This is a genomic window from Spirosoma daeguense, from assembly GCF_054776875.1.
Genome location: NZ_BAAHBF010000009.1, coordinates 115,344 through 173,014, shown reverse-complemented (window position 1 = coordinate 173,014; position 57,671 = coordinate 115,344). Strand labels below are relative to the sequence as shown.

At 47.6% G+C, this 57,671-nt stretch carries 38 protein-coding genes (2 of these 38 cut by a window edge); 21 read left to right on the top strand and 17 right to left on the bottom strand.

Translation table 11 applies throughout. The features are described 5' to 3' along the window. Positions 1–1,686, top strand: partial view of an endopeptidase La gene (lon, locus tag ACYVD4_RS26755; protein WP_460950907.1) — the 3' portion only. 819 nt of this gene lie to the left of the window's left edge; the window shows 1,686 of its 2,505 coding nt (coding positions 820–2,505); the start codon falls outside the window, past its left edge; its stop codon occupies positions 1,684–1,686. Between the two features lie 106 nt (positions 1,687–1,792). Next, positions 1,793–3,052, top strand: coding sequence for an AGE family epimerase/isomerase (locus ACYVD4_RS26750; RefSeq protein ID WP_460950906.1), 1,260 nt, complete (start codon positions 1,793–1,795; stop codon positions 3,050–3,052). Positions 3,053–3,066: 14 nt separating this feature from the next. Here the strand turns inward: ACYVD4_RS26750 and ACYVD4_RS26745 are convergent, their stop codons facing one another. After that, positions 3,067–4,368: a vanadium-dependent haloperoxidase gene (locus ACYVD4_RS26745; protein WP_460950904.1), complete on the bottom strand. Its 1,302-nt coding sequence runs from the start codon at positions 4,366–4,368 to the stop codon at positions 3,067–3,069. Positions 4,369–4,768: 400 nt separating this feature from the next. Here ACYVD4_RS26745 and ACYVD4_RS26740 point away from each other — a divergent pair, with 400 nt between their 5' ends. From ACYVD4_RS26740 to ACYVD4_RS26705, 8 genes are all read left to right on the top strand, one after another. Further along, positions 4,769–6,163 (top strand): vanadium-dependent haloperoxidase, encoded by a 1,395-nt coding sequence (locus tag ACYVD4_RS26740; protein ID WP_460950902.1) that lies wholly within the window; start codon positions 4,769–4,771, stop codon positions 6,161–6,163. A 157-nt stretch (positions 6,164–6,320) separates the two neighbouring features. Next, a complete protein-coding gene (locus ACYVD4_RS26735; protein WP_460950901.1) occupies positions 6,321–6,860 on the top strand; it encodes a hypothetical protein in 540 nt (179 codons plus the stop codon). 316 nt (positions 6,861–7,176) lie between these two features. Then, entirely contained in the window at positions 7,177–7,752 is a 576-nt protein-coding gene (locus ACYVD4_RS26730; RefSeq protein ID WP_460950899.1) for a carboxymuconolactone decarboxylase family protein, read from the top strand. Positions 7,753–7,849: 97 nt separating this feature from the next. Continuing rightward, positions 7,850–10,630: a TonB-dependent receptor gene (locus tag ACYVD4_RS26725; protein ID WP_460950897.1), complete on the top strand. Its 2,781-nt coding sequence runs from the start codon at positions 7,850–7,852 to the stop codon at positions 10,628–10,630. 75 nt (positions 10,631–10,705) lie between these two features. Continuing rightward, the gene (locus ACYVD4_RS26720) at positions 10,706–11,926 is read left to right on the top strand and encodes an MFS transporter (RefSeq protein ID WP_460950896.1); all 1,221 of its coding nucleotides are present in this window, start codon (positions 10,706–10,708) and stop codon (positions 11,924–11,926) included. 238 nt (positions 11,927–12,164) lie between these two features. After that, on the top strand, positions 12,165–12,719 hold the full coding sequence (locus ACYVD4_RS26715; RefSeq protein ID WP_460950894.1) for a carboxymuconolactone decarboxylase family protein: 555 nt from the start codon (positions 12,165–12,167) through the stop codon (positions 12,717–12,719). Positions 12,720–12,728: 9 nt separating this feature from the next. Beyond that, positions 12,729–13,304 carry a carboxymuconolactone decarboxylase family protein gene (locus ACYVD4_RS26710; protein ID WP_460950892.1) on the top strand — a complete coding sequence of 192 codons (576 nt, stop codon included), beginning with the start codon at positions 12,729–12,731 and terminating at the stop codon, positions 13,302–13,304. Between the two features lie 160 nt (positions 13,305–13,464). Continuing rightward, entirely contained in the window at positions 13,465–14,688 is a 1,224-nt protein-coding gene (locus ACYVD4_RS26705) for a DUF3179 domain-containing (seleno)protein (protein ID WP_460950891.1), read from the top strand. A 51-nt stretch (positions 14,689–14,739) separates the two neighbouring features. Here ACYVD4_RS26705 and ACYVD4_RS26700 read toward each other — a convergent pair whose 3' ends face one another. Then, positions 14,740–16,017 carry a ComEC/Rec2 family competence protein gene (locus ACYVD4_RS26700; protein WP_460950889.1) on the bottom strand — a complete coding sequence of 426 codons (1,278 nt, stop codon included), beginning with the start codon at positions 16,015–16,017 and terminating at the stop codon, positions 14,740–14,742. An 843-nt stretch (positions 16,018–16,860) separates the two neighbouring features. On the opposite strand from ACYVD4_RS26700, the gene namA reads away from it, so the two are divergent. From namA to ACYVD4_RS26660, 8 genes are all read left to right on the top strand, one after another. After that, positions 16,861–17,931 carry an NADPH dehydrogenase NamA gene (namA, locus tag ACYVD4_RS26695; RefSeq protein WP_460950887.1) on the top strand — a complete coding sequence of 357 codons (1,071 nt, stop codon included), beginning with the start codon at positions 16,861–16,863 and terminating at the stop codon, positions 17,929–17,931. A gap of 144 nt (positions 17,932–18,075) precedes the next feature. Then, positions 18,076–18,681, top strand: coding sequence for an RNA polymerase sigma factor (locus ACYVD4_RS26690; RefSeq protein WP_460950885.1), 606 nt, complete (start codon positions 18,076–18,078; stop codon positions 18,679–18,681). 161 nt (positions 18,682–18,842) lie between these two features. Beyond that, the gene (locus tag ACYVD4_RS26685) at positions 18,843–19,919 is read left to right on the top strand and encodes a FecR family protein (RefSeq protein ID WP_460950884.1); all 1,077 of its coding nucleotides are present in this window, start codon (positions 18,843–18,845) and stop codon (positions 19,917–19,919) included. 171 nt (positions 19,920–20,090) lie between these two features. Then, positions 20,091–23,435 carry a SusC/RagA family TonB-linked outer membrane protein gene (locus tag ACYVD4_RS26680; RefSeq protein ID WP_460950883.1) on the top strand — a complete coding sequence of 1,115 codons (3,345 nt, stop codon included), beginning with the start codon at positions 20,091–20,093 and terminating at the stop codon, positions 23,433–23,435. Between the two features lie 20 nt (positions 23,436–23,455). Next, complete coding sequence (locus ACYVD4_RS26675) at positions 23,456–24,880, top strand: RagB/SusD family nutrient uptake outer membrane protein (protein WP_460950881.1); 1,425 nt, start codon at positions 23,456–23,458, stop codon at positions 24,878–24,880. Positions 24,881–24,906: 26 nt separating this feature from the next. Then, a complete protein-coding gene (locus tag ACYVD4_RS26670) occupies positions 24,907–26,694 on the top strand; it encodes an FISUMP domain-containing protein (protein ID WP_460950880.1) in 1,788 nt (595 codons plus the stop codon). A gap of 47 nt (positions 26,695–26,741) precedes the next feature. Beyond that, positions 26,742–29,531 carry a DUF6797 domain-containing protein gene (locus tag ACYVD4_RS26665; RefSeq protein WP_460950879.1) on the top strand — a complete coding sequence of 930 codons (2,790 nt, stop codon included), beginning with the start codon at positions 26,742–26,744 and terminating at the stop codon, positions 29,529–29,531. A gap of 28 nt (positions 29,532–29,559) precedes the next feature. Then, positions 29,560–31,311, top strand: a complete 1,752-nt coding sequence (locus ACYVD4_RS26660; protein WP_460950878.1) for a PQQ-dependent sugar dehydrogenase — start codon at positions 29,560–29,562, stop codon at positions 31,309–31,311. A gap of 375 nt (positions 31,312–31,686) precedes the next feature. On the opposite strand, the gene ACYVD4_RS26655 is transcribed toward ACYVD4_RS26660, so the two are convergent. The 5 genes from ACYVD4_RS26655 to ACYVD4_RS26635 all read right to left on the bottom strand — a co-directional run bounded on the left by ACYVD4_RS26655 (position 31,687) and on the right by ACYVD4_RS26635 (position 36,925). Next, positions 31,687–32,475 (bottom strand): phytanoyl-CoA dioxygenase family protein, encoded by a 789-nt coding sequence (locus tag ACYVD4_RS26655; protein ID WP_460950876.1) that lies wholly within the window; start codon positions 32,473–32,475, stop codon positions 31,687–31,689. 64 nt (positions 32,476–32,539) lie between these two features. After that, entirely contained in the window at positions 32,540–33,832 is a 1,293-nt protein-coding gene (locus tag ACYVD4_RS26650; RefSeq protein WP_460950875.1) for an MFS transporter, read from the bottom strand. Continuing rightward, positions 33,829–34,725 (bottom strand): sugar phosphate isomerase/epimerase family protein, encoded by an 897-nt coding sequence (locus tag ACYVD4_RS26645; protein ID WP_460950873.1) that lies wholly within the window; start codon positions 34,723–34,725, stop codon positions 33,829–33,831. The genes ACYVD4_RS26650 and ACYVD4_RS26645 overlap by 4 nt, the downstream gene beginning before the upstream one ends. A 59-nt stretch (positions 34,726–34,784) precedes the next feature. Then, positions 34,785–36,143, bottom strand: a complete 1,359-nt coding sequence (locus tag ACYVD4_RS26640; RefSeq protein WP_460950871.1) for a Gfo/Idh/MocA family protein — start codon at positions 36,141–36,143, stop codon at positions 34,785–34,787. Positions 36,144–36,199: 56 nt separating this feature from the next. Beyond that, positions 36,200–36,925 carry a 3-keto-disaccharide hydrolase gene (locus tag ACYVD4_RS26635; RefSeq protein WP_460950870.1) on the bottom strand — a complete coding sequence of 242 codons (726 nt, stop codon included), beginning with the start codon at positions 36,923–36,925 and terminating at the stop codon, positions 36,200–36,202. A gap of 135 nt (positions 36,926–37,060) precedes the next feature. Between ACYVD4_RS26635 and ACYVD4_RS26630 the strand changes: the two genes are divergently transcribed. Next, complete coding sequence (locus tag ACYVD4_RS26630; RefSeq protein WP_460950868.1) at positions 37,061–37,924, top strand: AraC family transcriptional regulator; 864 nt, start codon at positions 37,061–37,063, stop codon at positions 37,922–37,924. Between the two features lie 112 nt (positions 37,925–38,036). On the opposite strand, the gene ACYVD4_RS26625 is transcribed toward ACYVD4_RS26630, so the two are convergent. From ACYVD4_RS26625 to ACYVD4_RS26580, 10 genes are all read right to left on the bottom strand, one after another. After that, positions 38,037–38,474 carry a hypothetical protein gene (locus ACYVD4_RS26625; protein WP_460950867.1) on the bottom strand — a complete coding sequence of 146 codons (438 nt, stop codon included), beginning with the start codon at positions 38,472–38,474 and terminating at the stop codon, positions 38,037–38,039. A gap of 464 nt (positions 38,475–38,938) precedes the next feature. After that, on the bottom strand, positions 38,939–40,924 hold the full coding sequence (locus ACYVD4_RS26620; protein WP_460950866.1) for a gliding motility-associated C-terminal domain-containing protein: 1,986 nt from the start codon (positions 40,922–40,924) through the stop codon (positions 38,939–38,941). A 357-nt stretch (positions 40,925–41,281) separates the two neighbouring features. Further along, entirely contained in the window at positions 41,282–42,751 is a 1,470-nt protein-coding gene (locus tag ACYVD4_RS26615; RefSeq protein ID WP_460950865.1) for a sulfatase family protein, read from the bottom strand. A 23-nt stretch (positions 42,752–42,774) separates the two neighbouring features. Further along, positions 42,775–44,175, bottom strand: a complete 1,401-nt coding sequence (locus ACYVD4_RS26610; RefSeq protein ID WP_460950864.1) for a sulfatase family protein — start codon at positions 44,173–44,175, stop codon at positions 42,775–42,777. Between the two features lie 170 nt (positions 44,176–44,345). Then, entirely contained in the window at positions 44,346–45,824 is a 1,479-nt protein-coding gene (locus ACYVD4_RS26605; RefSeq protein ID WP_460950863.1) for a RagB/SusD family nutrient uptake outer membrane protein, read from the bottom strand. Between the two features lie 110 nt (positions 45,825–45,934). Beyond that, positions 45,935–49,471 (bottom strand): SusC/RagA family TonB-linked outer membrane protein, encoded by a 3,537-nt coding sequence (locus ACYVD4_RS26600; RefSeq protein ID WP_460950862.1) that lies wholly within the window; start codon positions 49,469–49,471, stop codon positions 45,935–45,937. A 22-nt stretch (positions 49,472–49,493) separates the two neighbouring features. Next, on the bottom strand, positions 49,494–50,498 hold the full coding sequence (locus ACYVD4_RS26595; RefSeq protein WP_460950861.1) for a FecR family protein: 1,005 nt from the start codon (positions 50,496–50,498) through the stop codon (positions 49,494–49,496). A 60-nt stretch (positions 50,499–50,558) separates the two neighbouring features. Further along, positions 50,559–51,266 carry an RNA polymerase sigma-70 factor gene (locus ACYVD4_RS26590; RefSeq protein ID WP_460950859.1) on the bottom strand — a complete coding sequence of 236 codons (708 nt, stop codon included), beginning with the start codon at positions 51,264–51,266 and terminating at the stop codon, positions 50,559–50,561. Between the two features lie 515 nt (positions 51,267–51,781). Then, positions 51,782–53,500 (bottom strand): IPT/TIG domain-containing protein, encoded by a 1,719-nt coding sequence (locus ACYVD4_RS26585; protein ID WP_460950858.1) that lies wholly within the window; start codon positions 53,498–53,500, stop codon positions 51,782–51,784. 22 nt (positions 53,501–53,522) lie between these two features. Next, positions 53,523–56,420: a TonB-dependent receptor gene (locus ACYVD4_RS26580; RefSeq protein WP_460950857.1), complete on the bottom strand. Its 2,898-nt coding sequence runs from the start codon at positions 56,418–56,420 to the stop codon at positions 53,523–53,525. 325 nt (positions 56,421–56,745) lie between these two features. On the opposite strand from ACYVD4_RS26580, the gene ACYVD4_RS26575 reads away from it, so the two are divergent. Continuing rightward, a complete protein-coding gene (locus ACYVD4_RS26575; RefSeq protein ID WP_460950856.1) occupies positions 56,746–57,537 on the top strand; it encodes a UDP-2,3-diacylglucosamine diphosphatase in 792 nt (263 codons plus the stop codon). A 10-nt stretch (positions 57,538–57,547) separates the two neighbouring features. Then, a protein-coding gene (locus tag ACYVD4_RS26570; protein WP_460950855.1) for a glycosyltransferase family protein crosses the window boundary here: on the top strand, positions 57,548–57,671 show its beginning. 1,019 nt of this gene lie beyond the right edge of the window; 124 of the gene's 1,143 nt are visible here — the first part of the coding sequence; it begins with the start codon at positions 57,548–57,550; its stop codon lies off the right edge, out of view.

Sequence of the window (57,671 nt, the reverse complement as noted above, 5' to 3'; positions counted from 1 at the left end):
TTGGGCATGGATAATCCCGACCGAGAGATTGACGAAATCCGGATGAAAGCCGACCGTAAAAAGTGGCCGGCCGAAGTGCGCGCACATTTTGATAAAGAGTTGAATAAGCTACAACGTATCAATCCGATGGCCCCGGAATATCCGGTCACGATGAACTACGTTGAGTTGATGGTCGATCTGCCCTGGCGTGAATACACCAAGGATAATTTTGATCTCAAGCGAGCACAGAAAATCCTTGATGCTGACCATTTTGGGCTCGAAAAAGTGAAAGAACGTATCATTGAATACCTGGCCGTTCTGAAGCTTAAAAATGACATGAAAGCCCCAATTCTTTGCCTGTATGGCCCTCCGGGTGTTGGTAAAACCTCGTTAGGCAAATCGGTTGCAAAGGCGCTTGGCCGGAAATACAGCCGGATGGCATTGGGTGGCGTTCATGACGAAGCCGAAATACGCGGGCACCGTAAAACCTATATCGGTGCCATGCCGGGTAAAATTATTCAGAATGTACGCAAATGCGGTTCATCTAATCCGGTGTTTATTCTGGATGAGATTGATAAAGTAAGCTCTGATTTCCGGGGTGATCCATCGTCGGCGTTGCTCGAAGTACTTGATCCAGAACAGAATTCGACGTTCATGGACAACTACCTTGAAACTGAGTTTGATCTTTCGCGGGTATTGTTTATTGCCACCGCCAACTCACTCGATACCATTCACCCTGCTCTGCGCGACCGGATGGAAATTATCGACATTGCTGGCTATACAGTTGAAGAGAAAGTACAGATTGCCAAGAAATACCTGATTCCGAAACAACGTAAAGATCACGGGCTTAAGCCTAAAGATCTAGTCATTGACGACAAGGCCATACTACGTATCATTGAAGGTTACACTCGCGAATCGGGCGTTCGGAATCTGGAACAGAAAATTGGTGCGTTGGTCCGTAAAATTGCCAAATCGGTGGCAATGGAAGAAGAATATACGCACACGATCAAGGCGAATGACGTACCGAAATTGCTTGGTGCTGAGATTTTCGACAAAGAGCTTTACGCCGATGATGATATTGCGGGCGTAGTAACCGGACTTGCCTGGACACAGGTTGGTGGCGAAATCCTTCTCATCGAGTCAAGCCTGAGCCGTGGAAAAGGTGTGCTTACCTTATCGGGGCAGTTGGGCGACGTAATGAAAGAATCAGCCATTACGGCACTGTCGTACCTGAAAGCGCATTCGGATGAGCTTGGTATCGATTACCGGATTTTCAATCATTACGACCTGCACATTCATATTCCAGCCGGAGCCGTTCCGAAAGACGGGCCTTCAGCCGGAATTACAATGCTGACCTCGATGACCTCGATCTACACGCAACGCAAAGTAAAACCTTACGTTGCCATGACGGGTGAAGTGACCCTACGAGGTAAGGTGTTGCCGGTGGGTGGTATTAAAGAGAAAATTCTGGCTGCTAACCGAGCAGGTGTAAAAGAAATAATTCTTTGCTCGAAAAATCGGAAAGACATCGAAGAGATCAATCAGACGTATATCAAAGACCTCAAGTTCCATTACGTCGACACGGTTGATCAGGTGCTGGCCATTGCTTTGTTACCCAATCAGGTTGGCAAACCACTGAAGTTTGTTTTGCCCGACGAAAACACAGCATCCCGGCAAGAACAACGCGAAGTCGAACGAATCTACTAAACTGGTGAGATCACGCTTGATACTTCCGACCGATTGATTTGACAGCAGTCGAAATAAATCGTACTTTGTTTGTAAGCTACCAGCGTGATCTTAATCCATAATTCAGTTGCTTGATTTTCAGAAACTTTCTACACAATACCAGCAGGCGTTGATTCGTCAGGTGGTACCGTTTTGGCTAAAACATAGTCAAGACAAACAGTGTGGAGGGTTTTTCGATATGCTCACAACAGCGGGCGAGCCAATAGAAGGAGATAAATACGTAACAATGCAGGCCCAGCAGGTTTGGGCTTTTTCTTGGCTCCATACTACGTTTGAACCACAAACTTCCTGGCTCGAACATGCCCAGCACGGTGTTACGTTTCTGAGTCAGTTTGCACACGACGAAAGTTTACGATGTTACGCTCAGTTTGACCGCCGGGGCCGCTCTGTACAGCCTTCAGATAATTCTATACCAGATAGTTTTGCGGCTATGGCTTATGCCCAGTTTCATCGGGCAACAGGCGACGACGAATGGGCTATGCTGGCAAAACAAACATTATCGAACGTATTAAAACGTCGCGAACTAGCTCGTTCTGAATCTGAGCTAATACTCGGCAAATTTCGGCATGTTCATCATTTAAGTGAACCGCTAGCCATACTAAAGGCCCTTCTCGAAACCCGGCCTTTATTTGACGAAACCGTCTGGAAACAACATACAGATGCTATTCTGAGCGAAATTCTCAATGAATTTCTGGACCGACGTAGCGAAACACTACGTGAATACGTATTACCCGGTGGCGCATTTGTGAACACTCCCGAAGGTCGCCGTTTGCACGTCGGGCTAACTTTTCAGGGAGCCAGTTATTTACTTGATTTATATGCAGAAAGTCTGCTGCAAAAAGGAAGTCCTTCGGTCGTCAATCGTAAGCTGGTCAGTCAGGCTGTTACGTGGTGTTTACAGCTATGCGAACAAGCTTGGGACAATACGCCTTCCAGCGAATCGAAACTCGGCCTGAATCAATACGTCGATATAAAAGGGCAGCCATTTATCTTTCCGGATTGGCAACAAAAATGGAGCTGGGTACATGCTGAAGCACTGGCAGCTTTGTTGAAATGCTACGTTTACGCTCGTCATCCAGATTGCCTGAAGTGGTTTAAGCGCATTCATGACTATACCTTTCAGTATTTTCCAGACGTCAAACAAACTGGTTGGCATCTGGCTATCGATACGTATGGCCAACCCATTCTTCCCGCAAAATCAATGCCTACTGTTGGCTGTTTCTCACTGATACGTTGTCTGACCGAAGTGAGCCAGTTACTACCCAGATGTGAGCAGTTTCAGAACGCCCGCCAAATTGGATTATCCAGAACATCGATCAATTCATAGATCACGGAACAGGCTTAGTGCCAGCGAAGTGCATTCACATTACGTCCAATTTTAGCACCCTCTTGCAAACCGATTTCATTGTCATAACGGGTATGGATACCACCCATTAACCGCGATTCGGCGCATTCTTTTGCCGCGTCCCAAAATGATTTAAAGTGTCTAGTTTTGTAGCTCAACGTATGTTTTGTATACGTCGGAGTAAATTGGGTATAATTCTCGCTGGTAGGTATGCCGTCAGGTAATTTATTGGCAACTTCATAAGTGAGTAATGGCCTAGAAGCGTGCGTATCATCTGTAAACGCAAAATCATCACCATACATATCGGTTAATACGGTAGCGGCAGCCGCCGATTGAACCGCATGTCCTGAATAAAATGACGGGAAAGGCGGCTCTTTAAAAAAAGGCAACCACGGATTGAAAGACGATTGTTTATCAACAGATAATCTGATAAAGGTGGTTGGCCGTTCTACGAGGTGCTCAAATTTCGTTTTCCAACAGCAGACAAACGCGTCTGCCACAGCCATACCTACCCGTGCATAGGTTTCAGCAGCTTTTACTAAACCCGCTTCACTCTGGCGAATGGCAACAGTTGCCAAATGATAGGAATGACCAGGGGGGGCACAAGTCTCTGACGGATCGTCGCTCCACCACATCACAATGGCCCGATCATCGTCGGTAAGTGTTTTTTTTCGATCAAAAACTTCCTTGTAGTGTTGAAAGTAAAGGCTGGAAGTATCGGTAGAATATACTAGTGGCTTGGGTGTTGGCATATTGCCGTTCTTTGCCAAAAATGTTCGGTTATTACCCCAGTAAGGATGCAGCGGAAAGTTGCTGTTAACTTGGCCAAGAACTGGAGGTATCCAGAATCCGTTGCCTTTGGGCCGTTTATATTCGTATGGGAAATTACGAGTATACCCTTCATAGCCCCCATCACTTTTCGACCATTCAAAAATTTTAGTGGCTACTTCTCTACCATATGCTTCGGACCGAGCAACTACTTCTGGATTAAGTTTGGTTGCATAACGTTGATGAATAGCCTGTTCTAACGAGTCGATAGCTTTCGTTTTTTTAGCGTAACCGTATAACGCTTTCAGCATAGACGCCTGTCCTGCATTCAGAGCTAACTCCCAACAGATTGTTTTTTTTCCTTTTGGTTTTGGCAACGACAGTTTATCAGACAATCGCCGTACCACAGAACGGTGTTTAGATGATGAATACACAACGCTTTCATACATGGTTAGTCCCATGTAACCGATGGCGCGAGAACCATATGTAGGCGTATTTTTAGGAGCCTTGGTCATGATCTGAACAGTCATATCGGCCCAGGCTATTGCAATCGGGGCCCCGTCGGTATGAAGATTTCGCGACTGAGCTGACAATGAATAGTTACAGAATAAATAAATAAACAGTATAGCGATAGCGACCAATATTCTCATTACATAGCTTATTTGTTTCCTATATAAACTATCGAAAACAAAAAGCTTGCCATTTGAAGATTTGCAAACCAAGCATCAATCAACGTTTCAAAAAATCAATATTTCATAACTTAACGTATAGCTATACGCCAATTCTAAAATTGATTCTAGTGGCATAAATATTGTACAAAGCTGACCGTGCTACGTATACACCGGATGGTTCGATTAAATACGCAAAAAACAGGCAACCATTTTTTAATCACCCCTGGCAGACATCTTATTTTCAGTACACCTATCTATTATGAGAGTTTACACCAATCATTTACACCTAAATTTATACCGACGGCAACGTAGTGTTGTATACACGTTGGCTCTTTTTTTAGGGTTACTGTTAGGCTGTCAAACACCTAAAGAAACGGTTGCACCTAAAACAACTGTATTCACCATTGAATCCTCGGTTGCTAATCAATGGATGAATTTATTTCTGGAGATTGAACGGTATGCTCCCGGTTATCGTCCGCCTGTAGCGGCCCGCGCACTGGCTTACATTACGTTAGCGGGCTATGAAAGCGTTGTTCCCGGATCGGCCAATTATCAATCCATTACGTCTACGTTGGCTGGGCTTAAGGTTCCTAAAGCTGATGCCAGTAAATCCTATCGTTGGGACGTAGCCGCCAATGAAGCTTATTACGAGATGATGAAAGGCTTTTTTCCGCACGTAGCAGACGCAGATAAAGCGAAAATTGAAAAGTTACATACAGAGCTGAACAGTAAGGTAGGTATAATCGAAGAGCAGGAGCGGTCTGTAAAATTTGGTAAAGATATGGCCACCGCTATGCTGGCCTACGCTAAAACAGATGCTGCTGGCGATCAGGCTTACTTACGCAATCATCCAACCGACTATGTTGCGCCCACGGGCGTAGGTAAATGGCAACCCACTTCCCCCGATTTTACCCGGGCTTTACTTCCTTACTGGGGAAAAGTAAGAACATTTGTTGCCAACGAAAGCGATAGGCTGGCCAAAGCCCCACTTGCCTATAGCACTAATGCAAAATCGACGCTCTTTGCACAAGGGCTTGAAATTTATTCGGCAACTACGCCCATCACCAAAGAGCAACAATGGATCGGTGAATTCTGGAGCGACGATATTTACAAATTAACGTTCGAACCGGCAGGCCGATGGCTGGCTATTGCCAAACAGGTTATTGAAAAAGAGAAAGTCCCTCTCGACAAAGCTGTTTACACATACGCCAAAATCGGAATCGGTCTGAGCGATATTGGTGTCGCCTGCTGGAATTCAAAGTACGTCTATAACATCGAACGGCCTATTACGTATATCCGACGCACAATTGACCCAACCTGGCATACGAAATTGAATAACCCAATTGCTATTCTGGAAGGAATTACGCCACCATTTCCCTCCTATCCATCCGGGCATTCGTGTTTTGGTGCGGTAGCAGCCGAAGTTCTGACGGATATTTACGGAGCCAATTACGCCATGACCGATCGTTGTCATGAAGGACGTACCGAGTTTAAGGGATCTCCTCGCACCTTTAATAACTTCTATGAAATGGCACAGGAAAACGCTTATTCACGCGTTGTGCTGGGAGTTCACTATCGCATGGACTGCGAAGAAGGGTTACGCATGGGTTATGCAATCGGGCGAAAAGTTAATCTGATTGCTTGGAAAAAATAAGCGCTACGTATCAAATCGGCAATATGGCCTGTTCGATAAAGTGCTACCATAGGCTTACTACGTAGCAGAAATCCGGCTATGCGCTCTTTATTCGCATAGCTTTGTTTAGGATTTAGTATTATTATTGAATAAATTTTCTTTTGAGCAGTTAATCAGCGTGAAAAAGGCGATATCGGTTGGATTGTTTAGCTTACTTCTCTATCACACACTGGCGTATGTGCTGGTGAGCGTGGGTAGTTGGTGGCAGGCCGAACACGATCTCTCCCAACGATTGCAGGTCTTCCGCTCCGTTGATTCTATAGTTGAATTTCAGATTCCGCTCAAAGATAAACCCGATGCTAAAGCCATCACCCGAACTACTTCCGATGGGTTCACCTATCGCGGGCAGTACTATTCGGTGGTCAGCATGAGCATTCAGGGAGATACGCTCCACATTGCGGGTTTACAGACCGAGAGTCGGTCCTTCTGGCAGAGTGATTTACTTTCATTCATGAACCAGCATCTGGCCGCCAGCAATGAACTGCCAAAGAAGGCTAATCAGTTGCTCAAGCTGCTGCTTAAGGAATATTCTCCCACACAAGGAGTCATTTTCAGTTTCACGCCCCCCAACTGGCGTCTCGACGTTCGGATTGCCGATAAGTCTTTTGTATTGCGACAACTGACGATACAGATTCCTTCTCCCCCGCCCAGAGCCTAACACGGCTTCCTGTTCTTTCTTGGTACGTATCAATTTACCTACGCTTCGTTATACGAAACGCAGCGGGTTATTGTTCATCAGCAATCGTATAGCTAATAAACTGTATACTAGCTCTCTTATGCAGTAAAGAACAGGTTTACTCCAATCCAGATCATCGTTTCTTTTAACTGAATTTGATTCTAGGAATCGTTCAGATCGTTTGCCATACGCTTTAAGCGTGTGAAAAATTCTTGTACTCGATAACAGCAAACCGCTACGTCGACATGCATCCGCAACGAGTGGTGTTGCTACGTCGGTCATCAAAAAGTTTTACCTCATGCCACATATTCCTTTACCGGAACACTTGCCGGGCATTACCGGCCTGCTTGAATACCGGCTCGATACGGCCATGCCCATTCGCGAACTAACGCAACTACTGCTACGTGGCGAATCGACATTAACTCAGGGCGAGCGTGAATTAATTGCAGCCCTCGTATCGTCGCGCAATTGCACCAATTTCTGTAATGCGGCCCACACAAAAGCCGCTGATATTCTGCTAGGCGAAACCGAAACAGCCGCTGCGGTGAAAGCCGACATTGAAACAGCACCCGTAAGCGAAAAAATGAAAGCCTTGCTCCAGATAGCCGCTCAAACGCAGCAGTCGGGTAATGCCGTTACGCCGGAGGCAGTTACTCGGGCCCATGCTGCTGGTGCCACAGATCGGGAGATTCACGACACGGTGTTGATTGCTGCCCTGTTTTGTCTCTACAACAAATATGTCGATGGTATGGCGACAATAGCTCCTTCCGACCCAGCTTACTACGACATACTGGGCGACCGCATCGTGAATCGTGGTTATAACCGTCCGCCAGGTGGCTATCCTACCCCACAAACAGCTCCCCAAAATACCTAATAATCAAATCACTACGTATTATTCCGCCATTCCTTTCAAAAGCTATTATCAGGCAATTGGAAGAATAACGGGTGCCTAAATTTCACTAAAACATCAAATGAAGAAAATAAAAAAGTACAGCCTGCTTTTCGCATGGTTATGGCTCATTAGTACCGTAACATTAGCTCAATCTCTAACAATTACCGGCTCTGTAACCGATCCGGCAACGAATAAACCGTTGGCTGGTGCAAGCATATCCGTGAAAGGACAGAATACAGGAACCGTTACGGATAACAACGGCTCGTTCACGGTTTCTACGAATCGAAAAGGATCGCTTACGCTACGTATTTCGATGGTGGGATATGAGCCACAGACGGTTTCGGTAAGCAATACATCTACCCCGCTCACAATTCGTCTGAATTCCACAATTAGCGAGTTACAGGAAGTGGTTGTTGGGGCATCACGCGTTGAAGAGCGGCTGGTACGTGCTCCGGTTACTATCGAAAAAATGGACTCCCGCACCATTCGGGAAACGCCCTCTGCTACGTTCTACGAAGGTATCAACAACCTGAAAGGCGTTGATATGGTAACCAGCGGCCTAACGTATCGGCAAATTAACACACGCGGTTTTGCCAGTACTGGCAATAGCCGTTTTCTGCAACTCATCGACGGTGTTGATAATCAACCAGCCGGGTTTGGATTTTCGGTCGGAAATATGTTTGGACTGAGTGATCTGGATGCCGAAAGTGTAGAACTTGTTCCCGGTGCTGCATCGGCGTTATATGGCCCCGCAGCATTCAATGGAGCCTTATTGATGACCAGTAAAGACCCGTTTACGTATCAGGGCTTGAGTGTTCAGGCAAAAGTAGGCGTCAATCATCTCGGTGATGCTAATACCGGCGCAGCCATCTACAACGACCATGCGATTCGTTACGCCAAGGCGTTTGGGAATAAGTTTGCCTTTAAATTAAATGCGTCTTACATGCAGGGGCTCGACTGGTTTGCTACAGACTATACAGATGTGAACCAGGCCACTCCTGTGGAGCAACGTGGAGCACAGAGTCCGGCTCGTAATGCGCTCAATATTTATGGTGATGAAGTTGTCAGAACATTGACAGGTGCAGGGCAGGTATCACGAACAGGTTATATGGAGAAAGATCTGACCGATTACAACGTGTACAGCCTGAAATTAAACGGCGCGCTCCACTATAAAATCACCCCAAAACTAGAAGCCATTTACGCGGTCAACTACGCCAAAGGAACCGCCAATTACACCGGCTCTAATCGTTTTTCGGTCAATGGATTTTCGCTAACTCAACACCGGCTGGAGTTACGCGGACCACAATTTTTTGTGCGCTGGTACAGCAACGCCGAAGATTCACACGATTCGTTTAATACGCGGTCGTTGGGGCAACAAATCAACCGGACCTGGGTGCGAGATCTGAGCGGTAACGTAGTAACACCCGACAAAGCCGATGATACGTGGTTCAGTCGATATACGGCAGCTTACAGCGGTACTATCCAGAACGTTACGGCCAACGATCAAACAGCCGCCCGCACCTTTGCGGATCAAGGTCGGCTTTTACCAGGTACGGCTGAATTTGAAGCGCAGAAAAACCGGCTAACGGCTGTTCAGGGACTGGCCGGGGCGGGAATTTTGAGCCAAACCAGTATGTGGCATGCCGATGGTCAATACAATCTGACCTCCGCCCTTAGCAACGTAGCAGAAGTGCTGGTCGGGGGAAATTTTCGTCAGTATAGCCTGTTTACCAACGGTACGTTATTCGACGATAAAGGCGGTCGAATTCTTTATCATGAATACGGTGCTTTTGCCCAGATTAGCAAAGCGTTTCTCGCCGATAAGCTAAAACTGACCGTGTCGGGACGATACGACAAAAACCAGAACTTTGCGGGTTACTTCACCCCACGCGCTTCTGCCGTGTTCTCAGCTACCGACCGCCACCATTTCCGGGCGAGTTATCAAACCGGTTTCCGTAACCCAACCCCATCCGACCAGTTCATCAAACTTAATGTTGGTCCTATTACCATTTTGGGGGGAGCACCTAGCAACAGCGCCGGTATGAACGTCTATGAAAATTCGTACACAGCCGCTAGCGTTAATCAGTTTGGTGCCGGTTTCGGAGCCGCCGTTAACAGCGTTGGACCACAGCAGGCGCTGCTGAATAATAAAGACAAACTTCAGAAATCGAACGTACCCTACATCGCTCCTGAGCGGATAAACAGTTTCGAGATTGGTTATCGTGGATTGTTAAGCAATAATCTGTCGGTCGATGCCAATTACTATTATGGCGTTTATAACAACTTCATTCTAAATACGGTAGTGTTACGTCCTGCCAGTCCGGTTCTGGGTGCCGATGGCAAACCGAATCCGGTAGCTGCACAGGATATTCTAAGTGGCCGCGTTCAGGCGTTTCAACTTTACACCAATGCACCTGATAAGGTATCATCACAAGGTGCTACGCTTGGCCTAACGTATCGCACTGCAAGTGGGTATCAGGTAGGAGCCAACGGTACGTGGTCGTCGTTCGATATACGTAACGCCGACCCCAACAACGTAGCAGCGTTTAATACGCCCCGGTTGAAAACGAACGTAACACTCGGCCATCGTAACATCGCACCGAACCTCGGTTTTAACGTAGCGTGGCACTGGCAGGAAAGCTTCGACTGGGTTGGTTCGTTCAACGCCTTGATTCCTGGCCGTGTACCTGCCTATCACCTGCTCGACGCACAGGTAAATTACCGAGTGCCTTCGATAAAAACCGTAGTAAAACTGGGCGCTACCAATCTGACCAATCAATACGTAGTGCAGTCCTATGGCTCACCAGCCGTAGGCGGCCTTTACTACGTATCACTGGTATTTGATCAGGGACTTAAATAAAGAGTGAAAGGCTGAAAGAGCGAAAACCATCCGGTAGCTACTTTTAGCTCTTTCACCCTTTCACTATTTCGCTATATGGAAGCAACTTTAACCAAATCAGAAACACTACGGGCCGATTGGTTCGCCTTTAGTTTGTGTTCCCTGTCGTATTTATTGGGCGGAACGGCATCAACATTAATGGCAACATTCCTGCCCGTTGCCGTTCCTGAGTTACTCGGAAAATCCGTTTCTCAAACCCAACTGGGCGACGTAGGTGCTTACATCAGTGCCGCATTTTTGTATGGCTGGATGGCAGGCGGACTGGTGTTCGGACTGGTCAGCGACCGGATTGGCCGAGCACGAGCAGTAGCTTTTGTTACGTTGCTATACGGAGGAGCCATGATGCTGACCGTATCGGCCACTAGTTGGCAAATCCTGATTCTTTATCGTTTTCTGACTGGTGCAGGAGTGGGCGGTGTACTGCTGTTAACAACTGTTTATTTCTCCGAAACATGGCCAGAAAAAAGTAGAGCCGTTGTGTTGGGTATACTGGCGGTTATGTTTCCGGTTGGAATTGTTGCCACAGGTGGCCTGAATGCTGGATTAGTACCTTGGCGACAAGCGTTCTGGCTGGGTGCGGTTCCTGTGCTGGTGAGCTTACTCATGTTTGTTCGCTTACCAGAATCCGAAAACTGGTTACGCCTTCGTCAGCAACCGCAGACCGAAAAAGCCTGGTCGTCAGCAGATCGAACGAACTTATTTACGGGCGTATTAATCTTCGGTACGGTACTTATTGGCTTATGGGGTACATTCTCCTGGATTCCAACTTGGGTACAATCGTTATTGCCAGTTGGTCAAACGGGCGGTCGCGAACGCGGACTAACCATGATGTTGCTTGGTATGGGCGGCATTGTGGGCGGTATGTTGTCGGGGGTGTTAATTGGCCGGCTTGGTTCACGGCTAACGCTTTTGCTAACTTTTGCGGGTTGTGCGGGAGGTTGTGCGTTGCTGTTTTTATCGAACCGTCAGTTTTCGCCGATTATTTACGCCGAAACAGCTTTTGTTGCCTTGTTCTTTGGTATCAGTCAAGGAGCGTTATCGAGCATTATTCCAGCACTTTTCTCGGTTCGTATTCGAGCCACGGCGGCTGGAATCAGTTTCAACATTGGACGGTTTTTTACGGCCACGGCGGTTTTCTTTGTTGGCACAATGGTTGCCGCTCTCGGTGGCTTTGGCAATGCCCTGTTGGTATTTTCAATCGCGTTTCTGGTCGCCTGGGGAGCTGTATTCATCCGCTATAAACCAACCCCACCCTAAATCTCTCCCCTTAAACTAGGGGAGAGACTTTACAGAGTCCGAGGTCAAAGTCTCTCCTTACGGGCTAATCTTGTAGGGTTTTTGATTTTAACACCTTTATCCGAAGCGTCGGCCCGGCCCTCCTAAAACAGGGAGGGAAACGTACAGAAGTGATCCTTTTACAAACCCCCTTCTGTTTTTGAGGAGGGGGCAGGAGGTGGTAAAACAATTCAATACTTTCTAAACTAAAACATCACAAATGCCACATATTCAACTTAATAACGATGCTCCCGGCATACGTAGTCTGGTCATCTACCGCCCCGATACGGGCAAGCCTTTGTATGAACTCGCGCAAGCGTTGCTACGTGCCGGTTCGCCCGATAGCACGCTTTCCGATGCAGAACGCGAATTGATTGCTGCGTTTGTATCGAGTCGCAATTGCACGAGTTTCTGCATGAATAGCCATGCAGCGGCTTCGCGTTATTTGTTTGGTCAACAGGCCGATATAGTTGATCAGACATTGGCAAGCCCAGAAACAGCGCCCATTTCGCCGAAACTTCGTGCCTTGCTTACCGTTGCTGAGCGTGTGACAGCCGATGCACGTACCGTTACCGACGACGTAGTGGCAACCGCCCGGGTAGAAGGCGCAACAGATGGCGATATTCATGACACCGTTCTGATTGCAGCTTCGTTTTCGATGTACAACCGCTACGTCGATGGACTAGCCACGCTCACACCCGACGACCCAGCCGCTTACGTAGCGATGGGCGAACGCATGGGCACGCTGGGCTACGTATTACCCAAAACAAACTAATTCTCTATTATGCCACATATCGATTTTCTACCCGGCTTACCGGGCATTCGTGGGCCAATGGCGTTCAGTCCTGAAACGGCCCGACCGCTCAACGGCCTTGTCAACATACTACTTCGGGAGAATACGAACCATCCCGATTCTACACTCAACGAGGGTGAACGAGAATTGATTGCTACGTATGTTTCGGCGCAAAACGACTGCTTTTTCTGCCAGACCATTCATGGTGCCGTAGCCAGTCATCATCTGAACGACACCGACTGGTCGCTGGTAAAGTCGGTGAAACAGGACTACGTTCATGCCGAAATTTCTGATAAACTGAAAGCCCTGCTGGCTGTGGCTGGAAGCGTACAACAAGGCGGAAAACACGTAACAACCGACCAGATTGAAAAAGCGCGTGCCGAAGGTGCCACCGATAGAGATATTCACGATACGGTATTGATTGCTGCGGCTTTCTGTATGTTCAACCGCTACGTCGACGGATTAGCGACATGGGCACCGGAAGATCAGGATTTATACCGCTATCGTGCCCAAAAAGTAGCTGAATATGGCTATACACACGAAGATCATTACATGCCGCCAGCTTAGAAAAAAATTCTATAGTGATGAGGTTGTCTCCTGAGACAACCTCATCACTATAGAATAGTACACTAATAAATGACTAACGCAGGTTTTTATGATATTTACACCCTGATAATCAACACAAAACCTGCATTTTATCCAATCCAGTAAGCCTTCCCCTAAATTCATGAAACGCCCATTTATCTTATTCCTGATTCCACTGCTGTTGCTCATTCTGCTGGAGCTGGCACGCGTTTATTTTATTATGCCCTTTCCGGGAAGTCAACTCGGCCTCAACGCATCAGACCCAGATCAGACATCGCTTAAGCGCGTCGAGTTTGCGTACTGGCTGCATACGAATCGTGTCTGGCTACGTATCGTCATTCTCGCGTTACTGGCTTATCCGGCTTTTCTGGTTTTGGTCAGGCCGTCGAGAAAATGGCAGCGCTACGTAGCAGGCGTACTTTTATTGGTTTATGGGGGTGTTTTCTACATGGTCAATCAGGAGATGATGGCCGACCATATGTTTTTGCAACCCATCCGTAAACGAGTGCTACCGATGAGTCAGAATAAGATTCCGCTCGACAAACTCGTTGTGGGATTTGCCTCGAACGGAGCAGCAACGGCGTATCCGATTCAGTTGATCGGCTATCACCATCAGGTACGCGATACGGTTGGACAGCAATCTATTATGGTAACATACTGCACCGTCTGTCGCACAGGTCGGGTATTTAGTCCGCTGGTGGATGGGCAAGCTGATGAATTCCGATTGGTAGGCATGGACCATTTTAACGCCATGTTCGAAGATAAACGTACCGGTAGCTGGTGGCGACAGGCTACTGGCGAAGCTATTGTTGGGCCGTTACGTGGCCATACGATTCCCGAACTTTCGGCTCGACAAATGACGCTACGTGAATGGGCATCTACTTACCCCAACACCCGCGTATTGCAGCCCGATTCGACGTTTGCCAAGGAGTTTGAAAGTATGAAACGATACGAGCGGGGTCTGTCGAAAGGGAAATTAACCCGTCGGGATTCCGCTTCATGGCAACCCAAATCCTGGGTTATCGGTGTCGAACAGGCAGGATCAGCGAAAGCGTATGACTGGAATCAATTACAGAAACAGCGCGTGTTGAACGACGTACTGAATAATGAACCCATTCTGTTAACAATGGCGTCAGATAACGTATCATTTGGCGTCTGGAACCGACGTATCGACAAACAAACGCTTACGTTTCGCTACGTTACAAATCAGCTTATCGATAACGAAACCAAATCAATCTGGACCTGGCGCGGCCATTGCATCAGCGGCCCATTAATGGGCAAAAAACTGAGTCCTGTCGAAAATGCGTATCAGGAATTCTGGCACTCATGGCAGTCGTTTCATCCTAATACAGCTAAAATGTATTAAAACGTATTTATACGACGTCCCAGCATTCTGCCCGCCGTGCTATATCGGTCATCAGCGAGATTGATAAGGGCCAAATACGCCTTTGACGGTAAAATTTTCGTTACTGTCGTCTAACGTAATAACCTGATACGTAGCACCACCCGGTATCACACGAACCACAACATGGCCTTTATCGCTTTTTAGTCGGTTCAGTAATTCGCCAATTACTAATTTGTTGGCTTCCAGCATATCGGTGGCAAAAACGTCGCGTTCGCCCGGATAGATTGCCTGCGAATAAATACGGTCGAGAACATCATGGCCGGGATGATCTGACGACCAAACCGGAATCACCAGCACACGCGGACGTAGTGCAGCCAGCAAATTATCGTTTTGCGAATCCCGATTGCCGTGGTGATCAAGAATGTGGACGTCTACCGGACCAACTACTTTCGATACGGGCGTTTCTACGTCGTTCCAGTGGGGAGCGCCAAAACGTAGCACACCGGGCATATCGCCACCCGAAAAATAATCGAACATCCCGTAGCGAAGTCGAATGCCAATACTACACATATTTTCGGAGGGCAATTGATTCGATTTCAGACTCGTTAGTTCAGGAAAAAGTTTCTGAGTAGCAGTTCCCGTTCCGGTCCAGAGTTCGCCGTTGGCAATGATGTTACGGATTTCGAACGTATTGGCAAACTTCGTCGGATTCCGTTTCAGCACAATCTGGTCGTTACGTCCGGGTTTGCTACGTTCGAAAACGGTGCCTTTATTTTTACTTTGCCAGTCAACAAACGTTTTGTAATTCGTCATCGCGATATCCGTCTGCGGTGCCGGATAGGTATAATCGGGCCAGCCACGATCAATGATTTTGTCGATGGGCAAATACGCGGCCACTTCGGTGATACCGGCCAGTACAAAATCACCCTTTTCCGCCTTTCGCGAAATCGACGAGGGTGTTCCCATGTGGTCATCGTGGAAATGAGTAAGCTGGGCGTAATCCAATTTCGGTTGAAGTTGGCTCATTGTCATCATTTTATTGATATAACGAGCAATCCATTCTCCCGGCTGTTTGTTGTCGTTGGGTACAGCGGATGTATTTCGGGCACTTTGCGTTCGTTTATCGGTTGGGTCTAGGGCTCCAGCATCTATCAGCAACGTAGTACCATCGGGCAAAATCAGGAACGTAGCATTTCCTCGTCCCGTGTTGATATGATGAATATCTAACGTTCCAGTTGTCCAGACAGGTAGGCGTTCTCCTGTTTTTTGCGCACAAACGCTACGTGGTTGAGCAACAAAAAGTAAAATTGTAAGGATAAACAGAAGACGAAACAGACTTATCGCATCCATGGATTGTGTATAAACTAAAGTTATTCACAATGTTATCCACATTTTGATTTCGTTGTGTATTACTATTGATAATGAACCCTGCTGTTTCGCCAGAAATAATAAATTGGTAATGCGAGACTCGTCAATCAGGGAAGATTTATGGTCAACAAAGTTCAAAACTTAGGAGCTGTTTAGGGTTTTGCTTCTGACTGCTAATTGGGGCATTTCTTACAAATGGGCGAAAATTATCGGCTTCAAACTGGGGTTATAGTTTATCGGTCTGATTATCCCGTAAGGGCCTTCGGTTCGTCAAACTATAAGGACTTAACTTGGTAAATGAGTACTACAATCGGGTGCGTAAGCATTCGTCATTGGGCTACAAAAGCCCTGACCAGTTTGAGCAGGAGTATAATACTAAACTGGCAAGTTTAGTGTGCCTCTAAATCGGACCATCTCACACGGCAGTGGCCCAGCCTTTCAGCCCAACATCCACCGAGTTCGCGGGATAATAAATCAAGAAAATTGTTAAATAGCCATTTTAACAACGTCTCATACATGGCTCCCACATGAGACAGTAAGTAATTGGTTATCGACAGGTGAGTATCTAACTCCATCGATAACCAATTACCTTGTTGGATAAAACTACATCTCTATCAGACCACTGGATATTTCCTACGTTTGTTGACAAATCCCAAAATCATTGAATCAAAAACAAGGAGTTCTTATTTCCAACCAGGCTAATAAGTAAAAAAAAGGCAATAGACGTTTTACTGGAGTAACTTCCCTTTTGATAGAGGATCCTGTATCCAAAATCGTTTGACGTTTTCTACTGATCACAAAACAAGTGTTTTGCTGCCAAAAACCATGTCTATACTTTTTTCACCATTAGCCATTCGGAGTATCTCTCTGAAGAACCGATTAGTTGTATCACCCATGTGCCAGTACTCCAGCCAGGACGGATTTGCCTCTGACTGGCATCTGGTTCATCTGGGAAGTCGAGCTGTCGGAGGAGCTGGTCTGATTATAACTGAAGCTACAGCCATATCGGCCGAGGGACGTATTTCACCCAATGATCTGGGAATCTGGAAGGACGACCATATTCCAGGTCTAAAACGAATTACAGACTTTATCCGGCAACAAGGTACAACAGTGGGTATACAATTAGCCCATGCTGGCCGCAAAGCCAGCCATCAACGCCCCTGGGAGGGCGGAGCCGCCATTGGGCCAACGAGTGAACAAGGCTGGCAAACGGTAGCCCCCTCTGCAATTTCCTTTCAGGAGTCGGGACCAAAGCCATTGCCCCTCACGACCAGTGGGATTCAGACTGTGCTGGAGGATTTTCGGGTAGCTACTCAGCGAGCCCTAAAGGCTGGCTTTCAGGTGCTTGAAATTCATGCGGCTCACGGCTATCTGCTACACCAGTTTCTGTCGCCATTGAGTAATCACCGAACGGATCAGTATGGAGGCTCTTTCGGTAACCGTATTCGGTTACTTCTGGAAGTTGTGGAATGCGTTCAAACGGTGTGGCCTGCCGATCTACCCTTGTTTGTGCGACTCTCGGCTACGGACTGGGCGGAGGGTGGCTGGTCGATCGATGATTCGGTTGCCTTAGCCAGCATTCTTAAAGCGAGAGGGGTCGACGTGGTGGATTGTTCCTCGGGTGGCACAGTTGCTCAGGTAAAAATTCCGGTTTCTCTGGGTTATCAGGTGCCTTTTGCGGCACGTATTAAGCAGGAAGCAGGCATCCTAACGGCAGCTGTAGGATTAATCACATCGGCTCAACAGGCAGAGTCTATTCTCGAAAATGGTCAGGCTGATCTGGTATTGATGGCTCGTGAGTTTTTACGCAATCCGTATTTCCCCTTACAGGCGGCTTCAACACTAAGCGATCAGATTAGCTGGCCTGCTCAGTACGAACGGGCTAAACGTTCATAAATCTCAAAGCAAATACTATTGTTATTTTTTATCAGGATAAACGGGGTGGTTGCACCAGGCTTTCACAATATCCCCAATAATCACTATTTTATATTAATTTTGTACTTTCCCTTATGCTTGTACTTTACATTCTGACCCAACAGTATGCCTTCTGCCGGTTCGTTCAACGCATATAATGAGACCACCCTTTGGGAATCGCTGGCTAAAGGCGATCAGGAGGCATTTGAGATTCTGTATCGGCACTATTTTAAAATTCTGGTCAACTACGGTTCTCGATTTACATCGGATACGCTTATGCTTGAAGATGCCATTCAGGATCTGTTCACCTATCTTTGGCGTCGGAAAGTCCAGTTAGCCGCTATAGAAGAACCTAAGTTTTATTTGCTGCGTGCATTGCGGAATCAACTCAGCCGAAATACCCGAAATGACCTATTCGATGAGTCTGAAGACATCGATGATTTTCTGGACTATCTGGTTTCACTTTCCGACGAACAGCAGACCGTTGAGCAGGAAACACTGCTCGACCAATCTCGCCAGATACAGGCGGCTATTTCCCGGTTAAGTCCCCGTCAGCAGGAAGCCATTAACCTCCGCTTTTACCACGGTATGAGTCTCGACCAGTCGGCCGAGCTAATGGGCATCCCCAAACAGGTGGTCAGTAACCTCCTCTTTAAAGCTTATTCGATGCTACGGCTGACGCTTAAAGGTATATTTTCTGTATTACTTGCCTTTCTGCATTCGCTAACGTAGCCGCATAACGACTCAATACGGCAGCCACAATAAGCAATGCCAATACTGGCCCACATGCCCAAAAATGGCATTTTTCTAAAAAAAGAAAAAAAGTTCTATTTCTTTGGTTAATTTTCAGAAAAACGTGACTGTGTATAGTAGTAGGGCCCAATGGACTGATCATGCTGTACAACAATTTTACCTTGCAGGATTTTCTAAACGATGACTCGTTTATCCGGTGGGCTTTGCACAACGAGCAGGATGCCTACTGGCAGCAGGTCATGGTCGACTATCCGAGCAGGCAGGAATTAATCAGACAGGCACGCCAACTCGTTCAACAACTTCACCGGGCCGAGGAGAACCGAACGTTGCCCGCTAATGAAGAGCAGACCTGGAAACGAATTCGTTCAACTACCATTGAGGCTAACCCACTTGTTGGATGGCCTACCAAACGATATTGGACCGGTATACTGGCTATATGCATCGTAGTGGTATTGGTTGGCGGATGGCTGTGGATGGAACACGCTACGTCAAAAACCATTTACACGAAATTAGTGGCTAAAGCTTCCGAAAACATTACGCTCATCGAAAAGATAAATCAGAAGAATACTCCCTTGATAATCAATCTGGAAGATGGCAGTATTGTCTACCTGAAAAAAAATAGCCGGTTCAGTTATCCGGCTCATTTTACGGCTAAATCGCGGGAAACTTTTTTAAGTGGGGAAGCTTTTTTTCAGATTGCGCCCAATCCTAAAAAGCCATTTTACGTCTATGCCAATGAACTGGTGACGCAGGTATTGGGAACGAGTTTTGACATTAAGGCCTTCGATAACGAGCAACAAGTTCAGGTTAAAGTACGAACGGGACGTGTATCGGTCTACAATCAAAATCCGATACGGTTGGTGAGCCAGGAAAGCCAGCATCTCATTTTGTTGCCCAATCAACAGGTAATTTTTAACCGTCAGACGGAAAGTCTGTCGAAGCAATTAGTGGCCGACCCCGTACCACTTCAGCCGGTAGCCGCGAATGAAAAACGTTATTTTGAGGACGTATCAGCCGCTACGGTATTGCAGGCGCTGGAGAAACGCTACGGTGTACGTATTTTATACGATGAAAAACTCCTCTCTAACTGTATTCTAACAACCACCCTGAGCGATCAACCACTAACTGACCAGTTGGAGCTAATCTGCCAAACAATTGGGGCTACCTATAAAGAAATGGACGCCCAGTTCGTGATCGAGTCGGCTGGTTGCCAGTGAATACGCACAATTCAATTGACTCCTAAACCCTAAAAGACCATGCGTTAAATTCCGTAAACCTGCTTACAAAAAAGAGAAGATGCTGCTACATCTTCTCTCGAACCCAACCAGCACCTGCTCAGTGCCGGAAGGAATTGTTTTGTCCTGATATAAACAAAAACAGTCAAAAGTATGTCAAAATCTTTTACTAAAAAAGAGGTTTTCGCGCTTATGAAAATCACTTTTACCCAACTCATTCTTGTAGGGTTGCTAGCCAGCAATACGTTGGCGAACCCTGTTATTGCTCAGGAGTTGCTGAAAGAACGGGTCAATTTAACCCTGAAAAACAGCAACCTCCGGTCGTTATTACGCAGCCTCGAAAAACAGGTCGATGTGGTGTTTTCGTACCAGAAGGGAGTTATCGAATCGGATGAGAAACTGAATCTGACAATCCAGAACGAAACGGTCGATAACGTCCTGAAACAGGTACTTGCGCCACGACGTATATACTATAGGGTTATCAATAATAACCAGATTATTTTGACCCGGGACCTCAAAAATGATCAGGGTAAACTGGAGCCGAATTCCGGTCCTGCTTCGGCCGAATTTTCGGATACTAAAAAAAATGCCCGAGCCATTACTGGCCGCGTCACCGATGAGAAAGGAGAGGCCCTGCCCGGTGTGAGCATCATCCTGAAAGGAACCCAACAGGGCACCGTCACCGATGCCAAAGGCGCCTTTAGTATGGATGTTCTGAATGAAAATTCGGTCTTAGTGTTCTCGTTCGTGGGCTATATGTCGCAGGAAGTGACTGTTAGCAGCCAGGCATCGCTGGAAATAACCCTGAAAGTAGACCAGCGTAGTCTGAACGAAGTGGTGGTTGTGGGGTATGGTACTGTAAAGAAAAGTGATTTAACTGGTTCGGTGAGTTCGGTGAAAGGTGCCGATATAAGCGCTTTTCCATCGGCAAATGTCATGCAGGCATTATCCGGCAGAGCTTCGGGGGTACAGGTAAAACAAAATACAGGTGCTCCAGGTGGGGCTGTGAGTGTCCGGATTAGGGGCGCCAATTCGATTCAGGGTAGCAATGAACCCTTGTACGTTATCGACGGATTTCCGGTTAGTGGTCAGCCTCTGATGTTGAACAATAGCGAGATCGAAAGCATAGAAATTCTCAAAGATGCGTCGGCTGTGGCCATTTACGGTTCCAGAGGGGCCAATGGGGTGGTATTAATATCGACGAAGTCTGGCAAAGAAGGCAAAATGCGGGTCGACTATGAATCGAATTACGGCACTCAACAGTTGCGCAAAAAGATTGACCTGATGAATGGAAGAGAATATGCAACGTTTTACAACATTCTAAGTGCTAACCAGGGACTTAGTCCCTACTATACACAAGAACAAATCAATGGCTTTGGTACCGGATTCGACTGGCAGGACTTTGTGTACCGTAAGGCACCTATGCAAAACCATTCCCTTAATATCAGTGGGGGAAATGCCAAAACGCAGTTTTCGGTTTCGGGTAGCTATTTTGGTCAGGACGGCATAATCAAAGGAAGCGATTATCAGCGGTATGCTCTGCGAACCAATATTAATCACACCATAAGCTCAAAAATTAAGGCCGCGTTTTCGACCACGCTTTCCAGAAATCAAACCTCGCGGCAAAACTCGGGAGGAGGCATACAGGGGCAGTCGCTGATCAGTGCGTCGCTGGTGGCTCCTCCTATCCTGACCCCTTACAACGACGATGGTACTTATCGGGTATTGACATCGCCACTGCCCATTATCGTCATCAATCCATTAAACTATATTAATGAAACCATCGACAAAGGCTTCTCAAATAAAGTCCTCGCCAACGCAGCTTTGTCGTTTGAGCCGATCCAAGGATTGGTACTAAAAGTATACGGAGGGATCGAAAATAGTGATGATAGAAACGACTCCTACCGCACACTGAATTTCTTCAACCAGCAATCCAGCGCCAGCGTAACGACCACGCAGTTTACCAGTTTGCTGAATGAAAATACAATAACCTATAGCCGAAACATTGGTGCAAAGCACAAACTAGTCGCATTAGGTGGATTTACGTATCAGGATTTTGTCAATACATCCTTAGGTGGTTCGGGCACTGGCTTTTTGAGTGATGCAACCGAAAGCTACAATCTTGCTGCTGCCACCATACCGGGCATACCCGGGTCTAGCTATTCAAAATCTGTCCTACTATCCTATCTTGGTAGAGTCAATTACAGCTTCAACGACCGAATTCTGGCAACGGTAAGTTTCCGGTCCGATGGCTCCTCAAAATATAGCGAAGGAAATAAATGGGGCTTTTTCCCTTCCGCTGCTCTAGCCTGGAAACTGAAAGAAGAGCCTTTCTTGGCCAAAAACGACTTTATCTCTGATTTGAAGCTCCGGGCCAGTTGGGGCAGAACCGGCTCGCAGGCCATTGGCGCTTATGCCACACTAAATCAGCTAGCTCTTGGAAAAACGGTGTTTGCAGATGCCCTTTACAATACGTTTGCTCCCAGCACAACCCTTCCTGGAAATTTAAAGTGGGAAACGACCGAGCAAACCGATATTGGAATGGATTTAGCCTTTCTGTCAAACCGTATCCAGATTACAGCCGATTATTATATAAAAAACACGCAGGATCTGCTCAATTCCGTCCAGCTCCCCTCTTCAATAGGCTTTACCAATACAATTCAAAATGTTGGCGTAATCCAAAACAAAGGCATCGAATTGTCTGTGAGCGGCACGGTAGTGAACAAAGGGCCTTTCAAATGGGATCTGAACGGGAATATCGCCTTCAATAAATCGAAAGTTGTCAAGTTGTATGGTGGACAGCAAATTTTGACCGGCAGAGTAGCTGTCTTGATTTTCGATGACAATATCACCATGCTCCGCGAAGGCGAACCGATGGGCGTGTTTTATGGCTATCGGGAGAATGGCTATGATCAAAATGGTCGCGTGCAATACGTAGATACTAACAATGACGGGGTCATTAACACCAACGACAAGGTTATTCTAGGCAACCCTAACCCAAAATTCATCTATGGATTGAACTCCTTCATGTCTTATAAAGGCATTGACTTGTCTCTTTTCTGGCAAGGCTCACAGGGGAATGATATTGCCAATATCAGTGGAATCGGCAATACGTTACATTACAGTTGGGGGATGAACATGCTGAAAGACGTACTGAACAACACCTGGACGCCCGAAAACCCGAATGCGAAATACCCCAAAGTCACGATGTTCCAAAATATTAATTTTTCGAATCGGTTTGTTGAAGACGGTTCCTATTTAAGGCTACGCAATATTGAGCTTGGCTACTCACTACCAACCACTAAATGGAACCTCACCTGGATACGACACGCCAAAATTTATGTTAGCGGCCAAAATCTGTTAACCTTCACAAATTATTCCTGGTGGGACCCCGATGTCAATTCTTCCGGTGGGGCAAGTTCTGTTACGCAGGGCATTGATTTCTCGACTTACCCTGTCGCAAAATCATATACCCTTGGTCTCCGTATCGGTTTTTAATCTTTTTACTGGATATCCTTATGAAAGCCAATCGCTTACTCTTTTGTCTACTTCTGCTGCTTACCGCCTGCCAGGATCTGCTGGTAGAAGCTCCTAAGTCAATTGCTGTAGAAACATTTTACAACACGGCCGTAGAGGTCGAAGGTGCCGTTGCCGCTATTTATGCTCCGCTCAAAACGATTTATGGGTCAGAATTTTTGCCTTTGCTGGAATGCTCAACTGACTATCATAAAGGGGGAGGCAGTTATGCGCCCAATAGTGAGTTTCAGGGCATGAACAGTACAAACATTACCCGAGCCGGCACCAAATGGGAAAGTTTTTACTTGGGAATACGTAATGCCAATTTAATCCTGGCCAATGTACCCAAAACTCAAAAGTTAAGCGACGAGGTTAAAAACCGGTATCTCGCTGAAGCAAAGTTCATGCGCGCTTTAATCTATTTTCAACTGGTCAGATGCTGGGGTGATGTGGTTCTACGGACCGAAGCCAATATGGCCGAATCGAATATCAAGCGAAGCCCGTCGAGCGAAGTTTACAGACTGATTAAAGAAGACCTATTATTTGCTGAAAACCTGATTCCTGCTAACGAACCGGTACCTGGACGCGCCACGAAATGGGCTGCAAAAACGCTTCTGGCCGACGTATATTTTTACACTGGAAGCTATGCGGAAGCGGCCAATAAGGCAAAAGAAGTGATTGATTCTGGAAAATATGCGCTGGTTGAGGTAAGTACAGCCGACGATTTCACAAAATTGTTTGGCCCTGAAGTAATATCGTCTTCGGAAGAAATTCTCTCGCTTAAATACTCCAAAGAACAACAGTGGGGGTATCCTTTCTTTACCCATGCGATTAAAAGCCCCTATATGCTGGCAGCGGGTTTTGGAGGTGCATTATATAGTGAGGAGCAAAATTCAGTGTACGCCAATTGGGATATAAAAGACCTTCGAAAATCGTATGGATGGTATAAATCCACGCTGTCCTTTGGCACCAATACTATTCTGAACAAGAAATTTTCAGACCCTGGAAGCCTGCAACCCAGAAACGATTACCCACTTTATCGCTATGCCGATCTATTGCTTCTGTACGCCGAGGCCTCCTGTGAAGCCATGGGACAGCCGGACTCGAAAAGCCTCGATGCACTGAATAAAGTACACCGAAGAGCATATGGGTATAACTCGGCTCAAGTCTCGGCAGTAGATTTCAAACTCGCCGATTATAATAAAGCATCCTTTATAGAACTAGTCAGAAAAGAGCGGGGCTATGAGACACAGGCCGAGGGAAAGCGATGGTTTGATTTGAAGCGAACAGGAAAAGCAAAAGAGTATATAAAAACGGCAACAGGAAAAGATATTGCGGACAAGCATTATTTGTGGCCAATTCCTCTATCGGAAATGAATTACAATGGAGCCTTGGATGCTGTGAAAGATCAAAATCTGGGGTATTGATTTAAACGATACTACTCAATACTCGAATGCGATATTTTGACAAAATCAATGCCTTGCCGGGGCTGTTTTTTGCGTTGGTTTGCCTGTTTTATTCGGTTACGTCCTATTCGGAAGACGTACCGGGAGTGGTGATCGGCATGTACGAATGGTCGGCTCAAAACCTTAAGGTGGTGCATTTCAGGAACGGTGATCCCATACCAGAAGCAAAAAACGACGACGACTGGAAAAAAGCGGCAGAAAAAGGAACACCCGCCTGGTGCTATTATAACAATGATCCGGCCAATGCCAGTACGTATGGTGTGCTCTATAACTGGTTTGCCATCAACGATCCACGTAGCATTGCCCCCGCCGGATGGGATATTCCGACCCGGGAAGAAGTAAAAAATTTGCTAAACGAATTAGGCCCTCAGGCGGGTGCTAAGCTGAAAAGTAAATCGGCCTGGTCGGGCGGTTCACTCGGTTCCAATGAACGGGGGTTTGGGGCGCTTCCTGCCGGGGTTCGCTACATCGGTGGCTTGTTTCATGACTTGGGTAAGTATACTTACTTCTGGACCAATAAATCAAAAGGAGAAGACGCTGCCTTATATTTTAGCCTGGGCCATAAACACGATGGTATCGACTCGACAGAAACCTTCAGCTTTCTGAAAAAAGGGGTCGGCATGTCGGTAAGGTGTGTGCGAAGGGTTGCGTTTACGGGCTATACGATTAGCCCGAAAGGTATTCCCAACGACGGTAGTATGTTCATCGACAATGAGTCCGTTAACCGCTCCGGGCACTATGGCTCGGCGCTGACTGAGTGTAAAAACGGCGATATTCTTGCGTTTTATACCAACGTATCAGGCAAAATATTTCAGGGGCATGGCATAGCCGGTTGGTCTGAATATAAACGGTCGACCGATGGAGGGAAAACCTGGGGCAATCCAGTCGTTTTTCCCTACTCCCGAAAAGTTTGGGACTTCAACAAGCTCACCGGCGACACCCTTCCTAAAGGAAAGTCATACATCGCGGCATTTGTTCGATCGGTGATTACGGCACCAAACGGAACGCTGGTCGCCTTTTTGTCTCGGCAACTAGCCAGCAATCGGGATAACTATCTGGGTTTTAAAACGCCGGTCTACATCCTGAGCCATGACAATGGCCACACCTGGACCGAACCTCTGGAGGTCGATGAGGTGGCAACCGCCAAAGAAATCAGTTTGACCAACGACGACGGAGCTTCCTTTGTGCATGATGGGGTTATCTACACCGTCTTTATCGGCGGGTACGGCACGGGTGAATACTCGTTGTATGCCTCCAAAGACAATGGCGAAACGTTTACCAAAGTGAGTGAGGGGTTGTTTCAACACCGGAAATACAAGAGCAATTATTACTACATGACGGCCAAAGCGCTGGACGACGGGCGGTTTATTGTCTACTCATACGACCTCAACGACGAGTATCATCTGCCCTACGTGATTAGCAGCGATAAAGGCAGGACCTGGAGTGAGGTGAAGACCACCTATATGGCCAAGCGCGTTCGGGATGCACAGATGAGCGAAAAAATTGGGAACTACTATTTCATGGTGGGACGTAGTGGCAGTTTTGGAAACGACCCGATGAATCTGGTGCTCTATGCGTCTAAAAACGGGATCGACTGGGACAATGGTCAGTATCTTAAAAAGGTCCAGAAAACACTCGATTCCTATTCGGCCATTGAGGTTATTGGAAAATATGATCCAAAACGAGCCAGAAGAGTGCTGATTCAGGGATCGGTCGGTTATGGGGTCGGGGCAAGCGTCAACGTCAAACATTGGTGGATTGACGACGTGAAATAAGCGTACTAGCTCATCAACAGTTTTCTATTCTTCAAGAGGTATTCTGTATGAACTCAACTAGCCATTGGGGTATAACGCTATTGTGCCTATGGGTCCTTGTTGGCCTGTTGTCCTCGAGTTTGTCGGGCTGCAAGTCGGCAACGCTTCCAATCACTGAAAACAATTTCGATACCCTGTCATTTCAATCATTCGTTGAGCCGGATTTCCCTTTTATCAGCACCTATCTGGATGCTCGTAGATTGGGGAAAATCTTTCCCGACGATAATGTGGTTGCCCGTGGGCTGGTTATCCATCTGGATGATAGCGCCTATGTCTGTTTCGATCAGGATTTGTTACGCTGGTCGGTGGCCTGGTCAGGCAAATCGCTCACGAGGAGTATGTTGCCGGACGTATCGTATCGCGACTTCTTCAACAAAAAGAATACCGTCCCTTTGGTAGCCGGCCAGCCAGATATAGCCACTGGCATCTATCCCGGATGGGCGGCCAGAAAACCGATCCTGAATGAGATCCGGCCTAAAGAACAATACCGGGAAGGCTTCACCTGGGGACCGCTACCGACCGACTATGGCCGTTGGAAAGGAAGTTACGTGTATGGGAATAAGGTCATACTGGCCTATAGCATTGCTGGTACGGATATAGTTGAAATGCCCGGTTGCATCCGGCAGGGCAAGGCTATCGTTTATACCCGAGCGTTAGAGGTGGGCGCATCATCTGACACACTCTTTTTGAATGCCGCCGAAATACGCGGAGGGACTAAGGCCGTTAGTGATGGCAACACCGCGTATATCTATTACGGTACACATCAGGATTCGGTGATCGCTGTAAGCAGCAAGCAAAGCGGAACGAATGGAGTGACTACTGTACAGGTGATCGGCGGACGGTATGTCAACGTATCTTTTCCATCGGCCAATCAACCCCGAAAGGCAACGGTATATATATGGAAAGGACTAGCCAAAGATCTGAATCACTTCCGTTACATGTTGGATACGGCCCGTATTGATCTACCCGACTTTCGAAAAGGAGGCCATTCGCATTGGCCAGATGAGGTTTTTACGAAGGGAAAAATAGCTTCGGATACCGCTGCGTTTGTGACAGATTTACTGACATTGCCCATCCCCAACCCCTGGAAACGAAATGCACGCGTCACGGACATTGCCTTTCTGGATGAGCAACGAGCTGCGGTTACAACATTTGAGGGTGATGTATGGCTAGTCAGCGGAATCGACCAACAACTGAAGCACCTGTCGTGGAAACGAATTGCTTCAGGACTGTACGAACCCATGAGCATAGAGGTCTACAAAGGGCAACTGTATATTTTTGGCAAGGCTGGTATTGTTCGGTTACACGATCTTAACGGGGATGGAGAGGCCGATTTTTATGAAAATTTCTGTGATTTGATGCATCAGTCAGCCGAATCGTACGAGTGGGCGGCCGATATGGTCATCTCGAAGAAGTATGGCATCCTGATCGCGAAAGGTGGTGGCGTAACGGCCAGACCAGGCATCACCAAAACGTTGACCGAAGGCTTTCGGGCTGGCTCTAATCAGTCGGGGGTGGTAATGCGAATCTCGCTGGATGGCAAACAGGCCGAATTAATCAGCACCGGGTTTCGGGCACCCTATCTAGGTTTTCATCCGGTTACCGGCCTATTAACGGCTACCGATCAGCAGGGAAACTATGTACCCAGCACACCCATTTATCTGCTCGAAAAAGGCGATTTTTTTGGCGTACCAGCAACCAGTCACCGAACTGATCGGCCAAAGCCTAAACGTCCACTTACCTGGATTCCGCACCGGATCGACCGTTCGGCGGGTGGTCAGGTGTGGGTCACCAGCCAGGCAATGGGACCTCTCAACAGCACGCTTCTTCATTTTTCGTTTGGGCGCCCTGGTCTCTTTCGGGTACTCATCGATTCTACGTCCCAAGGCTTGCAGGGGGCGGTTGCTCCGATCAATGCCTATTATTCCACCCCTATCCTCAAGGGAGCCATTGGCCCCCGCGATGGGCAGTTATACATGGCTGGATTTAACCTGTTTGGGAGCAGTTCTAAAGGAATCAGTGCGATTCAACGACTACGATATACCGGAAAGAACAGTTATATGCCCAACCAGTTTGAAGCCGGTCGCCAAGGTATTATTATCTCTTTCGATTCAGCGCTGGATACCCGGAAAGCTACTGATCCATCTAGTTACCGGGTAAAACGGTGGAACTATAAACGAACGAAAGCTTACGGCTCAGGTCATTTCAAGCTGGATGGTACGCCCGGTGAAGAAATTCTGCCAGTACTGGAATCGTACCTGTCTGCCGACAAAAAGAAAATTCTGCTGCTAATTCCTGATATGCAGGAAGTTGACCAGATGGAAATTTTGTATAAGGTAACCGCCAGTGATGGAAAGTCGTTAAGCGATGGCGTCTGGTTGAGCGTCAATCAGGTCGATAATCTGAATGTTCAGGCACAGGGGTTTACCAAGGTAGATCTAACAAAACTTAAACTGAGCCGGGAGCAATTTTCCGCACTCGTCAAGTATGATACGCCCATTACCCGGGAGCGGGGTAAAGAGCTTTTTGAGAAAATGGGGTGTATTGGCTGTCATTCTTCTGGAACTGAAACGGCCGGAATGTACGGGCCGCCCTTTAAGGGACTGTATGGATCGATACGAAAAATGGCCGACGGCTCAACCCTGGAAGCTAACGAAGCTTATCTGAAAGAATCGATTCTCGAACCCAGCAAAAAAGTCGTAAAAGGGTATGATGCCGAAATGCCGTCTTTCCGGGGCGTCCTGTCCGATTCCGATATTGAAGCCCTGCTATTATACATTATGTACTTGAAATATTAGTCGAAACTGGAGAGAAATGCGATTGGACATGGTAAAGCTGTTTTGTGTGTGCTATAGTCGAAAGAGGCTAATTGTTCTACTACTACTTCTTGTCGGGAGTGCTAAGACGGCTTTCTCCCAGAAAACGGGAAAGCAGTCAGACACCTATTGGTCCGATCCGAAAATTCTGGTGACCGGGCAACAACTCTTTGAGAACTACTGCTCATCCTGTCATAATTTCTCGCAAAAGAGTATTGGCCCCGGATTGCAGCAAGCCACCACCGAATCGCCAAAAACCTGGTTGAAAAAATTCGTCCGAAATGCCCCAGCTATGATTACGTCTGGCGATGAGCGGGCCACCCGACTGTTTGAGGAATACAAGCAGATGATGCCTCCATTTACGTCGCTGGCCGATGGTCAGGTGGAGGCTATTCTTGCCTTTATTCATAAAAATCAAAAAGTTGCCACTGCGCAACCGGAATCAGCCGAGGTCGCCATAAAGGACCCCATCCCGGCCAAAATTCCATCTACAGGAGGACAATTGTTTTTGCAGTATCACTCTACGGCTCCGGCTACCGGCAAAACGGCTCCGTTGGCCCGAATCAACAAAATGCAGGTGCTGAAAGGCAATAAGGAACGCCTTTTTGTCGTCGATTTGCAGGGTATTCTCTACGAGATTATCGATAAAACGTGGCATATCGCGCTGGATATTCGCCCACAACGTCCCTATTTTACAACAGCTCCGGGGTTAGGCACCGGCTTCGGTAGCTTTGCCTTTCACCCCTATTTCAGCGAAAATGGGTTATTATATACCACCCATGCCGAAAAAGTCCATTCGGTGCGGGGCGATTTAGGGTTTGCCGATTCGATAAAGGTGGGTCTGCAATGGGTCTTGACGGAATGGAAAATCAACAATCCGTCCGAACTCCCTTTCGCCGGAGAGAGCCGCGAAGTACTACGAATCGACCTGTTGACCATAGCGCACGGTGTTCAGGAAATCACGTTTAATCCCTTAGTCCGGAAAGGTCATGACGACTACGGCCTGCTGTACATCGGCATTGGGGATGGCGGTGCAGGGGAACGAAAAGACTTTCATCAGCTTTGCAACAGCAATAAAGTACCTTCCAGCTCTATATTACGAATCGACCCATTGGGGCGAAATAGTAGGAACCGGCAATATGGCATTCCCCCGACGAATCCATTTGCTAACGAGAAAGACACAGCTGTGTTCAAAGAAATTTATTGCCGGGGGTTTCGCAACCCTAACCGTATCGTCTGGACACCCGACGGCAAAATGCTCATTAATGACATCGGCCAGTCCAACATCGAGGAAGTGAACTTGGGCATAGCTGGATACGATTACGGCTGGCCTGAACGCGAAGGGGCGTTCCTGGTCGATCCGAAGGGCGACATCAATAAAGTTTACGCCCTGCCCACTACGGATACGGCTAAAAAATATACGTACCCGATTCTTCAATATGACCACGATGAGGGTCGAGCCATTTCCGGGGGCTTCGTTTATGACGGACAGTCGATTCCTGCCTTAAAAGGTAAATACGTTTTCTCTGATATCACTAATGGTCGTGTTTTCATAGCAGAAAACCTAGATTTAACGGCTGGTAAATTCGCGCCAATTCAGGAACTGGCTATTTGGGTGGATAATGAGCGTACCACATTTAAGAAACTAAACGGAACGGCCAAGCCTGATTCACGTCTGGGAATAGGCCCCGGTGGGGAACTGTTTTTTTTCACTAAAGCCGACGGGAAACTCTATAAGGTAGTAGGGTTTAAGTCGAAGTGATACCGGATAACAACAGGCGGATCAATTTTGGAAACTTCGTTTTAAATGTTGTTTCGTTTCGACAAGCATTTGTTCGAATGGAAGCAGGGCATTGGTTTTACGCAGCTTAAAGATGTGCAACTAGGCATATCCTCATTCAAACCCTACTTCTTGTAGGCAATATTTATAGATAGGTTGGTAATTCAGTAAAGCCTCACCATTTGCGTAATCACTTTCTCAATTTATTTAATTTTGTCTCAAATGCGGCAAGTATTCCGCTCGATTTTATCAAACCCTGAAAGCGTATGCTCCTGATATTACTTAATAAAGAATGTTTTTAGTAAGTAATACAGGAGACATTGGTGAAACGAAAAGTCAAGGAGCAATAGAGTTTTTTTATTTTCTCAGGAAATCGGCATCACTAGTGATACCGGCAGCTTCCTCGGTCAGCAAATTGCCCTCAAAAGCTATTATGGCGGTATAACTGTTTTCATGAACATCTTTATAGGGCTTGTTCGATACCAGATTATAGGCTGTAATTATAGACCAGCGGGGCTTGTCGGATAGATTTGCCGCCGAAGCATGCAGAGTGTTGCAGTGAAAAAAGGCCGTATCGCCCGGCTCCATTTCCAGATAGTCAAGTGGCATTACTTTTAGAGCTTCGGTTACTTTTTCCATATCTGCTCCGACTTGCTCACCGGCAAAACCATGTTCGACCCGGCCCATCCGGTGCGATCCTCTGATCATCTGAAGACAGCCATTTTGTTGGGTCGAAGGCGTAAGAGCTGTCAGAACAGAGAGCATGTCCGGAAAGAGGAAGCCGTTATTTTTGTACCAATAACCGTAATCCTGATGCCACTCCCAGGCCCCCCCTGTTCTTGGTTCTTTCTGCATCAGCTTCGAGTGGTAATGAGCAGCCTGTCCGCCCAGAATCTGTTCTACAGCCTTCACGATCCGCGCCGAGCGGGCAAACTTACTATATAGGCTATCGTCGAGAGCGTACCAGAGTGCCAGCTTCGTTTTCAGGCCCGACGCATCCGTACGATCATACGTTTTGGTACTAAGTACATTGTCGCCAGTAGCAACAGTATAGAGCAGTTCAACCTCTGCTTTCGAGAAGAAATTACGGACAATGACGTAGCCGTCGCGGTAGTAGGTTTCAAGATGGTCGGTTGTAAACGGCATGTTAGTAAGCTGGTTTAAGGTTTTTGAAAAGCGGAACGTGTCCTGCTAACGGATGCACAACGTGTCAAGCTTTAACAGCATCAATATCTGGAACAAGCCAATGAATGACCAGTAGAGCAACTGTATACGTAGTAGCGGCAATCAGGAACAGGATATGATAACTACCCGTCGTTTCGAGCAGGTAACCTGTGGCCGACGACATCAGGATGCCTCCCACAGTACCAGCCATACTGATAAAGCCCACAACACTTCCCATCGCCTGGCGTGGAAATAAATCCGTAGCCAGCGTAAACATATTGGCAGACCAGCCCGTGTGTGCCGCCATGCCTAGCCCAATCAGGGCCACCGCACTCCATAAATCCGACACACCCGATACCCAGTAAATCGGTATCACCAGAAGGGCACACAGGAGCAGAGTGGTTTTGCGGGAAGCGTTCGTAGACCAGCCCCGTTTGAGCAGAGCCGAGGACAGCCATCCTCCGCCGATGCTACCGACATCAGCAATCAGATAAACAACAATGAGCGGCAGGCCAATCCGATCGAGTTGCAGGCCGTAGGTCGTATGCAAAAACTTGGGCAACCAGAACAGAAAGAACCACCAGATGGGATCGGTCATGAACTTTCCCAGCGCAATAGCCCACGCTTTCCGGCTACTCAGAATCTGCCCCAGTGAAACCGACTGGTCGGCTATATAGATTTCTGGATCACTCTGGATAAATACCCGTTCGGCCTCATTAACGGCTGGGTGGACGGCGGGTTGCCGGTAGATACGCAGCCAGGCCAGTAGCCAGATAAACCCAAGCAGACCCGTTGCCACAAAAGCCCATCGCCAGCCGAAATGTAGGGCAATGAGCGGAACCATGAACGGAGCCACAATCGCTCCCACATTGGAACCCGAATTGAAAATACCGATCGCCAGCGCTCGCTCTTTCTGCGGAAACCACTCTGAAACTGTCTTGATAGCCGCCGGGAAATTACCCGACTCGCCGATACCAAGCGCAAACCGGGCCAGACTAAATCCCAGTGCCGAGTTCGCCAGCGCATGCCCGACGGCAGCCAGCGACCACGATACGATTGCCAGTGCATAGCCGCGCCGGGTGCCAAGATGATCCATCAGTTTACCCGCCAGTAAGAGACCGATAGCGTATGAAAACTGAAATGCCGTAACGATATAGCCATACTCTAGTTCCGACCAGCCGAGTTCCCCTTGCAGCTGCGGTGCCAGAATGCCCAGTACCTGCCGATCGACGTAGTTGATCGTCGTAGCGAAAAACAACAGAGCCGCTATCCACCAGCGATGAGACGTTGGCTTCTGCGTAGCCAGTTTTGTCGATATGTCAGGCGTAGTAGCGTTCATGGCCGATTACTTAAGCGTCGACGATACTGTTTCCAGATCGCCATCGTATTACGAAGATTCGTGGGCTTATCGCCCTGCATGCCGTAAAACTGCACGCCAATAGGACCCGTAAATTTCAGATCACGAACTGCGTAGCGAATCAATTTATACGTATCAAAATTGCCCATTCCGAGCGGGAGAATATAGTGTTCCCAGGGGTTCTTACCGGCCTCAGCAAGCGGTACGTCATTTGCGCCACAGACGGTAATCATTTTCAGGACTGGACGCAGATTTTTTAACTGCGCCTTCCAGTCGGCTCGCTCAGCCTGGTTAGTGGTGGCTAACCAGTGGCATAGGTTGAAGGCTACACCCAGATTGGTGCGATTTACCTGTTGGGCCAGTTGTAGAGCATGGTCTGCTCGTTCGAGCCAGAAGTTGTAATGCGGATACAGGGCTACTTCCAGCTTGTTTTGAACGGCAAGGTCAGCCAGCTGACGTAACAGTCGTACGGCCACCGTATTACCTGCCGTATCGGATGGAACGTAGGTTTTGCGTTCGCTGATGATAAACGGTGAAACGATGGTTTTTGAACCACGTAGCGCCTGCAGGCAGTCGATTAAGCGCGGGTCTATCGGGCTGTCTAAATCCAGTCGTACGTAAAAATAAGATCCGGTGAACGTATGTTTATCCAGCGCGGCTTTCATGCCAGCAAATGAGTCGATCTGGTTGATCTCTACCCCATCGTAACCCAGTTCTTTGATCAGCGCGACCTGCTCATCGAACGTATCATAGACAGAATCGCCCCGGATGCCATTATGCAGAGAGAAAAACGGGTTGTCAATCGGTCGAACCTGCTGACCAAAGCCCGTCGTTGTCAGGACGACAAGGCAGAATAAGAATAGAATTTTATTCATAGCGGCTGACTGTAACTGATTACCGGATCGACTGATCGGTTCGTTTGCGCCCATCTCGACTACAGCGCCCAGGGCTTTCGGGCCAGCGGGGCTACCACAAGCGCATTCGCTGCGTTGTTACCAATAAACTGTTCTTTTTCAGGATTCCAGGCCAGTTTTTCTCCGATCTGACAGGCAATCAGACCAATTTGCGAAATGGATATGGTTCGGTGGCCAACCTCGATCGGTTCGAGTGTTTTGCGACCGGTTTTGACAGCCTCAATAAAATCAGGTTTGTCCCACAATGTCTTCGAGAGGTCCAGCTCGTTTTCGCCGGGTTTCGATGTCAGTATGGCGGGGTTACTGCAACGGACCACACCCGGATACCCATCGACCTGAATCCATCCTTCTGAACCGGTGTAGCGAATGCCTGGCTTACTGGCCGGAGTTTGCTGACAGCTCAACTCAACGCCATTGGCGTATCGGTAAGTCACCTGAAAATTGATCATTGAGTTCCAGAGGCTCTTGGGAAACTCGCCCTTTCCCTGAACTTCCACCGGCCCTGAATATTCGGTGTTGTTTGCCCACTGCGCCATGTCGAAATAATGAGCACCCCAGTTGGCAATCATTCCTTGTGCATACGTATCGACCCGCATCCAGTTTGGCCGTTTCGTCAAATCGAAGGGCGTATGCACGCGCATATCGGTATAAGGTACGTAGGGAGCTGGCCCTAGCCAAAGATCGTAATCGAGTTCTTTCGGGACGGGCATATCGGCCTGTGTCGACACAGGGGCCGGGTCAGATGGAAACGAAATTTCGATTTTCTGCAACGTACCGATACGTCCGTTACGCACTAGCTCTACCGCCTGATTTTGCTGCCGCACCGACCGAAACTCGCTGTCGGTCCGATTGACGACGGCATTTTTTTTCAAGGCATCGACCAACGAACGCCCTTGCCCGACGCTCATGCTGAGCGGCTTCTCACAGCTAATGGCTTTCTTAGCATTAGCGGCCAGAATCGCCATCGGTACGTGCCAGAAGTCGGGTGTTGAAATCATGATGGCATCGATATCCTTCCGGGCAATGATCTCCCGAAAATCACGGTGCATGGAACAGCCTTTGTATCCGCCTTTCGGAGCTACCTTAGCGTAGTGACTGTCGACCACCGTTCGGGCTTTCTCCAGACGCCAGCTATCGACGTCGCATACCGCCACCACCTGTGCATCTGCTACGTCGAGCAATCCTGGAATCCGGCCGCCCGCATCCAACGTAGTGCCTTGTAAGTTCTGACCGTATCCCTGTCTGCCAGTCCCGATCAGGCCAACCGTAATGCGGCTGGAAGGCGGATTAACCCCCAACACCGACGCTGGCACAATTGTAGGCATACCAAAACCTACAGTTGCCAACGCTGATTTTTCAATGAAGTTTCTACGGTTCATTTCGGAGCGATTTAACGATTGACGGTCATTTGTCGAAGCCGCGATTCCAAGCTGGATTACTTTAACTCCCTGATTTTTATGTTCCGGAAAGCGGCCGGATGTCCGTGGTCCTGCAGAAGTATGTGACCTTCGGGGATACGCGCGTAGCCGGGGTAGTCCTTAAACTTACTCTCAATAACCCCCTGGCGAAACCGGTCGGACGTGCGATCAACATCAAGCACCTTTTTTCCGTCGAGCCAGTGCTCGATGTGGTTACGGTTCACCACAATCCGTGACTGATGCCATCGATCTACCTGAACGTCGGGTTTATCGGCCGCGATAACTTCATAAATGGAAGCCGTCTTCAGATCGGCGGGCAAATGCTTGTCGTTGTAGATGTAATTGGCATCGTCAATCAACTGGTATTCATAGGCTGGTTGCGAGCCTTTGGGTTTGGGTAGCCGCTCTTCAACAAAGTATTTCACGCCACTATTCCCGTTCTTCCCGATCTTCCAGTCAAACACCAGATCGAAGTTGTGGTATTTTTTCAGGGTCACGATGTCACCCGCGTCAGCCGATTCAGCACCATCTTTCATCTCAGCATGTAATTCACCATTGCTTACTTTCCAGCCCCGTTCGGGAAACCGATCACCATAAGCAGCCCGCCAGCCACTGGTCGTTTTACCATCAAAGAGTAATTGCCAGCCATCACGCTTTTCGGCGGCCGACAACGTATTGATTTGCGCGTTCAGGTTAATTAACGGAAATAATACAAAGAAAGATGGGATAAGACCTAGTCGCATATATTGGATTATTTCAGGCAAAACTAGAAGACAACTGATAGAACTCGCTATCAAAAAGTTTGCAAATACTTCGTATATTTTTGCACTCTTGGGTAGAACTATGCAAAAATTAGAAAAGCCCAGTTCATTAGCCGTATGAAGCCGCTCTTATTGAAAGTAACAGAAAATGCTCAATTCTCCTTTCATATCCGCCATGAACGAGCGCCGTTTTTCGATAATCCGTGGCATTATCATCCCGAAGTGGAGTTAACCTTAGTGTTGCAAAGCACAGGGCTACGCTTTGTAGGGGATAGTATTGAGCGATTTGATGCCGGAGATTTAGTCTTGCTAGGCCCCAATCTGCCCCATTACTGGCACAATGATGCTCGTTATTACAACTCCGTTTCAATGGAGTCGGCTGAAGCGATCATCTTAAGGTTCCGATCTGACCTCTGGGGACGCGACTTTTTAAAGGCTCCTGAACTGGCCGCTCTTAACAGCCTGTTCAACCAGGCTACCTTCGGTATACATTTCAGCCCAGACGTAGCGTACGAAGTTCAACGGATGTTAACAAGTTTACTGGTAGCCACTGGCCTGGAACGGATGAGCCTTTGGCTACGTATCTTTGGCCTATTGGCTAGTACGCCCAATCGTCGCAGGTTGTCTCAAAAAGCCTTTAATGGTACAAAACCAGCCGAGGACTCGGAGCGTATCAATCACGTATTAGCGTATATTCAGGAACACATGAAGCAGGATATCCGATTAGCTGATATAGCAGCTACAGCTAATATGAATCCGGCCGCATTTTGCCGTTATTTCCGGCAGCAGACAAACAAAACGTTTGTTGAGTTACTTACAGAATTACGTATTAATTACGCTTGTAGACTACTCATTGAAACGCAGCGCGACGTAGCAGAAATTTGCTTTGAGAGTGGCTTTCGAAACGTACCACACTTCAACTACCTGTTTAAAATCCACAAAGGCACATCGCCAACACTGTTTCGACAATTAAGGCATTAATTCGGAGAGATGCTTCCCGGTTTGTAGCAGACGCCGACAAAGTTATTGTTACTTGCTAAGATTCTATACTTAACCTTCTGTTGTATGTTAGGCAAGCAACCCAATAGCCCATTTACTGTAGTAACTCATTGGTGATGGTTAACGTATAATCCACTTTCTGACAACCATGGTCCGCTTCGGCCGGATTATGCTTCCGCTTGAGCCACAGCGCCGTCTGCACCGGATTCTGCCTATAGATCACGTTTCGTTGACCAGCCACCAACGTGTATAAGCCAAAGCTGGTAAACGTATCGGCTGGGTGAGGGCTAGACCCAAAACTGGCATCTTGCCCAATCAATACCCGTTGCCCACTCGCAATGACCATGGCTGAGTCTAGTTGCTGGTTGAGCACGGGCCCCACAAACGCAACCGAAAGACTCCGGCTGCTTTGATTATCCAGATAGTAAAACGTAGCTCCTACGCAGCCATCTATTTGTCGATCGACCGATTCGTTTTGGCAAGAGAGGCTAACAATCAGGAAAATAAGGAGATAAGTAAGTTGGTTGTTCATCACCTAGCAACGAGTAGTTTGATTCTACTGATTCCCTCTGGGTATATACGGTTGCAATGAGTCCATTTTGCTTACTGAACAGCAAAAATGTATAGGCTTCCATTTAATATTTTCTCAACTAAGAGGGCGTTTTTAAAACGGCAAAACAAGCAGTTTTTGAATACATCGAGGTTTGCCGGGCCGCCGGAGCAGTACAATCCGGAGGCATTCAGCGTTGGGCTATCTTTCCCCTTTCGACTAGTATAACAAGCAATATCAAAATGTTGCTTAGAGATTTGTCCAGTGTTTTGTTGCAAGTCCAATCTCAAATATCCTGACGCTTGAGATCCCTTCTCCATCGGGATGACAGAACACGATGATTTAGAAAATTCTAAACAACTTCTTTGTCAAAGATGATGGCTGAGGAATTGTACAAACTTGTTCACGGATTTATAGTAATTCGACATATCAGAGCAGAAAGGAAATTAACGTAGCAACGTAACAACACCTCGCCTTGGGATTACTACGTTTTTCTGATCGACGTATTCAAAGTAGTACATATAGGTGCCCGCATTTGCTAGTTGGCCCTGATACATGCCATCCCACCAGACATCGGAATCCTGTACCGAGAAATTTTCCTTCGCGAATATAACTTCGCCCCATCGACTATAAATCGCGAACTTTCGAATGGTGTAGTTCACTTTGTGGCCGGAAATTATCTTAAACTGATCATTTACTCCATCGCCATTGGGCGTAAAAGCATCGGGTACGTAAATGTAACAATCTCCGGAAGCGTTGATAACTGTCTCCTGCGTTGACATACAACCCGCTTCATCTCGTGCCGTAACGGTATAACTCCCCACAGCCAGCCCCTGAAACGTAGCATTCGCCTGAAACGGCTGTCCATTGATCGAAAATTGCCGGTTGCCACGTCCACCCGATGCGCTTATGGTTATGGCTCCATCGGGGTTAGCACAACTGGCTTGCGTAGCTTGTACGTTATCAATGCGGGGAGGACTTGAATTACCAACTGTTGCCGTTTGACTGCTGGTGCATCCGCCGTCTTTTACCGTAATGGTATAGGCTCCGCCAGTCAGATTCTGAAAGGTGGAATTCGCCTGAAACGGCTGATTATTGAGTGAAATTTGTCGATTCGTAGTTGCGCCTAAAACCGTTACGGCCAATGTGCCGTTGGCCTGATTACACGTAGCATCCGTTGGTCGTAAGCTAATCTGAATCACTTTTCGACCAATTGCTACGTCCTGTTTTACCAGACAAGCGCCATCTTTAACGGTAAATGTGTAGTTGCCGACGGCCAGATTGATAAATGTGGGCGTGATCTGAAAATTCTGGCCATCAATCGAAAATTGGGGAGCGCCACTCCCACCCGATACGTTCGCGATCAATGTTCCGTCGGTCTGGTCGCAACTAGCCGCCGTTACGTTTATGCCATTAATACGCGGCAGATTTTTATTGCCTACCGTTGCCGAATCACTGACAAGGCACTCGCCATCTTTTACAGTCACTTTATAGCGTCCGCCAGCCAGATTCAGGAACGTAGGTGTAATCTGAAAAGCCTGCCCGTTTATGGCATACTGCATGGCACCACTTCCGCCCGAAACACTAAGCGACAACGCACCATCGGCCCGACCGCAACTGGCATCTGTGGGTTGTATGCGGGCAATGGTAGGTGGGTTTCGGGTGCCCACGGTGGCCGTCTGACTAAGAATACAGCCCCCATCCTGCACCGTTACGTTATAATCGCCTTTGGCCAGATTCAAAAAAATAGGGCTACTCTGGGTAGGACGTCCGTCAATCTTGTATTGTTTGGCCGCTCCTCCGCCTGCTACGTTCACGGTTATTGTTCCGTCGGCACGACCACAACTGGCCCCTGATGGATTGACCGACTGTATGGTAAAGTTTTTACCCGCCGGTACCGGTGTCAACGATAACTCATCGAAGTAGCCATCGTTTGCTGTACCCGTTCGACGTTTTGCCAGCAAACGAACCTTGATTTTTCTGGCTTGCGTCGATACGATTATGTGGTGCGAAATCAACCGCCAAGTTGTGCCGTTATAAAAGCCCAAAGTTTTTGATTCAAGTACGTTATTGTTACCATCCAATATTTCAAGTATAACTGTCGACTCATCTGGTGGCGATTGCGGGTATGAACGAACATAGCCGGTAAACAGAAAACTTTGATTTCCGAGCGCAATCGCACAGGTGTAATCATCCAGCGGAATGGTCTGGGCCAACTCTGCGTCGACCAGATTACCCGCAAAGAAAAACCCTTGACCACTATAAGGCTGAGCACCCGAAACCGAATTAGTCCACTCATTACCAACAACTTCTACCCAATTCGGAATTTTACCATTAACCAACGGCAGGTCACAACCCGGATTTAGAATTAGATTCTGAGCCTGCACAAGCGTCGACAATGACATTAATAGACATAGTAGCGATGCTTTCATTACAGGCTATGGCTTACGTAAACATATCTCCACATACAATAGCTATTTAACCAATACACAATCATCTGCAAACCAGCCACTTAATTTATAGTATTTAGTTCAAATTCCATTAAAAATCACTTTTATACTATCGGCGAATCGTTCTTGTTAGTATCTGGAAGCCACGACCAATTATTTACTTATCCACAAAAACAGACAGTTATTATTTCATTTACATACAATTTATATACCAGTATTATCAAACATATAGCTGTTTATCAAACTAATAGACACCAGTTGCGGTAAAACAACAAAAAACACGCCCTATTTAGAAGCGTGTCTCTTGCTTTAATTCTCTAGTAGTAATCGTTTGGGCGGCTATTTATAATACGGGTTTCCTAATGAATCGATTCTGGCCCATGGATAATGCCACTTGTCCATATACTCGTTACCAGCCAAAAAGCTATCGTCGGCGTCTTTTAATTTCTTGTTCAGCAACGTATCTAACTGTTTCTGTATCTGCGCCATTTTGGGCTGGTTCGCTACGTTGGTTAGCTGATGCGGGTCTTGCTGGTTATCATATAAAAGCCAGGGACCTTTCAAATCTCGGACATACGTATAACGCGACGTGCGTACACCCCGATACTCACGACCTCCCCGACCATAATTCCACTGATGAAAGGGTACAATACAGGCAATCAGAGCCGCATCGTCGGGACGTGGGGCACGTGGCTGACGTATCAACGTAGCGTAATCACTTCCCTGAACACTGGCTGGAATCGATTGTCTGGTCAGCGACAAAAGGGTTGGCATTACGTCGGTAAGCGTGATAGGTACGTCGAGCGTGCCGCCTTTACGACCCAGACCAGCCGGATATTTAAGCAGAAACGGAATACGTATCGATTCATCCCAGGGCTTCTGTTTGTTCAACTCTCCCTGCGAGTACAACATATCGCCGTGATCAGACGTAAAGATGAAAATGGTATTCTCATCCAGATTAGCCCCTTTCAATGCTGCTTGCAATCGGCCAATGCAATCATCGAGCGCGTTGATATGGGCGTAATAACCACGTAGCGCGCGCCGGGCATCGGTTGTATCTTTTGTTGCTACGTTAGGCCGTAGCGCGATGGGCCGACCTGCGTATTTCTGCCGATATTCTTTAGGTGCTGTCTGATACGGATCATGTGGAGGGCCCCACGCAAGCACCATCAGAAAAGGATCGTTCCGTTTTTTGATCATGAAGGCAATGGCCGAATCCGTCTGACTAATCGCGTCATATTGTTGCCACACAAACCGCTTATTGACCTCGTTATAATACGGCGAATCGTTGTAGTTATGCGTGCATTCGAGGGCACGCCAATAGTCAAATCCTTGTCGGCGGTCGGCTGGTATGGGAGCCAGACGACCCGGTGCAAAGTCTTTTGCCATGCCCCCGTTGATGTGCCATTTTCCAATAAAACCCGTCTGGTATCCATTTTCCTTGCAGACCTCAGCCAACGTAACAGCTTCGCTACGTAGTGGGCGGTCGTTGTAAAAAACGCCGTGTTTGTGGGCGTGCTGCCCCGTGAGCATACTGGCTCGGCTCGCAGAGCAAACCGGCACCGATGCTACACAGTTTCGTGCGTTGAGCGATTCGCCGGCCAGCTTGTCAAGATTGGGCGTAATAACATCGCGATTTCCGGCATACCCAAACGCTTCGGCCCTCCACTGGTCGGCCATAACGATAACGATATTGGGTTTACGAGGCTCGGCCGGAACCGACTGAACAGGTTTATCGGTAGAAACTGACAGCAAGTACATGCAGCCAGTCAGAAGGGCGCTACCTACGCCTATGGGCAAATAATTCATATACGTAGCGTGGTTTGTCTAGATTATTGTGCAGCCGCTTTAAGTCTATCGAACGTAGGCAATAGGCTATTTTTCAATCCTTTGCCTCGGGGCAAAATGGCAAGATTGGTCAGTTCCTGTGGATCGTTATTCAGGTTGTACACTTCCTCGTATGAATCAGCAGGTTCTCGTAAATTGAAGTAATGCACGTACTTGTTGTCTTTGCTCAAAACGCCTTCCGATTGCGGAATAAATACAGTCGGCAGATTAATTAAGTGCTCGAAAAAGAACTCCGTCCGCCAGGGAGTCTTCTGATTGTCCATTAACGACGTCAGGCTACGTCCCTGCATCCGTTTCGGCACCGGAACCCCGGCGAAAGTGAGTAAGGTAGGAGCCAGATCGATGTTCAGAGTATACTGATTGGAGGTACGTCCGTGCCAGGTTGGACGACGAGGATCGTAGATAATAAGCGGCACCCGAATTGACAATTCGTGACCGTACCATTTATCAGCAAAACCGTATTCGCCCAAATAAAACCCGTTATCGCTGGTATAGACAATGATAGTATTCTCAGCCAGTCCACGCTCCTGAAGCATCCGACGCAGTTTTCCCACTACGTCATCGACGCCCGAAATGAGCCGATAGTATGACTTGGTCGTTTGCTGAAACATCGAGTCAGTAGCGTAGCGACGTTGCCAACGGACGCGGGATTCATTTTTGTCGTTATGGCGGAACCAGTCAGGAAATTGCTTATAATATTTTTCGTCGGAAGCTGCCGGGCGTTTTAGCGTCTGATTCTGATACCATTCGTCGAAACGGTCGGCATACGGAAACTCGATTTTAGCCGCGTCCTGCGCGTGGGGAGCTTTGAAACTCACCGACAGACAAAACGGCTTTCCATTCGGGTTCGCCGTCAGAAATTCGTCCATCTGCTGACCCATCAAATCCGTCAGGTGAATCGGATTTCCCTGTGCATCTTTCGCGGCATATTGCCCCTGCCCTTTGAAGCCTTTCCAGTAATCATACTGACTTTCAGGCATTTCGTCACCAACGCCATATTTACCGATAAATCCGGTTCGGTAGCCATTCTTACGTAGCAACAGCGGATACGTCTGCGCCAACGCCGAGTCTGAAAAGGTTTTCGCAAAATCGACAATTCCATGCCGACGAGCGTATTGGCCACTTAAAATACTGGCCCGACTAACGGCGCAGATGGGTGTTGTTACGTAGGAACGTTGAAAATAAAACCCATCACGCGCCAGCTTATCAATGTTGGGCGTCCGAATTGTGGAGTTACCCGCCACACCCAATGCATCCCAACGCTGGTCATCGGCAAGAAGGAAAATAATATTGGGCGGGTTTGCCGGAGCCGAAGTCTGGAGCACTGGCGGACGTAGCGCCACGGCGGCAACAACTATTAAAAGTAACGTAGCAAAGCGTATCACAAGAGAAGGGGTTGAGTAATTAAATATTGTTTATTTGAAATAAGTTTTATCAAAAGATTACCCCCCCTGACCATTGATTCAAGTTCAGAATAAGGCAATGAGTTAGTCTCGGCGTGCCCCCTCCTTGTTTTAAGGAGGGGGTTGGGGGTGGTAAATACGCTCACTCCGTCTTAATACCCCGGATTTTGCTGTAACTGATTGACAGATACTTCAATTACCGGAATCGGTGCCAGCAATTTATTCGTGTTTAATGTGTATGATTCCGGGTACAGGAATGTCTTGGCTGCTTTTTCGCGTCGGCCGTGGGCGGTCATTACCTCGATTGCCTTTCCCGTACGTTTCAGATCGTACCAGCGCTGATTTTCAAAGCAAAACTCAGTCTGACGCTCTTTGGCAATCAGCGTTTGTAAAGCCGTTTTGTCGAGCCCTGTCAATGCGTTTGTCATGCCCGCTCGTGTACGTACCTGCTGCACATACGGAATGGCTTCGGCTGAGCGGCCTAGTTCGTTCAATACTTCGGCATACATCAGCAGTACGTCGGAGTAACGTAGTACCGGCAGATTATCGCCCGAACGGTCGTCGGGGGCGCTGATTGGCGCTTTGTATTTATTGCAATACGCAATTGGCCGCACCTGCGAATCCCAGTCTGCCCCCGTCCAGAAGCCAATCGATACGTCTTTTCGCTTATCGCCGGTTTCGAATGCATTGATCAAATCCTGCGTTGGCTGATTCCAGCCCGCGCCGATGATGTTGATATTCGGACGTTTGGTAACGGCACCGGCCGATGTATGTGGCGCAAACAGGAAAATGAACCGATTGGCAAGGTCGACGCTGTTTTCGGAATATTGAATGGCAAAAATGGTTTCCTTGAAGTCTTTGCTAGCCGGATTAAAGACATCTGCATAATTGGGCAGCAGGCTATATTTTCCGGCACTAATCACCGATTTCAACACCGTTTCGGCTTCGGCATAATTAGCCCGAGTCAGATACACTTTCCCCAACAAAGCTAGTGCCGCCGTTTCGTTGGCCCGACCGTTTTCTGCTACGTCGCTGGCTTTGGCGAAGTGAGTAGCAGCCTGTTTCAGATCGGCAATAATGGCGTCGTAAACCTGCTGTTCCGTCGACCGTTTCACACCCACCGCATCCAGCGATGCAATTGGGGTCAGCACCAGTGGTACACCTCCAAACTGCCGAACAAGGTTGAAATAATATAACGCCCTTAGAAACAGCGCTTCGCCCGCACAACGGTCTTTAAACGACATTTTCGACCAGCTCACACCAGTACGGTCCAGTTCGGCCAGCAGCTTATTGCAGCGCGTAACGCCGTTGTACGACAGGTTCCAGAAGTTCGAATACGCTACGTTGTCCGATACCAGAATAAACTGGTCGATCACACCACGCGATGCTTCGCCCGTGCGGGTATTGTTCTGAAAACTGGCATTATCAGAAATTAGCTCAGCCAGTACCCAGTGAAAGTTCTTTTCGTAATCCCGCATCGGAACGTAGCAACCGTTCGCCAGCAGAATGTATTCAACTTCACTTTTGTAGAAATTCCCTTCGTTCAGTGTTGCTTTCGGATACAATTCCAGAAATTTATTGGAACAACTCGACAATACGAACAGGATAAACGTACCAATTATGTATTTCATAATGAGTGCTTTTTAAAAAATGGATAATGACCGACGTAGCAGAAAATAGTATAGCAGCTACCAGTCAATCAGCTATTCGTTTTCATTATCCATTGTATTTTTCCTATGAATTAGAATTGCAGATTAAGCCCTACGGAAGTGGTACGTGCCAGCGGATACGACGACATATCGAAACCCGGCGATAACGTATTGTTGATGTCACGCGACTGAGCTTCGGGGTTGGCACCTTCGTATTTGGTGAACATCGCCAGATTTTGAATCGTCAGGTAGAAACGTGCGCCACTGATGAAGCCTGATTTCTTGACCAGATTGTCGGGCAGCGAGTAGCCCAACGATACGTTGGCAATCCGCAGGAACGTAGCATCTTCAACCCACAACGTATTGACCCGGTGGCCCCAGCTTGGCGTCAGTTTAGGCACGCCATACAACAGACCCGTTCCCGGACTGGCCGTACTACGCCAGCGATTGACCCACTCCTGCCGCACGTTGAAAAAGCCCTGTAGGTTATCAACCGTTTGCCGTAAGCCGTTCATTACCTGACCGCCCGATTGTCCATTTATGATAATACCAAGATTGAATCGTTTGTAAGTCAGGTTATTAGTTAGACCGAAGGTGAATTTGGGGTGTGGGTTACCGATGATGGTGTAATCCAGTACGTCGTTAATTGTCCCGTCGCCGTTGACGTCTTTGTATTTCGGATTACCTGCATAAACCTGCTGCGTTTTGATCAGATTCGGATTGGCAATGTCTGCATCGGAATAAATTCCTTCAAGCACAAACCCGTAAAACTGACCAATGGGCAAACCAACCACCGTTACGTGCGTTGGGTTATTGTCGTTATTTCCCGACAGAATACGGTCGCCGTTGTCGTTCAGGGCCAGCACTTTGTTCCGGTTGATGGCGATATTGGCGTTTACGTCCCAATTCAATGCACCCGTTATTGGCCGACCTCCCAACGAAATTTCGACACCCCGGTTACGCACATTTCCTTTGTTGACCACCTGCGTATTGAAACCCGTAATGGCTGGAATCACATCGTTCAACAGCATATTCCGGCTGATTTTGTTATAGTAATCGAGCGTGAACGATACGCGACCGTTGAGCAACTCCAGATCCAGACCGCCGTCTACCTGCTCCGATTCTTCCCAAGTCAGGTATGGATTCGACAAACCAACATAAGACGCTGTAACCTGCGTATTACCAAACACATACGAACCGGGGGTTATAGACGCCAGATGCGAATAATCGCCAATATTATTGTTGCCGCTACGTCCATAACTCACTCGCAGTTTGAGGCTGTTGATGATCGGATTATTCCGCAAAAACTCTTCTTCTGAAATACGCCACGCACCGGCTATCGACGGGAACGTAGCGTAACGACTCTGCAAACCAAACCGCGACGAGCCGTCGGAACGTACCGTTGCCGTTAGCAGGTATTTGTCTTTGAATCCGTAATTGATACGTGCCAGATACGAAATAATACTCCATTCATTCACCGTTTGATTCCACGTATTGATGGCCGGAGCGGCATTGATGGTCTGTACCAGATCGTTGGGGTATGGCCCAGCGTTAATCGACATATTATTGGTCGTACTTTTCTGCGTCGTATAACCGGCCAAAGCTTCAATGCGGTGAGTATTCTGGAAGACTTTTTTGTAGGTCAACGTATTTTCGATGAGCCAGTTAAAATTGTCGCTGTTCTGATTGGCCGAACTTCCCGTTCCGGCAACTGGCGCGCGGTTAGAACCACCTACCGTGCTAGGTACGTACTGCGTAAATTTAGACGTCGACCAGATCGTGTTGAGCGATGTTTTAGCCGTCAGTTCCGGCGTAATATTCCATTCAACAAAGGCCAATCCCAGATTCTGGAATTGCTTTTGAGCCTGCGAGGTTTCGCGCAACACAAACAACGGATTGGCAAAACTCCAGGCCGAATGATACTTGCTCTGTGGCGACGTCAGGTACGGAATCAGATTACCGTTGGCATCATACGGCGACAAAACCGGGTTGGCCCACGTAGCAACACCAATCACGTCTTCGCGACTGGTATTGGTATTCGTACGATTCTGAATGATGAATGATGGTTGAAGCGAAGCCCCGATTTTAATGGTTTTCCCAAGATTCGATTCCAGCCCTAAACGGGCGCTGTACCGCTCGATGCCTGTATAACGTAGCACACCGTCCTGCTTAAAATAGCCGAGTCCTACGCTTAGCCGCGAATCTTCCGAACCTTTGTTGATATTTATGTTATAATCCTGAATAGGGGCCGCTTGAAGTAACAAATCATACCAATCGGTGCCTTTCCCAACCAGTTGACTCGGATTCCGATATTCGACCGGATAATCGTCGAGGGTTGGTTCGCGGTTTTCGGCGCGTCGAACAGCGATGTCAATTTTATTCCGTTGTAAATCAACAAATTCCTGCTGATTCATCATGTTAGGCCGACCTTTCATTGGCACCTGCTGCACACCACGCATTACACTGGCGGTTACCTGTGTTCGGTTATATTGGCCTTGTTTGGTCGTAATCATCACGACCCCATTCGAGCCACGCGAGCCGTAAATGGCTGTCGATGAGGCATCTTTCAGAATGGTAATCGACTCAATATCATTGGGGTTGATGAGCAGCAATGGGTTCAGGTTCTGATTTAGACCCGACGAATATGGCATTCCATCCACTACGTAGAGCGGCTCATTGCCAGCCCCAAGCGAACCACTTCCCCGAATCCGCACCGACGTACCGGCACCGGGCGCACCCGACAACTGCTGAATTTGCACACCGGCCACCTGACCAATCATTTTCTGGTCGAGCGTCGAAACTGGTAAATCTTTAATCGCCGTTTGGTTAATAGCGGCTACCGAACCTGTTACGTCGCGGGCGCGTTGGGTTCCGTACCCAACCACGACAACTTCTTTAAGCGCTTTCGTATCGGTTGCGAGAATGACCGACAACGTAGTACGATTGCCGACAACCTCTTCCTTCGACAGATAGCCTACGAATGAGAAAACCAACGTAGTGGCTTTGTCAGGAACAGAAATTTTAAATGCGCCCGACGCATCGGTTGTGGTTCCCTGCGTGGTTCCCTTAACCAGTACGTTAACCCCCGGAAGACCTTCGCCCCGCTCGTCGGACACCTTACCCGTAATTACCTCAACCGCCAACGTAGCAGTTGAGGTGGACGTGTTTATCGTACTGGCAGAAGCAATTTGGGCAGTCAATACGTTACTAGCATTTGCCACTAGAGCCTTATCGCCCACTGGCTCTGGGTTATGGGCAGACAGTTCTTTTTTACGCTCTTTTTTATCAGTCAGAATCAGGTAAAATCCTTCTTTCACCTTTCGGTAGCGAAGCCGATTTGGTATCAGCACCTTATCAAGATTATACTCAACTTTCCGATGATAATCCAGATCGGCAGTCGACACGGTGATGTTATCAATCAGGCCACCTTCAAACAAAATATCAACTTTATAATGCGTTTTGATGGCCTGAAGCACGTCGCGAAGCTGGCGATTGTCGGCCGTAATTCGGGCTGTTTTCACCGATAACGGCTGTTGCCACGCTACTAGCTGCGACCAAGCATTAACTCTATAGAAAAACAAGGGAATTAGTAACAGCCCTGTTCGAAGAAGAAATAGATTTTTTTTCATTGACTGTAAAAGGAAGTATTAATTAGTCTCGATCTTTCAGGATTACCTTATCGGCCTGCTGAATGACGGTAAGGTCGAACAGCTCCGATACGGTTTGCAGTAATTCATTGGCACTAGCGGCCTGCAATGAGCCAACCAGCGTTCGGCGAGCCAGTGAATCGCTGGCTATTTCTACGCGTACGCCATACGTATCGGCTACTAACTGACCAAATTCCGACAGCGGCATGTTATCAAAAATAATCCGATGTTCTTTCCAGGCCAGATGCGGTTGTGTCCAAACCTGATGATGCAACTGCGGACGATTTTGCCGATTCATCGTTACCAGATCGCCGGGTTTTAGCATGAGTTGTTTGCGTGTGTTCCCAACTAGATAGTCCATCTGAATACGGCCCTTGTGCAGAACAACTTTAGCCCGATTTATTCGGGCCGATACGTTAAATTCGGTACCATGCACCACTACGTTAAACCCGCTGGCTGTCTGAACGACAAACTTCTGTGCATCGGCCCGGTGCTGAACCGCAAAAAAAGCTTCACCCGCTAAATTCACTTCGCGCGACCGTACGCCAAATCCAAATCGGGGCACACGTAACGTTGAGTGTGCGTTGAGTGTTACTACGCTTCCGTCTGTCAGGCGAATCGTTTTCGTTTCGCCATAGGCTGTCTGATATATTCTGTACATCAGCCAGTTACGACTCATCCAACCGCCAATTGTTAACACCAGAAATACAGCGGCTGCCATCATCCACCAATAGGGCCGTGTAACACGTCTGGTAGACATTTCGGTTGGTTGTACTGTATGAAACTCATTCGCCGTATTCGCATTCATGTATGCTTCGAAACGCGCAAGGGGTTTCTCCACCTCAGGTTCGTAAATGGGCAACTGCTTTTCCCATTCTACCAGCCAGATATAATATCGATCCTGATTCGCTTCATCTTTCAGCCATTCGTCAATCATCCGACGTTGTAAGGGCGTCGTTTTATTGTCGAAGTGAGCAAAAAGCAATGATTTATAATCAGAAGAAGTCATAACGGTGCTGTGGTCTTCAGAATACAGACAAATTTTACCAGAAAACTACGTAGTGAGTACTTAAAAAAAATCGCTTAACAGTTGGGACGACCACGACATAAACAGCATCAGCAGCCACTGATTCTTTAGCCCGTCGCGGATTGTAGCCAGTGCTTTGGCTATGTGAACTTCAACCGTACGTACCGATACGTCCATTTGCGTAGCAATTTCCTTTGTACGTTTACCCTCGAATCGATGTAGAATAAATGCGTTTCGGCATTGAGGAGGCAGGGATGCAACCAGTTCATCGATACGGCCATATAGTTCGTTATAGCGCATAATCGATTCAGGGCCATCGGCGGCAGAAACAGCGTGTTGGTCAGCCGATTCTAAAGCTGTCGACTTCTTAAACTCACTGGACAGATAATTATAGGCGCTATTCCGCACGGCCCGAAACAGGTACGCCCTAAACGAGCGATTGACCGATGTAAAAGCCTTGGTATTCCAGAAGGTGTAAAAAACATCCGAAACCAGATCTTCCGCTATTTCTTTCGAGTACACGAACCGCACGGCATGTGTGCACATGGGCTTGTAGTACAACTGAAACAGGAGTTTACACCCCTCCTGCGGATTTTCGGCAAAGGCACCTCGGATAAATAATTCCGTATCAGGCAAATTTTCATCTTGCTGATACGTAGCACCCAATGACAATTCTTGCTCGCCCTGAGGGCTCAGTGATGGGGACGTAGTGGGCCCATCGGGCGTATGAACGGTAAAAGCAGCTTGCATAGATTACGGCAATTGCCACCTTGGGTTACGGGTTTATAGAGATAGACAAACTCGACTCAAAAACTACGTAGTCAATACTGCGTTTTTTTGAGAAAAAATTAGACAAATCTTTTTTAACAACAAAACTAAATATCCCATAGATTTAGTAGGTTTAAATAAACGAATCAGGTCGATTCGGCGCAAAAGTAGTGAATCATCAATGATTCACTTTCTATCGATCAGAATATTATTCTTTTTGTGTCATTCCGACGACAGGAGGAATCTCAAGTTCTCATAGTAGGAAAGTTGAGATTCCTCCTGTCGTCGGAATGGCAAAGACTATACTACAAAAACCTTAAAATCAACCTATTAAACCAAAATCACAGGCAACTAAAATTCATCAGATTAACTACCATAAAAAAAGCCAGAGCAAAGCTCTGGCCCTTTCTTGCGACACCAATATTGAGATTACGTATTGCCATGATAGGGCCAACTCCTGACTACACAGCCACCCTACCTGACAATGTTAGACCGATTTATTTATCGTAGTCAGTATTTTGCGGATCGAAGTTTGTCCAGCCTTCGAGCCAGTTGTCTGTACCATTAAAAGCACCCCGGTAAGGAGCAGCCGTGAAGAACGAATCAGCTATTTTGCCACCTGTGATTGCATTACCAGCTACCAGTAAAGAAGATGCAGCTTGTGGACGCAGGTTTGGCGCAGTTAGGTTAAACGTAGCTGAGTTAAGCAGTAACGAAGCCAGATCGCTCGAAGCAATAATTGTGTTTTTACGAGCAGCTGCGTTGAAATAAGCCGTAGCTTGATCGTTGGTGATGGCACCAGCACCACGAACAGCCGTCAGTGAGTTAGCAATCGTAACACCCGCAACTTCAAGGCTACCATTGGTTGCATTTACATACGTACCAGTAGCTGTTCCGTCTAAACGAAGACCTTCTGGCCAGCCAACAAATACCGAGTTGATGATGCTGATAGCGGTGTTACGACGGAGGTGCATAGCCGACTGATACGGGCCGCTGCCGCCTGTGCTAGCTGTAGATGCATTGCTAGGCGTACCGTCTGTCAGGAAAGCACTTACGTTGGCAAACGTTGGTTGCGTAAGGGGCAAGCCATTGTTAGCTGTCAAAGGTACACCAGCCGCGTTCTCGCCTGAGTTAAAGTTATCTGATTCAAAAACGTTCGAAGCCGATTGGTCAGCTACACGTGGATCACGTAGTGCCAAAGCAAATTGTACTTTACCTGTGAAGCCCCAGTCTGTATCGAAATCATCGTCAAAACCACGGTATGCAACCAGATATTTCGCATTTACGGTACCACCGAACCATTCGAACGAATCATCACCGCTATACGAAACCTGTACGTGGTCGATCGTTGTACCGTTACCAACACCGTAAAGTGTCAGACCATTGATTTCGCTGTTTGCTTCGCTGGTCAGTGAAATACCAGCAAATTCGATACGAACGTATTTAAGTGTACCTGAGTTGTCAGCGGCTTCGGTGAAAGCACCTAACTGACCACCAATACCACCTTCTGGAGCCTGACTGGCCGGGCGGTTGTGTGGTGCTCTACCGATAAGAACTACACCACCCCAGTCGCCATATTTACGCTGACCAGCGGCTTTGCTCGATGTGAAAACGATAGGCTGTTGCGCTGTTCCAGCGGCTTGCAGCTTACCACCCTGCTCTACGATTAACGTACCGCCACGCTTGGTTCCTTCTGGATCATCATCAACCGTACCTCCTTTGATAACCGTACCAGGGTTGATTGTCAACGTAACACCAGTTCTGACGCGAACAAAACCTTTAACCACATAAACATTCGTGTTTGTCCAGGTTGTATTCGCTGTAATCGAGCCAGTAATCGAAACAACTGGCTTTGCACTGGTTGTGAAAGCAGGGCCTTGAGCCGTAGCACCGTTAGCGGCTACTGATACAGGGCTTCCGGCGTTGGCAGGTACGGTTACAGTTAATTGCGTTGAGCTGGCGGTAAGAACCGGAGCAACTACGTTTCCGAACGTAACGGTGTTGCTGGTCGGCGTTGCATTGAAATTCGTACCCGTAATTACTACCGTTGCGCCAACAGGTGCCGATGTTGGGCTGATGCTGGTTACGCTCAGAATCGGCGCAGGTGTTTCTTCGTTCTTACAGGCAGCTATGAATCCAACAAATCCGATTCCTAAAACGAGTATCAGGGCCCATCGTTTCATCTGATCCATAGACGACATTATTCTGGTTAGCATAAGATAATTGATTAGTAAAATTTTAAGGAAGTATCGTCCGGCGACCGAAGGTGTAAATACCACTCAGTGTTACGTACTGACCACGACGGAAGCTCCGGAAAACCTGATCGGCGCCAACCGTTTGCGAGGTTAAGTCGCTGCCGATTTTGCCATCTCCGTTGAAGTCCTGTGCGTACCGAACAGCCTGGTTCAGCAGATCCTGAATACCCAGACGTACTTCTATTTTTTTGTTGAATGTTTTGCTGATGTTGAGGTCAATAGCGTGCCGGGGCATTTCATAAATCGTCGGGTTGTTACGTGTACCGACGGCGAAAATCCGGGGGCCATATACATTATACAGTACGTTGAACTGCATACCACTTTTCGGTGCTTCGTAATACAGACCGCCGTTGATCAAGTAAGGCGACTGGTTAGCCAGCGGACGTTCTTTATCGGCCAGATTAGTCAGGACTACGTCCTGAATATTCGACGTAGCATCTGGGGCTTTCACTGTTTCACCTAACGTAACACGGCTGTTGATGAACGAAGCATTGGCAACTACCTGTAAGTTTTGCAGGAACTTGTTGGCCGACTCCTGAAAACCTTTCCGGATTTCTACTTCTACACCGTAGTTGCGGGCCGATGGTGCGTTGATGAACGTGTAGTTAAAGCCATTACCCGTAGGCAACAGGAAGGTTTCGATTGGGTTCGTAAACTGCTTGTAGAAACCAGTCACCGAAATCAGTTCGTTCTGGGTTGGGTAAAATTCCCATTTCGCATCAATATTCTGGATATTAGCCGTTGTCAGCGACGTATTACCGATTACTACAGCCAGCAGGTTGAAATCGAAGTACTGGAATGGAGCCAGCTCGCGAAGTTCAGGGCGGTTAACCGTTGCTGAATAAGCCAGCCGCAGGTTGTGGCGATCATTCAGTTTATGTGTTACGTTAACCGATGGCAGTGGACTGAAAATCTGACGATTTACCAGTTGCACATCTACCCCCCGACGTTGAGTACGTAGCCCCTGTACGTTATATTCTCCCCGGAAACCTACTGTTACGTTTGTTTTTGCACCTAGGTTAATATCACCGCTTACATAAGCGGCACCGTAGGTATTTTCACCCCGATACGAGTCAAGATCAGACGTACCGTCGAGTAACGAGAACCCACCGGGCTGACCGTTTACATTCTGAGCAGAGAATATGCTGTTGATTGATTGTTGTGTAGCCGGATTCGTTACGTCGCCGGTGCTGGCAATGCTTTGATAACCATAAAAACGAGCTGCGTAATCCCGGTTACGGCGTTCGCCATAGATACCAGCACGAACACGGTTTGGCTCACGGTCAGTTGGGTTACCAAACGTGTGTTCGTAATTACCAACCAGCGAAACGGTATGCTCATTTAGCTTTGAATAGAAACGGCCTAAGTCAATTGGGTTTGGCGTCAACGGCGTCACCAGCGTATATACTCCCGACGAACCACTATTTAGCGGAGCCTGATAGCGTGCGCGTTTCCAATCGGGCTCCCAACGACCCGAGTAGCCATAACTTGCCACCCAGTTCACTTTGGTCAGATCGCTTAGTTTGTGATCGCCAGCCAGTTGGGTTGTACCGATGCTCCGGTTTTCGAACCGTTGCGAGTAACTCCGAATATCGGCATTTGAGTCAAAGTTTTGTCCCTGACGTAGTACAGTTTCCTGATTGCCAAGCTGGTTGAACAACGTTTTCCACTCAAGCGTGAAATTCGGCGAGAAACGTAGCGACCAGTTGTGTAGAATACCTAAACGCGACTGACGAGCGTAGTTTGCATCCTTATAATTCTGTGCATATACGTTGGCTGTAGCACCGTTGTCGTATACACTAAAGTCGATGTCAGAAAACTGGTTCGTCAGACTATAGTTGACGCTGGTCAGGTTGCTCACCTGAATCGCGCCAATATCGAACCGGCGGCCTGTGTTTAAGGCAAACCGAATATCGGGAGCTACCGTAGTTGGTACTAATCCCCACGAATTCGGCAGCAGCCGGGCATAAGCCGCCCGTTGTGGTGCACCTAGTGCGTTAAAATCACCTGAATTTTGCGGAAAGCTGGTTGGAATTGTTTGATTAGCAGACCATAGACCCAATGGGCTTAGGCCACCGCGTTCGTGGGTTTGAACCTGCCGACCTGTTGTTCCAGGACGGTAGCCGAGGGTAAAACCAACATCTATAAAGTTACGGTCGGGGCGACGTTTCGTAAAGATTTTTACTACGCCACCGGCAAAATCGCCCGGCATATCGGCGGAGCCTGATTTATAAACAATCATCCGATCCAGAATATTACTTGGGATCAGATCAAAAGAGAATGAGCGCGTTTCTACTTCGGTAGAAGGGGCGATTACATCGTTGATTAATACTGAGTTATAGCGCGAGCCTAAGCCACGAACCAGTACAAAGCGGTTATCCAGAATACTAACACCTGGCACCCGACGAATGGCAGCAGCCGCGTCGCGGTCTTGTGATTTTACAATCTGTTGCGCCGAAATACCAACCGCGATGGGCTTTAATTGCTTAATTTCGGTGATAACGGCGATTTCGGTGTTTGTTGATTTGTTTGCCCGAACAACAACTTCCTGAAGCGATTTTCCTTCTGTTTCGAGTTCGGTGTCGATCACCGTTGCATTTCCTGATTCAACCCGAACACCTGAAATTTCTTTCGTCTTATATGATACGTAGGAGATAACAACTTTATGAGAACCTACGGGAACATTCTGAAGAGTAAAGTTGCCGTCGATATCGGTGGTAACACCTAGCTGTGTTCCGTCAATACGCACTGTACAGCCAATAAGTGCTTCTTTAGTTTTTTCGTCGCGAATGGTCCCTCGGACAATACCTGTTGCGTTATCCCTGGCCTGAACGAATGTACAGAAAAGGGTAAAAATGAGGAGTAATAATTTCTGATTCATGTGTATGTTTTGGTATCGCTTTTTTAGCGTCGCAAAAATACCCTCCCAATATTACCTCAAGATTACGTGAAGGTTATGTTTACGTTAGGCATCACCTACCTGCCACTACATACAACTTGTTGTTACCGAATAATATAATTAAGCAATTTCATTCTTTGTCCGACTATATAATACGTAGCAAAAATGGTGACACGCTTGTGACTAATTCATGCGCTTCTAAAAATTTCAGAACGTATTAATTCATTGTCACTGAGCCGTATTCAGATATAGCAATACGTTAATGTTCCCATAATTAACAGGTAATAGGTACTATATAGATTTGCTTATGCAAGTCAGACCTAATTTCCGAACCATCGTTCTGTCCGACATTCACCTGGGTACAACAGGGTCGAAAGCCAAAGAAGCTGTCGATTTCCTGAAATCATATTCCTGCCAGAAGCTGATTCTAAACGGCGACATCATCGATGGCTGGCAATTGAAGCAATACGGCACCTGGAAAAAGAAACACACCGCGTTTTTTAAAACCGTACTGAAGCAGATTATTCATTACGACACCAAAGTCATTTATCTACGCGGTAATCACGATGATTTTCTGGATCAGGTAATGCCGCTACGTGTTGGCAAAAACTTCTCGATACGTAAAGACTACGTATTGAAATGTGGCGAAAAGCAATTTTACGTCACGCACGGCGATGTGTTCGACTCCGTTACGTCGCAGATGAAGTGGCTAGCCTACATGGGCGATATTGGTTATACATTCCTGCTCTGGCTCAATAAACTCTACAACCAATACCGGGTCTGGCGCGGATTGCCGTATTACTCGCTCTCGCAGCAGATCAAACACCGTATCAAACTGGCGGTCAATTACGTATCTGACTTCGAAGCCAAACTTACGGAACTGGCCCGCGCCCGCAACTGCGACGGTATCATCTGTGGGCACATTCACCAACCCGCCATCCGCCAATTTGACGGTATTACCTATATGAACTCCGGCGACTGGGTTGAATCGCTCAGCGCGCTTGTTGAAGATCACGACGGCAACTGGAGCTTATTGTACTACACAACTGATATGGCCACAGTACCAGCAGAGGCTATGCAGACAACAGCTATTTCTTAACCAACTGATTATGCGTGTATTATTCATTGTTCAGGGAGAAGGACGGGGACATTTAACACAGGCAATTTCGCTGGCACAAATTCTGCAAACAGCCGGTCATGAAGTGATTGGAGCCTGGGTAAGCATTGCAGATG

Excerpts from the sequence above, each read along its gene's own strand:
- ACYVD4_RS26745 (WP_460950904.1), bottom strand. The coding sequence starts at position 4,368 with ATGACTGTTCAGATCATGACCAAGGCTCCTAAAAATACGCCTACATAT.
- ACYVD4_RS26740 (WP_460950902.1), top strand. The coding sequence starts at position 4,769 with ATGAGAGTTTACACCAATCATTTACACCTAAATTTATACCGACGGCAA.
- ACYVD4_RS26730 (WP_460950899.1), top strand. The coding sequence starts at position 7,177 with ATGCCACATATTCCTTTACCGGAACACTTGCCGGGCATTACCGGCCTG.
- ACYVD4_RS26725 (WP_460950897.1), top strand. The coding sequence starts at position 7,850 with ATGAAGAAAATAAAAAAGTACAGCCTGCTTTTCGCATGGTTATGGCTC.
- ACYVD4_RS26720 (WP_460950896.1), top strand. The coding sequence starts at position 10,706 with ATGGAAGCAACTTTAACCAAATCAGAAACACTACGGGCCGATTGGTTC.
- ACYVD4_RS26715 (WP_460950894.1), top strand. The coding sequence starts at position 12,165 with ATGCCACATATTCAACTTAATAACGATGCTCCCGGCATACGTAGTCTG.
- ACYVD4_RS26710 (WP_460950892.1), top strand. The coding sequence starts at position 12,729 with ATGCCACATATCGATTTTCTACCCGGCTTACCGGGCATTCGTGGGCCA.
- ACYVD4_RS26705 (WP_460950891.1), top strand. The coding sequence starts at position 13,465 with ATGAAACGCCCATTTATCTTATTCCTGATTCCACTGCTGTTGCTCATT.
- ACYVD4_RS26700 (WP_460950889.1), bottom strand. The coding sequence starts at position 16,017 with ATGGATGCGATAAGTCTGTTTCGTCTTCTGTTTATCCTTACAATTTTA.
- namA (WP_460950887.1), top strand. The coding sequence starts at position 16,861 with ATGTCTATACTTTTTTCACCATTAGCCATTCGGAGTATCTCTCTGAAG.
- ACYVD4_RS26690 (WP_460950885.1), top strand. The coding sequence starts at position 18,076 with ATGCCTTCTGCCGGTTCGTTCAACGCATATAATGAGACCACCCTTTGG.
- ACYVD4_RS26685 (WP_460950884.1), top strand. The coding sequence starts at position 18,843 with ATGCTGTACAACAATTTTACCTTGCAGGATTTTCTAAACGATGACTCG.
- ACYVD4_RS26680 (WP_460950883.1), top strand. The coding sequence starts at position 20,091 with ATGTCAAAATCTTTTACTAAAAAAGAGGTTTTCGCGCTTATGAAAATC.
- ACYVD4_RS26675 (WP_460950881.1), top strand. The coding sequence starts at position 23,456 with ATGAAAGCCAATCGCTTACTCTTTTGTCTACTTCTGCTGCTTACCGCC.
- ACYVD4_RS26670 (WP_460950880.1), top strand. The coding sequence starts at position 24,907 with ATGCGATATTTTGACAAAATCAATGCCTTGCCGGGGCTGTTTTTTGCG.
- ACYVD4_RS26665 (WP_460950879.1), top strand. The coding sequence starts at position 26,742 with ATGAACTCAACTAGCCATTGGGGTATAACGCTATTGTGCCTATGGGTC.
- ACYVD4_RS26660 (WP_460950878.1), top strand. The coding sequence starts at position 29,560 with ATGGTAAAGCTGTTTTGTGTGTGCTATAGTCGAAAGAGGCTAATTGTT.
- ACYVD4_RS26655 (WP_460950876.1), bottom strand. The coding sequence starts at position 32,475 with ATGCCGTTTACAACCGACCATCTTGAAACCTACTACCGCGACGGCTAC.
- ACYVD4_RS26650 (WP_460950875.1), bottom strand. The coding sequence starts at position 33,832 with ATGAACGCTACTACGCCTGACATATCGACAAAACTGGCTACGCAGAAG.
- ACYVD4_RS26645 (WP_460950873.1), bottom strand. The coding sequence starts at position 34,725 with ATGAATAAAATTCTATTCTTATTCTGCCTTGTCGTCCTGACAACGACG.
- ACYVD4_RS26640 (WP_460950871.1), bottom strand. The coding sequence starts at position 36,143 with ATGAACCGTAGAAACTTCATTGAAAAATCAGCGTTGGCAACTGTAGGT.
- ACYVD4_RS26635 (WP_460950870.1), bottom strand. The coding sequence starts at position 36,925 with ATGCGACTAGGTCTTATCCCATCTTTCTTTGTATTATTTCCGTTAATT.
- ACYVD4_RS26630 (WP_460950868.1), top strand. The coding sequence starts at position 37,061 with ATGAAGCCGCTCTTATTGAAAGTAACAGAAAATGCTCAATTCTCCTTT.
- ACYVD4_RS26625 (WP_460950867.1), bottom strand. The coding sequence starts at position 38,474 with ATGAACAACCAACTTACTTATCTCCTTATTTTCCTGATTGTTAGCCTC.
- ACYVD4_RS26620 (WP_460950866.1), bottom strand. The coding sequence starts at position 40,924 with ATGAAAGCATCGCTACTATGTCTATTAATGTCATTGTCGACGCTTGTG.
- ACYVD4_RS26615 (WP_460950865.1), bottom strand. The coding sequence starts at position 42,751 with ATGAATTATTTGCCCATAGGCGTAGGTAGCGCCCTTCTGACTGGCTGC.
- ACYVD4_RS26605 (WP_460950863.1), bottom strand. The coding sequence starts at position 45,824 with ATGAAATACATAATTGGTACGTTTATCCTGTTCGTATTGTCGAGTTGT.
- ACYVD4_RS26600 (WP_460950862.1), bottom strand. The coding sequence starts at position 49,471 with ATGAAAAAAAATCTATTTCTTCTTCGAACAGGGCTGTTACTAATTCCC.
- ACYVD4_RS26595 (WP_460950861.1), bottom strand. The coding sequence starts at position 50,498 with ATGACTTCTTCTGATTATAAATCATTGCTTTTTGCTCACTTCGACAAT.
- ACYVD4_RS26590 (WP_460950859.1), bottom strand. The coding sequence starts at position 51,266 with ATGCAAGCTGCTTTTACCGTTCATACGCCCGATGGGCCCACTACGTCC.
- ACYVD4_RS26585 (WP_460950858.1), bottom strand. The coding sequence starts at position 53,500 with ATGCTAACCAGAATAATGTCGTCTATGGATCAGATGAAACGATGGGCC.
- ACYVD4_RS26580 (WP_460950857.1), bottom strand. The coding sequence starts at position 56,420 with ATGAATCAGAAATTATTACTCCTCATTTTTACCCTTTTCTGTACATTC.
- ACYVD4_RS26575 (WP_460950856.1), top strand. The coding sequence starts at position 56,746 with ATGCAAGTCAGACCTAATTTCCGAACCATCGTTCTGTCCGACATTCAC.